A 45,902-nucleotide genomic window follows, 5' to 3' on the forward strand; every position below is an offset into this window, starting at 1 on the left:
CGCCAATAGAAACATTAGAGGATGGGAAATCAATCTGGGCTGAAAAGAATTTAGCCCAAATATAATCTGACAGGCACCGAGTCGCAAAGTGGGTAACTGTCAGATCAAGTCTGAATTAGTACAGATAAACATTAGATAGGCGGCTTTCTCTAGCCGCCCTTAAACAAGATCGGATCCCATCATCCACCCTGTTCCAATTGAAGCCATCTTAGATCCCCATTCAACTCAAATTCTTGCTCTTTACTGCAAATTAAGTACAACTCACCTACCTGAATCACAGCACCGAGCGTGTACGCTTTATCTTCGTAGTAACACACTTTTTCAAACAGTTTGCCATCAGTAACGATGACTGAAGATTTCGGCGTTGTTACCGTTTTGGCATGAACACCAACAGAAAGAATCGAGATTGCGAATATAAGAAGTTTACCCATAATGACCCTCAAGTTAAGTTGATTATGCCCTTGTAAACTCTATATAAGACAAGGCTTTGATTTTACGCATATTGAGCGTACTTGCTCATCTATAACCTTAGCAGGACATGTAGCCCTACACAGCAATACTTTCTCCAATATCTAGGTCCCGATACTGGAATGACTTGGGTATACATAGCAACGCTTAACGCTTACTATCAGATGATAGTCACAGTTTGAACTTGAGTGCGTATGAAAGCAGGTTATTTGTTCATTGGGTTGCTGTTGAGCGGTATTGCCCACACCAAACCACTGGATCAATATAAATTACTGAACCACATTGACACTTATGGCAATGTAAATCTAAGAAATACTCACTACACATCTCTTCCTGACGGGATGGTGGTGAAAAAAAACCTGAACATTGCGAAAACAGCCATTAAGAAATTGCCCAAAGGTTTGGAAATTGGAGGGAGCTTAGATGCCTCAAACAGCCAGCTTTCTTTTATAGCAAAAGGAACCAACATAAAGGGATATGGCAACTTTCTTGGTTCACAAATAACCACATGGAATGCTGGCGTGAAAGTGGGGGGCTACCTTAATTTTACAGATACTCCTCTTGAAACCTTACCACCAGGGTTAATTGTGACAGGTGACCTTAGCGTTATTCGCACCCCTTTGAAGGAGCTTCCTCAGCCCTTAACAGTGGAGGGAAACTTGTATATCGGCGGTTCCAATATAACCAAACTTCCCGATGAACTAACGGTTGATGGCAACATATACCTTGGCGGCAATCAGATTACATATTGGCCAAAAGACTTAAAGCTTGGTGGGGCTGTAGCAAGGTAACCCTCTCCCTCTATTAGCCTTAGAACACGCGATTTATACAGCAGAAAACAAAAAAGGAGCGTTAGGCAATAACGCTCCTTTCCAATTTCTTTGAATGTATATGGCTTTAAAGGTGAAGAGGCTCAGAGTCTAAACTCTCATAGGCGAGCTTCTTCGGGTATAAAGCTGAAAAACCTAGCTTTGGTTCGCTACTGGGTTAGCATACATTTGTTTCAGGAAGTCATGCGCACCTTCTGGTAATTCTCGTAATTTATTGTCCAGTGATTCCTTCGCTTTTGAGTCGGCATGCTCTGCATCAGCAGCGGCATAATAGTTGATTGGAAAGAGCTTGTAGATAGAGTGAATCTGATCATCAATTTCCTGAGCTAACTCATCCGGTGTTTCAAATTCGTCTTCAATTACGTTGCCGAAACTAACATGAACTCGACCTTTGTACCCTACTATCCCCTGAATGATACTTTCGATATCTTCAAATTCACTTTTCTCGTAACTGCCTGACTCTGATTTTTCAAACAGTTCTTTTGCTTTGGCAATATCACAAGGGTCGTTTTCGTAAGAAATCGCTACCGGTACAATTTTCAGCGTTTTTATGTATTCAGAGAAAGGCATTTTTTGTTTTCTGCCTTCTACATGCAACATTTTTAGAATGGCTGGATCTGTTTTGTCGTTCCCATCTTTAGCTCTCCCCTCTTTCTGCGCAATCCAGATAGAGTTATCGGTATCTAAAGAGTGTTTTATGTAAGAAGACAATTGCCCAAGCGCTTTCATCATTTCACGCGGCGCTTTTGCACTGCGTTTTACTATAAAGCTTTTGTTCAGCTTCATAAGCTCAGTCGCGCACGGTTTCTTCAAAAGATTATCGCCGATAGCAATACGGACGGTCTTATGCTGATTGTTATACAACCCCCAGTTCACCAAAGCAGGATCCATCGCGATATCTCGGTGGTTTGAGATGAACAAGTATGGGGTATTCTTATCTAGCTGTTCCAAACCAGAATAAGTTACACCGTCAGTCGTCACGTCGAGCGTTTTACTGAGGTATTTTTCGACTTCTAATTGAATTGCTTCAACGGAATCCAATTTAGCCCACTTGAACTTAAGGTAAACCTTAACCATTGGACTGACTATATTTTTAAACCAACTTGCATGGTTACTGAAGCGATGCTCTAAGATAGCAGAGATAAATTCTTCATCATTAATTAGGCGTTCAATGGCAGCGGGAATCTCGTCATCATTGTACGGACGAATTTCTTTATAAGGATCCGTTTTATTAGTCATCTAATCTATACGTCAATTTTAAAATCCGGCATATTCTACGCGTACTTGAGAAAACAAGCAGCTAATGAATGCCTCGTTTAATTAAGGTCAGACCAGATTATATACTAAGCCCACTTAATTGTTGTGCGCGAAGGGCATTTACTGATATCACATTGCCCTTTCACTAAAGAGAGCCTCGTTTTTTCTTTGCACCGATCTCTCGTATAAGGTGTAGAGTCATAAATGTGGTATTTATTCCTTCATCGAGTTAGAAATCACCTAACTCTGACTTGATAATCTGCTAAATGTCCCAGTTTTCATTGGCATTTACACTAATAAAAGATACTCTTTTCCACAGTTAAAGTATCCGGAAACCCTTTATGAATTATGCAGTAGAGCATCAAAATACAGTTTACTCATTTCTGGTAACCACACCTCGCAAAAAACGTCTTAAGCACAGCATAATTTATGTTGAATCAGGGCTGGTTTTAGTGAAGCTTGGAAAGAATGAATATGCAGTAGAACAAGACAGCGCAATTTGGCTGCCTATAGATTGTTTAACGTCTGTTACTTTCGTTCCAGGTTCAACGGTTTCTCAAATCGATTTCTCTGTGCGCTTGCAGGACAAATTCCCTACTCAAGCGGGCTTCGTTTCCTTGCCACCTGTCTCTAAAGCCATATTAGAGAAGCTTTCTCAGCAAAAACTTAAAGACGAAGAAATAAACAACCTTTTGGATGTAATACGAGACGAATCAAGAACTCTAAGACCCCTACTCGATATGTCGCCACTGAGTATGCAGATATCCCAGTGGAGCGCAGATGAAGAAAGCAGTTTAAGCAAAGAATTGTTATTGGTGTTGAGCCTTCGAGAAGCCAAAAAGAAAATGCAATCAGGCACGAAGAGAAACGTTGTCATTGACGAGTTTTTTGCTGGTCGAGAAGAAGAATTCGAACAATTGGCAATGTTGGTAATGGGTGAAAGCTTATAAACGCAGGCTTATAAAAAGCGGCGAAGGTTCATAGAAAGTGAGATAAAAGTAAGAAGAAGAAAAACAAGAGAGATAAAATAGAAAAGTGCCTTAAAAAGGCACTTCCACTTGTAACATCACGTCGCCAGGCTGTAAGTTATGCCAACGATAGTCAATTCGCATTCGCGGCTCGTTGTCGTCCCTTTCACCTAAACCTAAACTGAATTTCAAACCCGTAGCTTCAAGCTTTTCAGAATAAGTCATGTCATCAAATTGGCTGTCATATTCGTCTGGCATCCAGACGCCGATACCAAAATGATTACTTTCAACACTTGAATATAGCAACGGATCACTGCCACTTTTAAGCGTCCATTCTTCCCAGTAATCGTCGTTACTCACTGGGTCGATTATAAAGTCTTTCACAGATGTGAGGCTTGAGGTAAAAGCATCAAATGAATGTGCAATCGATGCACAAACCGAATCTTGCTCTTTTTCGACCATCATAATTGAGGTTGGAGACTGAAAAGAACTACACGCAAAAGCAGGAATCGTAAAGAAGCCAAGCATACAAAGTAAATTGTAACTACGTTTGGTCATCGATGTGAGCCCTCTAAAAAATTCTTCCTATATCTTCCGATACAACGCGTGATTTCGCAAGAAATTATTGACAGATCGGGTAGTTAGAGCTGATATCGATTCATTTTGAGCCAATTTCTCACGAATTAGCGTGCTCCGGACTGGAATTCTTTCAGGGCATGCCATGACTGACCAGCGCTTGGTGATCTCTTGAGAACAGTAAAACTTGGAAAAGTTAAAGAAATTATCAGGACCAATAACAAACGTTAGTTCCGCATCGGGGTAGGTTTCTTGGAGGGCATTTAAAAGTGCATACGTCGTTACACTCTCTTCTGGGCGATATAAGTTCTCTTCTATTTGGCACAATTCAATATTAGTTTGAGCTATATCCGAAATAAATCCGTCTACCATCTGACACCTTACACCGAAATCTGCCATCTCTTTTCCCCATGCATGCGCATAGCTTGGCACGAGCAATACTTTATCGAAATGCGTTAATGATTCGATAACACTTTTATGTCCAAGAGTTGGTGGGTTGAAAGCACTACCAAAAATTGCAATATTTTTCATACATTCGTTACTGGAAGAAATTCCATCATTTGTAACACTTCAGCCCAAGTATCCGAGAATTCCATTTCGGTTACTTTTTCAGGCAAATCGGTGTTTAATAATAAAAAGATTGGGGTATGATATATCCAAGTGACCCTAAGATACAGGGTTATAAAATATACGGTTTAGAGTGCCACCTTTAACTCACTTAGGTATGAAAACTCGGCAGCACAATAAGGAAACAGAATGGAACATCAAATCCGTGACGAGATGCGAGTATTGGCTTCGATCGATCCTCATTTTGAAATTCAGCGTCGCGTTGATTTTATTAAGCGTAAACTTCAAGAGTCTGGTTGTAAGTCTTTAATTTTGGGTATTAGTGGCGGTGTCGATTCCACTACATGCGGAAGACTGGCTCAACTCGCAGTAGACAAGCTTAATGAAGAGTCTGACAACGCTGGCTATCAATTTATTGCAGTACGCCTTCCCTACAGCGAACAAAAAGACGAAGACGAAGCACAACTGGCACTGAGTTTTATACAACCTTCACATTCTGTATCCGTAAACATTCAAGCGGGTGTAGATGGCTTACATGGCGCTTCTCACATCGCACTTAGAGACACCAATTTACTCCCTCAAGACCCAGCGAAAATTGATTTCGTAAAAGGGAATGTCAAAGCACGCGCTCGAATGGTCGCACAGTACGAAATTGCAGGTTATGTCGGTGGTTTAGTTCTAGGAACCGATCACTCTGCTGAGAACATTACTGGCTTCTATACTAAATTCGGAGATGGAGCGTGTGACCTAGCACCGCTGTTTGGTTTGAGCAAACGTCAGGTTCGCGAAATTGCGGACACCTTAGGCGCGCCAGAGCTGCTTGTTCATAAGGTTCCAACAGCCGATTTAGAAGAACTTGCACCACAGAAAGCAGATGAAGACGCTCTGAATCTCACTTACGATCAAATAGACGACTTCCTTGAAGGAAAACCTGTCTCTGAAGAGGTCACCCAAAAGCTCGTTGCGATTTACAAAGCAACTCAGCACAAACGTCAGCCTATTCCTACCATTTATGACTAAGTGCTAGAGCACCGATTAGGCTGAGTAAAACCAACCAAATTGAGTGACTTCCACCAATAAAAAACAGAGAACCCAAGTTCTCTGTTTTTTTTGGTAACCGTTAAGCTTTAAGGTCTGTCGATATCGAGACGTCACCAAGGGGTGTACTGCAACAAGCCAAAACAATGTCATTCGCTTTATCTTCTGGCATCGACGCTGGTACATCTGGCGTTTCAAACTCCCCGCGAATGACTTTCACGCGACACGCGCCACAAAGCCCCGCTCGGCAACTGTTCGCTATACTCATTCCAGCACCTTCCACCTGATTCAAAAGGGGCTGTTGGTTATTCCCTTCAAACGTTTTTCCATCCACCGTTACTTTTATCTCTTTCAACGGCAATTCAACTGACTTGGCTACGCCGAATGCTTCCTGATGATAATGGCTTTCATCCAACCCCATTTTCATCAAAAGATTCTTAGATTTGGTCATAAAGCCACTAGGACCACATACAAAGACTTGCCTTGATAACAGGTCGGGTATTTTCTTTATGTGGCTTAGTGACAGCCGCCCCGTCAACCCGTGCCAACTGGAATCTGGTTGCGTTAAAGAGATCACCACATGCAACCCCGGATAAATCATATTCAGCTTTTCTAACTCTTTACGGCAAGGGATGTCTCGCTCAGTACTGCATTGGTGATAAAAAACAACGTTATTAACTTGGTCGTGATCCGACAAGTAACGAAGCATAGAAAGCATTGGAGTCACACCACTGCCTGCGGACATTAGTAACAAGGGATGAAGCGCGTTAGTGAGGTGGAATGCGCCATCAGGTGTATCTGCCACCAGCGTGTCCCCCACTTTGAATCGATCGTGCAGCCAATTTGACACCGATCCTTCATTGATTCGTTTTACCGATATGGCATATCTGCCAGGTCGTGTCGGACTGGAAGATAAGGTGTAGCGGCGAGAAAGTTTACCTGCTGGTGTATCAATTTCTACTGGCAGATGTTGCCCAGGTAGATAGCCGGGTAAGGTGCCCTTCGCAGGCTCCATCCAAAACGTCACAAAATCACGTGCTATGGTTTCTTTCTCCACACATGTGAGCGTTAACTTGTCTTTCGAATTATCTTTGTACTCTTCCTTGGGCTTTGCTTCTAAAACTTCCACGACATCACCGGCGCGAATAATCCCTTCATTTTTAGCAACAAGATTTTGACCAAAGAATACACCTCCCCGTTCGTTTGCTCGAAAGGTGGATAATGTCTTTAGCGGTTCTTTTGAGGTTTTAAACTCCCCAGTTTGTGTATTTACTGTCGTTAGAATGCATCTTTCGCATGGCTTTACCGCTTCAAATTCGACATCACCAATTTTGATTCGCTTCCAACCGTCTTCTGCAAAAGGTTCAGTATCAGAAACCACCAAGTTGGTTCGGAATTGATCCATTGAATTGGTTTCGCCACTTCTTTTGTTCAATTCCACTAGTGAAGCTTCGCTGATCACAAGGAGCGGATAACCATCAGCAAAGCTAACGTTCGTTTGGATTTTTTCTCTAACGCGGTTCGACTGCTCACCACAATAAAGCAGCTGAACTGGTATGCCCAAAATTTGACTAAACCAATCGTTCGCCACCTGAGTCGTCGACAACGCATTAAAATTGTCGTTCCAAACCTTTGCTGACATCACTTCTCTTTCTAAATCAGCGTAACGTAGCCTTAACGTCGGCATTCCTGGGTACGTCATAACAAATCCATCAAGTTGAAGCACAGCGTGTACTTTCACCATATTGGGGTGTTTTCTCGCCGTGACCATTGAACCATCCATCGCCGCAACCATGAACCTACGGTCGAAAGTCAGCCCTTGCTTCTCTACCCAAGCTTTTGAAAGTCGAATTCCTCCGATGGATTTAACAGGAAAAACGTTAATTTGCGATAAGTACGGTTTTGTCATTGTTATTCACTACTCTAAAAGACTTTTGTCTTTGTGATTTTCAATAATGGAAGCTGGAAGTTATTACTTGAATGCTTAGGGAGTCATAAGTGATGCTCGATTTAGGATAACGGTACAATAATGAATACGATGAATCGAGAGAAAGATTCACACTTTGTTACACCTTGACGTATCAGTTAGAAAAAGCATCTAATTATACGTTATGTAAGTTATTCACGCTTTTCAAGCTGACTAATTCGACACAAACGTTTACTAAACATACTTAGGTTATAAATACCTCTTTCGAACTGAGTCATGTGACTAGGGAAAGGTGGGACACCAAATGATGTAAAAGCACCTTTAATAGACTCGAAGGTAAAAAAGGCGTGAAAGATCACGTGTTTTTGTCTATCATCCTGTCGCCTAAACGGTTGCGTTTTTAGACTTTTCGTCGAATTCCTACTTTTAGGCTCCTGTTTTATCTTAACCTGGTGGGAGCTTTATCAATGACAACAATTACTATCACTCGTCCTGACGACTGGCACGTTCACTTACGCGATGGCGATGTTCTAACCGACACCGTGCGCGATATCAGCCGCTATAATGGTCGTGCTCTGATAATGCCAAATACCATCCCACCTGCAACCGATACCGACAAAGCGTTAGCTTACCGCGAGCGCATTATGGCACAGAACCCTAGTGATCAATTTGAGCCACTAATGTCTCTTTACCTAACGGACAACACCACTTCTGATGAAATTCGCAAGGCAAAAGCTTCCGGTAAAATTGTAGCCGCGAAACTGTATCCTGCGGGCGCAACAACCAACTCTGATTCAGGTGTTACAAACGCTAAAAATATCTACCATGTGTTAGAAACCATGCAAGAAGTTGGCATGTTGCTTTTGATTCACGGTGAAGTCACCACTCACGACGTCGATATATTCGACCGCGAGAAGAAGTTTCTAGATACCGTTCTTGCCCCTATCGTTAACGACTTCCCTAACCTGAAGATCGTTCTTGAGCACATTACAACTTCCGACGCTGCAACCTTTGTGAAGAACGCGAACGAAAACGTCGCGGCAACAATTACCGCGCACCACTTACTGTTTAACCGTAATCACATGTTAGTGGGCGGCATCAAACCACATTTCTACTGCTTGCCAATTTTAAAACGCAATACGCACCAACAAGCGTTGATTGAAGCAGCCACCAGCGGCAGCAAAAAGTTCTTCCTAGGGACAGATTCTGCACCACACGCAAAAGGAGCGAAAGAATCCGCTTGTGGTTGTGCAGGCTCTTACACTGCTCACGCTGCAGTAGAACTTTACGCAGAAGTTTTTGATAACGAAGGCAAGCTAGAAAACCTTGAAGGTTTTGCAAGCCACAATGGTCCGGATTTTTACGGGCTTCCTCGCAACCAAGATACGGTTACACTGGTTAAAGAATCTTGGGATGTAGCTGAAACTATGCCATTCGGTAGCGACATTGTTGTGCCAATCCGTGCTGGTGAGCAGATTGAGTGGAAAGTAAAGTAACTCGTTAATACTAATCGATACATCGATTAAGTAACCCATATCAGATGCCCGCAAACATGCGGGCATTTTTTATACTGGTCGATTCACTTTATATTGATCCGGTGTCATTCCAGCGTAGCGTTTGAACATGGTTATAAATGGGCTGGCTTGGTTGTAACCCAGAAGAAACGCAGTTTCCTTTACCGACTTACCTTTACGAAGTAACTCCATAGAGTGAAGATAACGTATACGTAAACGCCACTCAGTAAAACTCATCCCCAATTCGCTTTGGCAGTGCCTTGCAAGAGACCGCTCGGTAGTGTGAACGCGAGCAGCCCAGTTTTTCAATGAGTCGTTGTTAGTTGGGTTCTCTTCTAAGCCTCTTAGAATAGGGGCTAACATCTTGTGACTGGAGGTGGGTAAAAAATGATGTTTCTCAGGTGCCATTGCCAATTGATCCAGTAAAACATCAACTAATCGCTTATCTTGCTCCGATTCTGCCGAACACACGTCTCTCTGCCGAAAATCTTCGATAATGGCTGTCATAATCGGCGTTACACCCAATAGGCAAGTCTGTTTTGGCATGTGCTTTGTTTTGTCAGCACTGACATTGAGCGAACAGTAATCCAAAGGCTTTCTATTAAAACTGTGGTGCAATACACCAGCAGGGACCCATATTGCCAAATTGGGCGGCGCTAGAAATCGAGTCTTATTAGCAAACAGCTCCAACATCCCGCCTCGAATAAATTGCAATTGCCCCCAAACGTGGCAATGTTCTCGCGTAACAGTATTCGAATTGAACGCATCAAAATTCATGTACACATCTGAAGGCAGTTCTTCAAAAGAAATAGCCGGATGGGTATTGGTTTGGAGCTTCTCTCTCATCTTTTGCTACGCACTCATACTGTCTTTTGGGAGATAGATATCATTATACCGACCTAGCTCATCAAATCACCACTGAATCGTCGTGTTGGGGGATATTCTTGTGTCGTGCGGTATTCTTACACTTGTCGCCCAAACCTCGCTTGAAAATCACACGACCACCTTACTTAACCTGAACTCGGGATAAGAGGTTAGCTAACCCTTAAAAATAATTGAAAATTTTATATCGAGGCATTCTAATGAGAAATTTTCACTTAAGACAAGGCGAAACCACGAATCAATAACGGGTTATTGGGAGAGGGTTCAACGCAGTATTAGGTGAAAAGAGCCATTAGAAAGCAAGTTGTTATCCCGAGTTCAGGTTACTTACTCACCTCTAAAATAGTCTCCACAATCTATTGGTGGTTTACCCTGCAAATTCAAGTTGATAGTATGCGCGTCACAAATCATCGCCAACTCAATTAGCGTTAGGTTGCCATTCACCTAGACACGAATAAAGACATGACAAGCTCAGACGACAAAATACCAACCAATGCTGCTCAGAATTCATTAATTGAGATGCAGAGCGTATGCCTAGATATAGAAGGCAACCGAGTCCTTAAGAACGTGTCTTTTGCAACCAAGTCTCGCCGCTTGGGAATAATTGGTCGCAATGGCTCAGGAAAATCGACCCTATCACGTGTTTTATCCGGCTTAATCGAAATACAGACTGGTAAATTGGAAGTAGCAGGTATCGATCCCTACAAGAATAGAGGTGCGGCTGTCGCACAAATTGGCATCTTATTTCAAAATCCCGATCATCAAATCATCTTCCCTACTGTTATTGAGGAACTTGTGTTCGGCTTACGACAGCAGGGGCAAAGTAAAGCTGAGGCGAAGTCGAATGCTTTAAACATTTTGGCTAAGTTTGGCAAAACTCACTGGCAAGATGTTCATACCGCCTCTCTATCACAAGGTCAAAAGCACTTAGTTTGCCTAATGTCTATTGTCGCTATGCAGCCCAAACTCATTATCTTAGATGAACCGTTCGCAGGGTTAGATATTCCTACAAAACGACAACTTCAGCGGTACTTAGATTCCTTCGATGGGTGCTTGGTACATATCAGCCACGATCCTGCTGATATCGAACATTATGACCAAATATTATGGTTAGAATCTGGACAAATTGAGGAAGTGGGCACGCCTGAAGCAGTGTTGCCAAACTACCTTGCAGAAATGAATAGATTGGGAGACAGCGATGATATCTCTAACCTCACCAATTGAAACGAGAGCACATAACTGGAGTGCAGGGCTAAAGCTTGCTCTACTCGGTGTTGTCACAATCAGTTTATTTTTCGTGGAAAGTGTCCTCTTACATAGCGTTTTTCTTGCTCTAGTTATTGTTCTTTATGCCTTGCCGGGCAAAGTGTTTTTCCTACACGGTTGTCGGCAGCTAAAAATTTTATGGCCATTCGTCGCTATTGTACTTGCATGGCATACATGGACAGAGGAATACCAACTTGGTGCGGTTATCGTTATCCGAATGCTATCTGCCGTCGCACTTGCAAACTTGGTGACGATGACAACACGACTATCCGATATGATTGATGTGGTGCATTTCTTATCGCGCCCATTTAGGCGTTTAGGCTTAAGTACTCAAGCCCTAGAGCTAGCTATCGCGTTAGTCATTCGCATGACTCCCGTTTTGATTTCCAAAGGACAAAGCCTGACTTTCGCTTGGCGAGCTCGTTCTACCAAACGATCTGGCTGGCGCATTATTTTACCTTTTACCGTTCTTGCACTGGACGATGCGGACCACGTTGCCGAAGCTATTAGAGCTCGCGGTGGCACTACTAATCTGGAGAAAAAATAAATGGAAAAGAACATTGCTTATACCGCTCTTTTTGCGGGCTTGATAGCCGCCCTTGGCTTGATCCCCAAAATTACGTTGGCATTTGGCGTCCCCATCACTGCACAAAGTTTAGGCATTATGCTTTGTGGCACTATCTTGGGCGCAAAACGTGGTGGATTAGCCGTACTTTTGTTCTTGTTGCTCGTCGCTATTGGTCTTCCACTATTGTCAGGTGGTCGTGGTGGAATCGGACTCTTCTTTGGCGCTACTGGCGGCTTCTTAATTGGCTGGCCAATTGCTGCGTTCGTAACAGGATTCATAGTAGAAAAGTGGCGTAGCGGTAACCTAACTCTTATAGCCAGCGTTGCGTCTATGATTGGCGGAATTATCGTGATGTATGTATTTGGTATTGCTGGTATGGCTATCGTTCTTAAGAAAACGTTTCTTGAGTCCGCGGCTCTTGTTACCGCCTTTATTCCAGGTGACATCATCAAGGCCATTATTGCTGGTCTGTTAACATCGGCAATCGCAAAAGCTCGACCTGCAAGTTTACTATCAAGAGCGGCATAGATCCCCTACTCTAGCCAATCTCATATATAAATGTCTTGTATGTAAAAAAGTTTGCCGCGAAGGAGGAACGATTGTGAAAACTCTAATTTATACCGACAACGTTTCAAACAACCATATTCTGTATTATGCGTTGGCAAAACTTCGTGGCAAACAGAACGTTTTTTTTGTTAATGCCAATGAAATTCTTGAAGGAGCTTTGACTCAAGATACCGACCTCTTCGTGATGCCTGGTGGCGCAAGCCGTTACAAGTCAGCCAAGTTAAATGGTAAAGCCAACACGTTAATTAAAGATTACGTTGCAAATGGGGGTTTTTATCTTGGGATATGTGCAGGTGCTTATATGGCATGTGCGCGTACTCTTTGGGCAAAAAATTCACCATTTGAAATTGAAACCTCAAACGAACTGGCGTTTTTTAATGGCACGGCTGAAGGTCCCATTGAGTATTTTGGTGTGGGGGACAATTTTAACAGCACAAAACCTAACGTTGTTTCTTTAAATGTCCTTCAAGGATCAAACACCCTACTCCAATCTTCCCTCTATATGGGCGGTAGCTTATTCAAAGCTGTGCCAGACGAAGATGTTGAAGTCATCGCAACATTCTCTGATTTACCAAATGCTCCAGCAGCGGTTATCAAAGGAAAATTTGGTAAAGGTCAGTATGTTCTGAGTTCTACACATCCCGAATACGATACAGAAGCTGTCGAACTCATGCGTTTTGATGTTGTAGGAAATGAATATATCGATTTCACCGAATTAGAAAATGCCTCATCCCTAAACCTAGCCTTATTAGCTCAACTGCTTGCAGAATAAGCCAACCCCAAAGTATTGTTATTTTCACTGCCGTTTCTTTCCAAGACTGCCTAACCGCTAATTAAGCTAACTATCTCAATAATTGATTTCACTATTCATGTTTGAAAACAATCAGATAGCCGTTCACCTTAAATACCTTAGTTTAATTAACTAGTTGAATTTCAATCAAATCATCCATTCTAATAACTTGAAATAACAGCAAAGCAAACTAAATTTAAAGTGGGAATAAAGAAACTTAGGTCATTGGAATGAAAACACTTCAGTCTGTATGGGACGGAAAGCATTGGCAAGATGCAGAAGAGATAAAACAGCTTAATAGTGACAACACTTTGGTTTTATTATTTGGCTCAATTAATAATGAAAATCATGCCATTCAACAATTACGCAATTACTTGCCAGATGCGCTTCTGACAGGCTGCTCGACTGCAGGTGAAGTTTCTGGAGTTCGAGTGCATGATAACGCGCTCGTGGTAACGGTAATTTGTTTTGAGAAAACACCCATCCGTATGTTGCGTCTGAAAATGCCAGACGAAGAAGTTAACCAAAAAGACATTGGGATCCAAATGGCGAAACAGCTAATGGAAACCCCCGATTTACAGCATATTTTAGTGCTCAGTGATGGGCTACATGTGAATGGCTGCATGCTAACCGAGGGGTTTGAGTGCGCTGTCCCCGAGCACATTAAGGTGACAGGAGGGCTTGCTGGAGACAACGAATCCTTCGACAAGACGTACGTCCTCTACCAAGATGATGTAGCAGAGAAACAGATCGTTGCTGTCGGCTTCTATGGTGACTCAATTTCCGTGAGTTACGGCTCTCGAGGTGGTTGGAGTCCATTTGGTTTAGAAAGAAAGATCACGCACTCCGAAGAAAACACACTTTATGAATTAGACGACGAGAACGCCCTAGACATATACAAGAGCTACTTAGGCGAACTGGCTTCTACCTTACCAGCCAGTGGTCTTAGATTTCCGTTGGAAATAAACGACCCCAGCAAATCAACGAAACTCGTTCGCACACTACTCAGCATTGATGAGACATCGGGCTCAATTACATTTGCTGGTAACGTACCCTCAGGTGCAACCGCCATGTTAATGCGAGCAAATGTTGAAACTCTGATAGAAGGTGCGCAAACCGCTGCCGAAGTGTGTCGACAGGATATGGACAACTCTCCGCAATTTGCCATCTTAATCAGCTGTGTTGGTCGAAAGATTCTTTTGAAACAACTCGTCGAAGATGAAGTAGAAGCAGTAAAAGACGAGCTTGGTCCATCTACCTTGCTTTGTGGGTTTTATTCTTATGGAGAAATCGCGCCTTATGACAGGCACTATCCGTCAGAGTTACATAACCAAACGATGACTATTACCGCATTTTCGGAAACTTGATATGCACCGACTTCTCAAACGTCAATTGCGCAAGGCTTTTCCAAATGGTGTACCAAAAGAAGGGGAAACCTTCAACGCTGACCAAATCAACACGTTTATAGAAATGGTTGATCAAGGCTATCAATCGATGGCAGAACAGCTAACAATGACCGAACGAACACTCGATCTAAGCTGCGCAGAATTAACCAATAGGAACCAAACTCTTAGCTTGATATTGGACGCGCTTCCAGACATGAGCTTTTGGATTGATAAAGAAGGTCTTGTTCGGGATATTCGCTCTGGTAATTTCAGCCCACCATTTATTGACTCTGAAGAAAATTTTAAAGCTATAGAAGACTTGGATATCGTCGTTAATTCTCCAGAACTTAAAAACTTCCTAAAAAACTACCAATCCAAAGGTGGCAAGGCAGCAGAATTAAACCTTTATGCTCACGAGACGCACTATCAAGTAAAAGCTAGAATCACACCCATAAGCCGTACTCGTTGGTTACTGGTGTTGCGCGATATTTCATTAACCAAACAACTTGAAATGCTTCAGAAGCAGCGAATGGAACAAATTCAAAAAGCTCAGAAGCAACTTCAAGGCCTAGTAAACGCTGCACCAACAGGCATTGTAATATGCAACCCCAAGCAAGAAATCATTATGGTTAATCAGTACATCAGTACTATTTTCCAAAAACCTAAAAGAGAGTTTCTTGGTAAAAACCCAACAGAACTTGTTGCAGTAAAGCACCGAACTTCTTTACGTGCGCAGGTTATTGATGTCTTAAAATGCGAGCAAGAGGAATGTAGCCGACGGTTAGATACCGCCATTACGTTACCTTCTGGCAATCTAATGCAAGCAGAAATAGCACTGAGTACGCTCATGTTTGATGATCAGCTTTTGATCATTATGTCCATTTCTGACATTAGCGATCGCAAACAGCTGGAAAAGAAATTGCGTGTTCTTGCTTCTACCGATCCGCTAACAGGTGCCCTCAACCGACGAAGTTTCAATGATTATACTGAGCGTGCCATTTCCACTTGCATCCGTATCAATCGTCCTCTTTCACTCATCATTTTAGATATCGACTTCTTCAAAAAAATCAACGATACATATGGTCATGCCGCTGGCGATGAGGTTCTTGTTGCTGTTGTATCGAAAATTGGTGAAGTGACAAGAGATGTGGATATTCTTGGACGACTTGGAGGTGAGGAGTTTGCTGTTGCTCTTCCTAATTCGTCAATGGAGCTAGCCAAAGAAATCGCTGAACGCATAAGACAAGAAATAGAAAGAATGGTTGTGATTAATTGCAATCACAACATTAGGCTAACCGTTAGCCTTGGGGTTATTACCCTTTCAGGTACATCACTTGAGAAACCTTTAGAGTGTGCCATAAATTCTGCTGACGAATATCTTTACTTTGCAAAAGAACATGGCAGAAACCAAGTTGTCGACTCTGAAGGTTTTAAAAAACGTACGAGCTGACATCCTCTGGTTAACTTTCTTAAGTTATCCCTATTGATATCGCGCTATTCGTCTATGATTCTTCATTATCTATTGGCTGATGTGTTCTAAGGTTTTTTGCAAAACAAACGTTCCTAGCCATCTCTTTAAACCCTACTGCATTGTGGCAAGCGATACTTGCTAAATTATTAATATCTGAATCGCTTGCTAGCCAATCAAAGCCTTGGCGTCGAGCCCAACCCTCTGCTTGCCTCAGCAGCTTTTTGCCAAAACCTTGCCCACGATAATCACGCTCAATGAACCACCCCTCGATATAAGGGACACCTCTAGCATCAATTCCTTCCGCGTGACTTCGAATATTTAACTCAATAAAACCGACGATCTTATCTTCTTCATTATCCAGAACAAATACCTCGACAATGTGAACACTCGTAAGATCAAAAAAGGATTCTATATCCAATTTGTGCATTGATAGTTCATCGGGCCATAATTCGTTTCTTAATGTCGCCCACTCTTCTTTGTCTTTGCGCTCTGCTCTTCTAACAATCACGATATTTCCTTGAATGGTATGTGCTAGGTTGCCAACTTTTGCTGATTATTTTTAATCATAGTCTCTATTTTGGCCATTGGAATGTAAGTAAAAAAAATGCGAGTGTAAAAACACTCGCATTCCTATAATTGTGGACCAGTATCAAATTACTTTACTGCACACACTTTAGTCCAGCTGCCATCGCTTCCAGGAACAGATTTCGTCCACCAGTTTGCTTTGTAAACCGTGTTGTTGTGAACCATTTGGTCACCCGTGTTAGCATGGTTTGGATTACCCGCCCAGTCTGTTTGAGGCCAGTTAGGGTAAACGTTGATGCCAGTAGTACTACACGTACCGTCACCAGGGCCACCAGGACCACCGCCACCGTTTAGGTCGCCAATTGGTAGGTTTGGTTGCTCAAACTTAAACGCGTACTCTTTACCATTCACTTTCACACTGTAGTTAGCAGGGCCAGAGATTGGTAGGTAGTAAACCATATCAAGCTCGTAAGTACCGCCAGCTGGTAGTGCTTTCCAGTTAGGTAGAGAGAAAGAAACACGGTGCATCGGTCCATCTAGACCACCAATGTTGTTCGCACGAGTATGACCAGAAGCAATCACTTTCAGACCGCCACCAGATTGATCTTTAGCGTTATCCGGAGCAGATACTGGGATATCGAACTGGAATTCAGTTCCGCCAGGTAGTTCAGTACCTGTGTTGTTCGTGAACGTGACTTTCGGGTTAATTGGGTAGTTTTGGTCACCCACTTTAAAGCCACCAACACTTACAGCAATATCAACTGCTTCAGTTGGTGTAGGTAGAACACCCACTTTGTTTCCATAAGGTGTTGCCGCTTGGAACTTGTCGTACATCGCTTTGGTCATGGTGTTACCCATGTGGTACTCACCATTGCCAGTCGTACAAGCTTGTTCAGTTGCATCAACCGTTGTACGGTTTCCTTGAGCATCTAACACGTAACAGTTGTAGTCACCCGCGAGTTCCCAGAACATGATACCGCCGATCTCTTTATCGATGACGTAATCCGCTTTCACATTGATAGAGTCTTTGTCTTCGATAGAAAGGAATACGCTCTTCTGTGCGTTCCATAGCCAAGGTGCCACTGCCACACTGTCGTAATGACGAACGTAGTTGCCAACCAATTTGTGGTCTGGATTGTTAACAGGGTCTAGCTTGTAAGCTTCTGCGTATGAACCGTAAATACCTTTCTCAAGGTTCTTCGCATGCCAGATTGGGTTAGAACCCGCACCCATTTCTTTTTTGGTCTTAGGATCGGTATCGTGCCACATGTTGTCTACACCAGTCGCACCGTAACCACAGTTGTTTTTCTCACCTTCACCAGTGCCTGGAAGACACTCGTTTTGGTTAGGAAGCGGAGCGCGTCCCCAAAGACCGTTTTCGCCACCATTAACACCTTGCCAACCACGTGAGTAGTATGGAACACCGATGTTAATACGACCAGCAGGCATAGAACCGCGGAAGTAGTGGTAAGCCCAGTCAGTGTTTAAGTAACCGATACCACCGTATGCCGCTGTACCGTATACATTCCACTGCGCTAGCTCAGAATCTTTACCTGTGTCGTACAACGCTGCGTTATGACCTACGTGGTCGTTCCACGCACCGTGCAAGTCGTAAGACATGATGTTTACGTAATCGAGGTACTTAGTAACGTCAAACGTTTCCATACCACGAAGCAGGTAACCTGAGGAAGGCGCTGCAATTGTCAGCATGTAGTGGTTGCCATCTTGTGCAGACGCTGCATCCACTTTCTGACGAAGCACTTTCATCAATTCTTGATACGATGCCCATAGGTATTGGCGACGAGGTTCCATGAACGCTTTATCGTCTGGGTTACCAGCACCAGCCATTGATGTTGGGTATTCGTAATCAATATCCAAACCATCAAACTTGTACTTACGCATCATTTCCACAGCAGACGCTGCGAACTTTTCGATACCCGCATGATTGATAGAACCATCGGCATTGGTTGTCATTGTGTAGAAACCACCGTCTGCTACACGCGTACCATCAGCACCAAAGTGACCACCCGTTTCGGCCCAACCGCCGATAGAGATCAACGTTTTTACGCCGTGTTTCTGTTTTGCAGTGGCAAGTGCACCGAAGTGACCTTTAAAGCCCAATGCAGGATCAACTTCAACACCTGGCCATGTTTTACCAACCGCTGCGTTGTTTGGATCGTTAACATCACCAACATTAACTTTACCGTCGGATCCGATGCTCACAAATGCATAGTTAATATGGGTCAACTGCTCCCATGGAATATCTTTAACTAAGTATTGTGCTTGAGGGTCATCACCAGCACGCCAGCTAGTGAAGTAACCGATAAGTCTTCTTGGGTGATCCATACCCATTTTTTCACGACCTTCTTGGTCGTAAATTGTACAATAAGGGACGGTTACGCCAGGAGTTTGATAAAGGCCGTCTGGTCGACAAGCTTCGTGATCTACTGGTGTTGCAGCCGCCGCAGGGGCAGAAAATGCGCTCAATGCCAACATGCAAGAAGCAGCGATAGTGCTTAATGAGAAAAGACCCTTTTTCTCACTAATTTGGTGCGAATGATTCATCTCTTTATCCTTAAAATCTATTAGAAAGATCAAACTGCTCAACGCATCAAAACTTAGAATGCGTTGCAAAATAACCATAGATTGGACTAACGAATTCGGCACCTATAAAAGATCTAATTTGAACAATGACTCGCAAACACATGTTAATTTTATGCAACAAGGTGAATCAGATTTTGTAGCAGCAACTAAATTTTCCACCAGAAGAAAGTCGCTATTGATCTATATCAACATCCATATTATCTCGGAATTTTGCGCCACACACAGACAAATAACCTAAACTTACTATCTAAAACAAAGGTTTAGTTTGCACAACTCTGACACAGAGTTAACAGTAAAATTGCAACATTTTATTTTCATTTGCTTTTTTATTGTACTGACAGATTCTGTCACCCCTCTTTTTTAATATGTTCCTGAACTCAACAACAAGGAACACAATCATGGAACAAGTAATCGAAGTAGTTAATTACAAAGTATTGGATGGCGTTACCGAATCGCAACTAATTGAAGCATCTGATCAAATCGTTGGTTTTTTAAAACGCTCAGAAGGTTTTTTGTATCGCTCATTGAGCTACAATCAGCAAAAAGAAACATGGACAGACACGGTATACTGGCAAGACATGGAAAAGGCACAAGCTGCGTCTAAAGAGTTTATGGCTGCACCTGAAACTCAGGATTACGCCTCCAAAATCAACATGGAGTCCGTAGATATGCAGCATCAAATCATCAAGTCAGATACTGGCTGTACGAACTAACGTAATCAAACTAAAAATTTCCCTACCCGTAAGGATGCGATAGACACATGAGTAAATCTGAAAGACTGTTCGAGCTATTGACTTTATTACGCTCAAAGCGTTACGCCGTCACAGCAAAATACCTCGCTGAGACAATGGAGGTCAGTGAACGGACTATCTATCGAGATATTCAATCACTCATGTTGTCTGGCGTCCCAATTGAAGGAGAGGCGGGAGTTGGATATATGCTTAAATCCGGCTCTCACCTTCCACCGCTTATGTTTAGTGAACAAGAAATGATAGCACTTGAGCTCGGGATGAGAATGGTAAGAGCGTGGTCCGACAAAGAGCTTGCTGACGCCAGCCAGTCTGCGTCTCGCAAAATTATGTCGGTTCTTCCAGATAGCCTTAAGCGGCAAGTTGAAGAGTTTCCTCTTATTGTGCCTGACTACCATATCCAGTCAGACACCGCAGCGCGAAGCCAAATGCTACGTAATGCGACGAAAAATCAAAATTTAGTGAAAATGAAGTATCAAGCTGAAAGCGGTGATGTTTCAGAGAGGCTTATTCAGCCTTTAGGGCAAATATTTTGGGGTAAAGTTTGGACACTGATTGCTTGGTGTGAATTGCGAAATGCTTATCGTAATTTCCGTGTAGACCGAGTAATTGCACTGGAAGTTCTAGAAACTCAATTTGCGACAAGTGATACAAAATCACTTAAGCATTACATTGCCCAATACGCGCCACCGGACTAGTCACGCGTATCGGCTTTGTTGGGCTTAAACGGTTTTAGTCTTCGTCTAGCCAACTCATTTCTGGCAGCTCGTCTAAGTGTTCTTTGTACCTTTTCAAATTAAAAGGTTCTTCATTTTTCACAACACCAAATACTTCTAACATTAACGCACACGCGATCATATCAATGGCGTCTTCACGAGAGTTACCCGTCATCATAAGGCGCATTAACGTCTCTTTTACTTTGATCGGATCACCATCGGCTATTTGGTTTTCTACTACTTCGCGAAGGTGTTCATCCGTCATTATTGTTTCTTGTTCGTTGCTCATTGTTGATCCAGCCAATTAAAAACAGGCAGAGTATATACTCAAGCTACCTCAAGATGCTAGGTTCAGCGACTTCTTATATATAGATCTTGGGCTTGGTTTTCAGGCAAGGCACCGATTTGAAGGTCTAGTGGTTCTAATTCAATAATCACTGAGACAATTGAAGAATATCAAGAGCGTCTTCGTTTTTAAGTAATATCCTATAGGCGTTAAAGTCTATGTGAGAAAAACGATGAAAAGTAGCAGCGACATTTTGCGTGGAAAACTGAAAACAGAATTCAAAACGGTATCTGCAATGATCGAGATTTATTGCAAGGCACATCACTCTCCTTCCTGCACAGACTGTCAATCACTAGAAAGTTACGCCGAAACACGTTTGGATCGTTGCCCTTATGGTGAAACTAAGCCAACGTGTAATCGCTGCCCAATTCACTGCTACAAACCTGAACCCAAGGAAAAGATGAGAGTCATTATGCGATATTCTGGTCCCAGAATGCTGCTTCATCACCCTATATTAGCTATTCGGCATCTAATCCATGAAAAGCATGAAGTACCCGATTTACCGAAGTCCAATTTGTCTAATCGTCACTTGCGATTAAAAACGGAATGTTCCTGACAAGAAGTGCCACCATATTGTTGCCAAAGTGTACCCTCGGATATTCGATCGGCAAGTAAACACGCAGAACCAGCTGCTAGCGTCCATCCATACATTCCGTGCCCAGTATTCGCGAACAGATTACTTGCTCCAACTCTATCAATAATCGGCATACTCGATGGTGTACACGGTCTGCTGCCTTCCCATTTTTCAAGTATCGTGTCGTAATCAGCAGCATCAGGGAATCTTGTTCTGCAAACCTCCAACAGCTCTTCTACTCGATCAAGGGTATTTTTGGGTGAGCTCTGAACAAAATCAGCAAACCCCGCCACTCGTACTTTGTTGCCAATACGACCCAGTACGAACTTGTTGCTGATGTCAGTAATACTGACATCCGGAGACGTTTCGATCGCTGGAAAAGTTAAGCTATAACCTTTTACCGGATAGATAGATAATGAAACACCTAACGGTTTTAACAGCGCATCCGATGCGTGACCAGCCGCCATTACGACTTTATCGGCACTTATGTCACCCAAAGTTGTATTTACTGTCGTGATAGTGTTTTGGTCAACATCTAACCCTGTTACTTCACAACCAAGGTTAATCGAAAACTTTTCATGTTCGTTGAGGTATTTAAGCATTGAGTAACAGAAACGTTCAGCGTCTCCAATATCATCTATATCGGAGTAAAGCCCGCCAGCTAAGTGAGCGCTGATGGCTTTCAAAGCGGGTTCTTTGGTCACACAATCTGAAGCGCTTAGAGTGTGTTGTTGGTAACCCCAATTTGCTTTTCTCTCGACGCTTTCTTTGGCGCTATCTAGTGCCGCTTGGCTTTCATACACAACCAACTTTCCACAAGGTCTGAAATCAAACTCAACACCAGTCTCGCTCTGAATACGTTCCATCGCTTTTTTAGAATATAAGGATAAGCGAAATAGGTTTTCGCTGTTCTTTTCCTCATTAAATGGCAAGCCGTTGTAGAGGAATCTCGCTCCCCACACGTTGAGTTTAATTGACGACTGCCATTGAAATTTAAGTGCGGGATCTTGTCCTGCAAGTACGGAAGGGATTTTCTTAATCAAATTAAGAGAAGCCATCGCATCCACAAAGGTGTAGCTGAGCTGAGCACCGTTTGCATGACTTGTTCCCATCGCGACAGTGCTCTCTTTCTCCAACACCGTGACTTTATACCCACGCTTTAGCAGCTCATACGCTGATGTAAGACCGATCACGCCTGCGCCAATGATCACGATGTGCTCTGTACCTTTCTCTGGCATCGAATTCCTTCCCTGAAATACGGTTTGTCTTAACCCTTATTGAGTAAATCTACACTTAAACTCTGGGAACCTCAATGAACAAGATTTCAGCATTTTTCTAGATTATTCCCCTCAATAAAAAAACCTCCAACATAATTGGAGGTTTTAGTTTCTATTTTCTTGAATAACCCATTATATTTCGAGTTATCCGAGCTTTAGAATTTTCGCCTGGCTGTCTCTACTAGGGGTGAGTTGAGAGTTTTGACCGCCACTGAGTCTAAAGAAATCCATTGTCTTATTCATATTACTGGCTTGCTGCGCCATCGATTCCCCAGCAGCAGAAGCCTCCTCTACCAGTGCTGCATTTTGCTGAGTCATCTGATCCATCTGAACAATCGCAGTATTGACCTGCCCAATACCTTCACTTTGCTCTCTCGCAGAATCGGTAATTTCTTGCATCATAGCGCTCACCTTAGACACGGAATCCACTATTTCTTGCAGTGTTTCACCAGATTGATTCACGAGTTCGGTGCCCTCTTCAACCTTGGTTTGGCTATCGCGTATCAGATCTTTAATTTCTTTCGCGGCTTGCGAGGAGCGCTGTGCAAGATTGCGAACTTCACCAGCAACCACAGCGAAGCCTCTTCCTTGTTCACCAGCCCGAGCGGCTTCGACAGCTGCATTCAAAGCTAATAGGTTAGTTTGGAAAGCAATTTCATCGATGACACCAATGATTTCAGAAATCTCTTTACTGGAACTATTGATCTCTTTCATCGCCGCGACAGCTTGGTCGACAACCTTACCGCCTTTCTCCGCTTGCAATTCCGCCTCTTTCGACAGCTCATTAGCATTTTCCGCACGTTCCGAGCTTTGTTTCACTGTACCCGTCATTTGCTCCATGCTGGCTGATGTTTCTTCAAGGTTAGATGCTTGTGCCTCTGTGCGCTGGCTTAAGTCGGTATTGCCTTGAGCGATTTCATTTGCGCCTTGAGAGACCGAATTTGCCGAGGTTCGAATACTGCTGATCACCTCTGTCAGCTTTTCTGCCGTGGCATTCGTATCTTCTTTTAGCTTACCAAAGCTGCCTTGATAGTCGTTGGTGATGCGCGACGTTAAATCCCCTTTAGCCATGGCTCCTAAGGTATTCATTACATCATTCATCGCTACTTCGACCGTACTCACTAGATCGTTAAGCCCCATGCTCAAGTTACCAAAGAACCCTTCTTTGCCATCTAAGTTGATTTTCTTGCTCAAATCACCGTTAGATGCCGCCATCACGATTTCATCGATTTCTTTTTCAATATTAACTTCCGCGGTCCTATCGACCCACTCGACAACCGTACCGATGCGCTTGCCGTCTACTTCAATTGGGTTTGAAGTAAGGGCAAAAACGCGGTTCCCGATATCTTCAATAGATCGATTGGTGTTTTTAAGTTGGCTCAACGTGCCACGTTGCTGAATTGGATTTTTGAAGAACTTGGCAACATCAATTCCATGCAAACCGTCCAGTTTAAACTCTGGTATTTGCTGCCTTATGTCTTGCTCCGCCATACGCATCATTTCTTCGAGTGCTTTGTTGGCATAGATGACTTTAAGCTCGGGATCCGCAATCATCACGTTGCCAGAAACACTATCTAGAGCATATTTAACCCGAGCATTTTCTGATGCAACTCGTGCTTTTTCACGCTCTTCCGCTAACCAATCTGTACGGTCGTCCCACTCTACAACGGTACCTACCCGTGCTCCATTGACCGAAACTGGGTTCGCAACAATAGCGAACGTATGACCGCCAACAATGATTTCGTGTTCAAACGTACTAGAGAGCTTATCTAGGCGCGGTAAGTGCTCGGTGAAAGCACGGAAGTACTTATCGATTTTCTGACCGCTTATTCCCTTCACATCGAAGTCTCTTACATCGTTTCGGATATCTCTCGATGCACTCTCCATCATCGACTTAACGGCATCATTCATATAAATGACATCGTAATTTGTGTCCACAATCATTACTTTGCCTGAAGAACCATCTAGGGCGTACTTCACGCGCGCATTTTCTGATGCCACTCGGGCTTTCTCATGCTCCTGTGCGAGGTATTCAGTACGGTCATCCCACTCTACAACTGTTCCGACTCTTTGATTATCAACAATGACCGGGCTTGCAACCAATGCAAACGTTCGTCCTCCAATTTCCAATTCGTCTGTGAAAGTTTGAGTTAAATGATCGAAGGTTGTTTTTTTCTCAGCGAAGTATTTGAGTTGTTTATCGATGGGATTCCCCATCAGCGATTGATGATCAAATCCTGAAATGTCTTTCTGAATATCCGATTCCGCCTCTTTCATCATGCTCAGGATAGAGTCATTCATGTAGATAACGTTATAGTTACGGTCAGCAATCATTACGTTGGAACTGGCGTTGTCTAAAGCGTTTTTAATGCGCGCATTCGTGCCCGCTATTCTGCGTTCTTCTTTCTCTTTTTCTCTGCCTATACGCAAGTTATCACGCATTTTGAGCATGGATAAAAAGACGCCTTCAGGTTCACGCTCATCGTATTTCTCGTCCAGTTCGCCGCGAGAAATGGCGTTTGCTATTTGGGCGAGTTCACTCGGGTCTTTACCCAGTTGACGCATAACGACTTTCGTTAGAACAAACACAATCCCAACACTCACCAGAAGCGCGACAACAAACACAATTACGATAGTGTTGACTGCGTTTTCATTTTTAGCTTTAAGTTCTGGTCCAAGTTGATCCTGATCGTTCTTCACCGACAGTTTTAAGTCTTCTACCAATGCAGCAAACTGAGGACCAATCACATCGAGTGTATTGCTCACTTTGTCATTGCGGTCAACAATGATACCCACGACGCTTTCAAAAGCGTTCATGTACTCTTTTTCCATTGCCGACGTTTCAGATACCAAAGCGAGATCGGAAGACGAATCAATCAGAGTACGTAGCTCTTGAATTTCTTTGTCAAAGTTGTTGAATTCAAATCTTACTCTTTCAGCAGCCGACGTTTCGTTACTTTCGAGATACTTGATCACATACAAACGTGCGAGCAATAAGTTACGCATCGCTAAGCCAGTACGATACGCAAGTTCCGAGTTGGCATTCTCTGATGCACTCAGCATCAATGCAGTAAGATTCTTCTCCATTTTTGGTCCACGAACATTCAATACGTCATTGACAAGCTCATTACGTTCAACACGATAACGCTTTATCACATCAAATGTTTCGTTGTAGCTGTGGATTTCTTTGTTAAGCTCTTTGACCATTGCAGCCCTTTCAGGCTTATTGATCTCTTTGTCGGCAACGTTTAAAAGGCTTTCAACCTCTTGAAAATAATCATTGTATTGGTCTATATCCTTCTGGCTACCTGTGAGTAAGAAGTCTTTTACGTTCATTCTTACCATCAACATGTTTGATTGAAGAATGCCGGCAAGGTTACTGTCTCTTGCCAACTCGCGATAATTCTTAAAGCCATCTGACGCTGTTGTTAAAGCCAAGTACGAAGTAAGCCCAATGATAGCCAAAGTCAGCAAAACGGCGGTAAATGCCGCAATGAGCTTGGCTTTGAGCGTCTTCAACAACTGCAAAGATCTCGTGGTATTTTCCATTATTATTCTTCCCTAGTTTGTTTGGGGATAAGAAACCTTGCGATAAGAAAAAAGTATAGAACTCAAAGTTCGGCGAAAATCACACTTTTGATTTGTGCGTTTTATGACGGTTTTATTTAGAAACAACTGAATAAGAAGGGAAAAAATAGAAGAGGTACAATCGCACAACCAAAATGCAATCGATTTAATATGAAATATCAAACAAAATTTTTATTTTATAAACAGCTCATAAGTGAGAAGCAGATCACTTTACATGAAAATGATTCTCACTTTTGGTCATGAGATTTCTGTTTTGGTTCAAATCACAGCCATCAATCAAACGCACCAAGCAAGAATCAAAAATACCAATTGCTTGATAAGGTTACTTCCGCTTGCTTGTCGTGTTCAATTTTGACTCGGGTGTCCCACGTAGCACTGTCGCCAAACCTGTTTTCCCAACTGAGCTTAAAGGAGATGGGATGTTCTGAGTTAGAGCTCGCATATGGGGTGAGTTTCAAATGCGATTTCCATAGACTGTTTGCCGTGTAAAGAAGCCCCAAATCTATTCCGACATAAGAATCGTTAAATTGAGTCGCGTCCACTCTTACCGAAGGCATTGCGTAGGTTGCTGCTTCTCCAAAAATTCGTGTAGCAAAGCCGAAGCCCGAATAAAGGCGAAACCTCTCATCGTTTTGTGTCTTCAGATCCGCTTGTTCAAGCGTAACGCGTGTGTTCCACGCCCAACGTGACTCTTCAAACAAATCGACATCCAATATGTTCAACGCAGCAATGTTCAAAAAATCAAATGAGTGCAACCAAGCCTTATTGCCGTCTGTCCGAATTCTTGCGTCTAAAAATGTTGCGTTAGAATCCTTGAACCGAGAAGCTTCTATGGATAGAAAATCGTAATAACCAATTCTTGTTCTAAACTCCATAGCGCCGCCATTTTGCAGATTATGAACCCACGCAATGCTGCCTAAAATTGGATTTTGGGCTTGATGTGGTGGCAAACCCTCTTGCCTGATTTTGCTAAGTTCGACTGGCGCCAATTCCAAATTAGCAAGCATGAGCTTTCTCTTTACCGCTTTGTAAGCATCGATTTCGACCTCGTTTGCTCGCGACATTTCCAACTCGACGTAATCATAGAGGGTGCTTAAGATTTTGGATTTTGACGTGCTATTCAACGCTAGGTACTCGTCGCTATTCAAAAATTGAACGTTATCAATTAAGCGCTTCGCTATTGCCTTTTCTGTATAAGATAAATCTGCGTACTTCGCATGCAAACGGTCGTATTTTGAATCTCTTTTTTTAACCTTGAGCAGTAAATCTTCTCCATGATGCTTTGTTTTCGCAATATTTTTAAAAACATCGATCGGCATATCCCAAGGTTGATTTTGATTTAATAATGGGGAATCAACGACAACATTAATGAAGTTCGCCAATTGAGATGCACAGTTAAACGATAGGAAATAGTAAGTAAATTTCGCTTGTCCAATTTCCCAAAGATGATCTTGCAACAAATCGACTTCTTCGGCTGTCAGGTTTAACTTATATTCCCACAGAACTCGTTGTTCGATCTCGGCATAGCTTGCGTCGTAGATGTAATAGTCTTCTTGGGTGTAAGAGGCTTCGTATCCTCCCAATAAGCCATAAGCCATATATTTTATTGGTCCATCGCCGTCGGGGACGTCGGCTCCATAGTTAATGCTCATGTCCAGTAAAGGAGAGTCTGCATCCGACTTTCCAGACGGTTGATTCATCTTTAACATCAAATGACCAAAGAACGATGCCGGATTACCGAAAAAGCCTGAAACAAAAATAACACTGACCGACTCGGCATTGTTCATGTGCTTCCAATCGGAATAGGTTGGGCAATTTACCTCTGGCAATATGAGCGAATCGCCGAGTTCCCGCTTCAGCCACTGCACACGCGCTGGATACGTACATTGTGGATGTAGATCGACGGGGTATTCACCTTGTGGCTTTTTTATGGCGTTTATCGTTTCAACTAACTCAGCAAAAGCGTTATTGCCACCTTCAGGTGAAAGAAAAAAGGAACCATTTTTTATTTGGCTTGACCCGTTTTTAAAATGAAAAAGCTTTTTCCACCGAGGTGACACCGCAAGTGCTTCTATGGTTGAAGAATGTAGCACTTGCCCAGTCGCGTATTCTTCAGCAATGCTTTTTGTTGCAGCAACGCTTTTAGTTGCAGCAATACCTTTTGCTGCAATAAAGAATGAAAAGCACGTCGAGGCGAGGCTGACTAAGATAATTTTATTCATGGGATATCGCATATAAAAAAGCGCATGAGAATCCCCATGCGCTTGTTACTTCAATATAAAAATGTAAGGTTTAAACAGCCTGGCAAGTACCAGATGTTTTATCTAACGAGCCCACTAGAGAATTAAAGTAGTTCGCTACTTTTTCTTCGTGAGAGGCGTTCAAGTAGTATTCGTTCTCTACATGCTGTTTGAAATCGTTGCGAATAGACGCTGACATCTCTTGGCGAGCGACATCGTCACATTCCAAAATGTCTAACATTGCAACGACGTGTTCACCATTACCCGTTGCAGTATCTTGTTCTAGCATTGGGTAATTTGAATCAATAAACTTTGCTGCCGCCCATAAAGAGAAACCACAAAGTGAAGGGGTCGTCAGATAAGAAGAAGATGCATCACTTGTGCTGGATGAAATATTTAGAGTAACCGCTACCCAGCCACCAGCGACACCGCCAGCAAGAGCATGACCTGTTCCACATTCTTTCAAATAACTTGCATTGGCAAAAGACGAAGAAAGCAGCAATGCAAAAGCCAATAAGATTTTTTTCATTTAGATGTACCCTTAAATATCATTATTAACGATTTACACAGGGTGACATATATTTCCATTGGCATTTATTTTCCTTTCAACAATATCGTAATACTGTTCAACGTTTTTTATTTCTCCGTCTAAGGTTTAAGTGACGTAATATTCTACTAATAAATATATTTAAGAGGTTTTGAAGTTTACGCTAAACAAAACCGATATTATTGTCGAATAATCAATTTTCGATTAATAAACTCTAACCCAGACTGATATCGCTTTGCCGAAGCATTTAAAGCAAGCTCCATGGCACTGTCTGCGATTAACTCAAATTGCTGTGGCAGCGAATTCACTTTTATAGGTAGAAAATCAAGAAGTCTGTTATCACCAAAAGTACCAAGCTTGATTGTATTCAGCAGATCAGGTTTGTCTAACAAAGCATCGAGAATACCTTCTAACAGAGTATAAGAAGTCACTACGATGGCATCTGGAACGGTGCCCATATTTATCCAATTTGAAAAAAGGGCGTGCCCATTCTCCCGATTAAAGTGGTCGCCATACGCTTTATACACTTCGCAATTATGACCACCAACAGCTTTCAAAAACCCCATTTCACGCTCTTTGGAAACATTCAGTTCTGGCATTGCACCCAGTAACCCTACCGATTTTACAGAGCCACTCATCATCGAGTCTGTTAGTGACTTAGCACCTTCAAAATCCTCACTGATTACACAAGCAAAATGCTCATCGTCTAATGCTCGGTCAATGGCAATAACAGGGGTGCCGCTTTGCTGAATCTGCCGATAAAAATCGGAACCATCGGCAATAGCACTGGCAACAAAAAGTGCATCAACTCTCCGGCTAATTAGTGCATTAACGACTTTTTTTTCCGTTTCTGGATCATCATCAGAGCACCCAATTAAAATCTGAAAGCCAGCATTTCTCGATTGCGCTTCTAGCAATTTCGCCAACCTAGCGTAACTGGTGTTTTCAAGATCAGGAATCACCAACCCAAAAGAACGGCTGCTGCCCGCTCGTAATGCAGATGCCGCATGATCAGGACGAAACTGGTGCTCTTCTACCACAGCCATTACTTTTTTCTGGGTTCTTTCGCTGATACGGTATTTTTGAGCTTTTCCGTTTATCACGTAGCTTGCTGTTGTTTTTGAAACGCCTGCCAGCTTGGCTATTTCATCGAGTGTCATATTGGACCCTGCTGTTGTGTGCGATGGATCATAATTCGGGATCCTGATGATATTTTAGGTTTGAATTATAAGCTGAATCGTTTCAGTATAAAAGCTGAAAGGATTCAGCAAAACAACAAAATGTGAACGATACCCACGCTTTTAGGCATCTATTTGATGCGCATAAAGACGTTCGGTTCTACAAATGTAAAGCGTTTGCTGAATTTTTTTGACCAAAAAGCTGAATCGATTCAGCTAAATTACAATATCGTGAGTCGTTATCAGCCATCGATTCATGAAACTACTTTACGAGGTCTCCATGCTGACATTGAAAGAAAGCGATATTACTTTAGATTGCCAAGCCAGTTCTAAACCGCATGCCATTCAATTAGTTGCGACCACTTTGAACGCAAAAGAATTAGTGGAATCAAGCTACGTTAAAGGAATGTTAGAGCGCGAATCTCAGTCTTCCACCTACCTTGGGAACGGCATTGCCATCCCTCATGGAACAACCGATACCCGCAAGTTAGTTAAGAAAACGGGCGTAAGCATCCATCACTTTCCTCAAGGAGTCGATTGGGGCAATGGCAATATCGTTTACCTTGCCATAGGTATTGCTGCTAAGTCTGACGAACATTTAAGTATCCTAAAGCAACTTACCAATGTGCTCTCAGAAGATGATGTTCAAGACAAGTTGAAAGTCGCGACAAAAGCGATCGAAATCCTCGATATTTTGAATGGAAAAAACTCAGCTAAACCGGTATTGGAAGAAACATCCATTCTTATCGATTTTCCCGCAACGGATATGGTGCAACTTACTGCGGTTGCCGCTGGAATCTTAAAGAATCAAGAAAAGTGCAGTCATAACACCATTAGTGATCTCCTCTCATCCGAGCCGACTCATTTAGGGCAAGGGCTGTGGATGGCAAGCTCTAGCAAAGGTGTGCTAAATACGGGGCTCTCGCTTGTATCAGTAACCGATTCCTTCTCATTCCAAGGTAAAGAGGTAAAAGCACTTATCGCTGTTGTAGCCATCGATGAATCCCATATCCCTTGCCTAACAGCTCTCCAAAACATCATTGAACGAGGCGAGCAATCTACCCTTTTATCCTCTTCAGCTTCACAGGTGCTAGGGATGCTTTCTTCTAAAGAAATCGATAGCAACGCCCCAGCTGTAGATAGCGCGAATGAACTAGAGGGCGTTTTCAAGATAAGAAATGAACATGGATTGCACGCACGCCCGGGTGCCATGTTGGTTGCAGAAGCTAAGAAGTTTGAATCAACGATAAAAGTTGAAAACCTGAATAGTGATGGAAAACCCGCTAACGCCAAAAGCCTAATGAAAGTGATTGCCTTAGGCGTAAAACGGGGCAACGAATTGAAGTTTACGGCTTCGGGACCCGACGCGCAGCAAGCACTTGATGCTATTGGAGTCGCGATTGAATCTGGCTTAGGTGAAGGATAACTCGATGAAAAATATAGTCACTATAACTCTAAACCCAGCGCTCGATTTAACTGGAACGTTGGATAGGCTTAATCAAGGCAGTGTCAGCTTGGTCAATGAAAGCGCATTTCATGCCGCCGGCAAAGGAGTGAATGTCGCACGAGTGCTTAAAGAGCTTGGCGCAAACGTTACAGTGACCGGTTTCTTGGGCAAAGATAACCAAGAGATGTTTTGTCAGCTTTTCGATCATATTGATGTAAACGACCAATTTATCAGAGTAGAAGGTGCAACCCGCATAAACGTCAAGTTGGTCGAACATGACAAATCCGTCAGTGACATCAACTTCCCGGGGGTCGCTGTTGCAGAAGAAGATAAGCACCGGTTCGAAAATACACTTTTAGAACTCGCGAAAAGCCACGATTTATTTGTACTCGCTGGCAGTTTGCCACGTGGCATTACTCCGCTTGAGTGCGCAAACTGGATAAAAATGCTCACCAAGCTCGGTAAAAAAGTCGTATTCGATAGTAGCCGAGAAGCATTGGCGCATGGTATTCAATCCAGCCCTTGGCTCATCAAGCCTAATGAGGAAGAATTGGGATACTTAGTTAACCAACCCCTTTCCAGTGTAGAGGCATGCATAAATGCTTCTGCCGCTCTCGATAAACTCATTACAGAATCACAGCCTGCTAAAAACTCTTTACCTCTTAAAGACTCGCTGCCGACAGAAAACACAGCGTCTATCGAAAGCGCTAAGCCTATCGAAAATCTTGTTATTTCTTTGGGTGCTGACGGTGTTCTTTGGCGAAGAGACGATTATTGGCTGCACTCTACTCCGCCCAAAGTCGACATCGTTAGTACGGTTGGCGCGGGCGATACTCTCGTTGCCGGGATGTGCTGGGGGCACCTTAACCAATGGGACGATGAGCAAACCTTGTCATTCGCAACCGCCTTATCGGCTTTAGCCGTATCGCAGGTAGGTGTTGGGGTTCCCGATCTCAACACAGTCACTTCCTTACAACACAACATAACAATTAAAAGAATATCTAAACTTTAAAGGTTAACATTATGAACATCTCTATTGTTACTGCTTGCCCAAGTGGTGTCGCTAACACCATTATTGCTTCCGGATTGTTGAAAAATGCTGCAAAAACGTTGGGGTTTAACGCCAACGTAGAGTGCCATTCAACTATTCGCCAAGTAGATTTACTGTCTCAAGACGTCCTTAACGGGTCCGATGTCATTGTCATTGCTGGCCACGAAGGCTTCGACACCCAAAGATTTATTGGGCTCAAAGTTTACCAGCAGCCCATCAGCACTGTGATGGAGAATCCACAAGCATGGCTTAAAAATGCCGTTGAAAAAGCCGAAGTACTCACCGAAGAAAATGCCTCAAAGCCCGATGCAAATAGAAATAGCGCTCCCCTTGACACCGACGCCCCCCAAAATTTGAATGAACGCGCTAAAAACATCGTTGCCATCACTGCTTGCCCTACTGGCGTTGCCCACACATTTATGGCAGCAGAAGCGTTGGAAGGAGAAAGTAAGCGTTTAGGGCATAAGATCAAAGTAGAAACTCGTGGCTCAGTTGGCGCAAAAAACCAATTGACGGATGAAGACATCGCAAACGCGGATCTCGTGATCATTGCTGCTGATATAGAAGTACCGCTGGAACGCTTTAACGGCAAGCTTCTGTATCGCACAAGTACAGGGTTAGCACTGAAAAAGACTAAGCAGGAAGTGGCGTTGGCCTTTAAAGAAGCTTCAATCTATACCCACTCTGGCAATGCATCTTCAACAAACTTTAAAAAAGAAAAAACAGGCGCTTACAAACACCTAATGACAGGTGTGTCACATATGCTTCCATTAGTGGTAGCTGGCGGTTTAGCCATTGCTCTCTCCTTTGTGTTTGGCATTGAAGCGTTCAAAGAAGAAGGAACTCTCGCCGCAGCACTAATGACGATTGGAGGAGGCTCTGCTTTCGCTTTAATGGTGCCAATCTTAGCTGGATTCATTGCCTTCTCCATTGCAGACAGACCTGGATTGGCGCCCGGCTTGATAGGGGGCATGCTCGCAAGTTCGACTGGTGCAGGGTTCTTAGGTGGTATCGCCGCAGGTTTCATTGCTGGTTATTCTGCAAAATGGTTAGCAGATAAAGTGTCGCTGCCGCAATCGATGGAAGCATTAAAGCCCATTTTGATCATCCCGCTTGTTGCAAGCTTGTTTACTGGCTTGATCATGATTTACGTTGTCGGCACCCCTGTTTCCAGCGCTATGAACGCGTTAACGGAATTCCTTAACACAATGGGTTCCACCAATGCTGTTTTACTCGGCATAATCTTAGGTGCAATGATGTGCTTCGACTTAGGCGGTCCCGTTAATAAAGCGGCATATACCTTTGGTGTAGGTTTGCTTGCAACAGAAACTTACGCACCAATGGCAGCAGTCATGGCGGCAGGAATGGTTCCAGCACTAGGTATGGGGCTGGCGACATTCCTCGCTAAAGATAAATTCGACGCGAGTGAAAGAGAAGCCGGAAAAGCATCCTTTGTGCTCGGACTGTGCTTTATTTCCGAGGGTGCCATTCCGTTTGCCGCGAAAGACCCAATGCGTGTAATCCCTGCTTGCATGGCTGGCGGTGCTTTAACTGGCGCGCTATCTATGCTGTTTGGTGCCGAGCTACTTGCGCCGCATGGTGGGCTTTTTGTTTTGCTCATTCCAAACGCTATCAGCCCAGTGTTGATGTATTTGGCCGCTATCGCTGCAGGAACAGCATTAACCGGATTCGGATACGTTGCATTAAAAAAACACGCAGAGCTTAAAGCCGTCACAGCGTAGTCTTCGTGTTCAATATACGCACGTAGCCTCAGTAAAAAGCCTCAAATACCTCGAAAGTATTTGAGGCTTTACTCAACGCTTTTTTAGCCCAGCTCTGGGGCTTCCGCTTACTCTTAAACGAATAAAAGGGTTGCTCTCTCGCTCTTCCCCTAGTTTTTCGCCCGTTCGACCTCTCGTTTCCTCCTAATATCCCGCCACCACTGCAAAGATAATGAAATCGGACAGAACATCATAAATCCATGCATATCTCGTTTACTTTTTCATTTTATAAAATCTATGATGCGGAATTCAGAGTCTTATAAGCTGCCTCAGTTCAAGTAAAAGAAAGCAGTGCAAAGACTCACCCATTCCAAGGTACTTAGACCTAAAAAACAACAAGGAAAATCCATGAGTTTCAACAAAGAAGACCTTAGCGGTATCGTTGGGAAAAGTGTTATCTACGATTACGACCAAGGCTGGCGATACGAGTGCTACGTAAAGAACGACCACACTATCGACTATCGTGTTCACAGTGGCATCGTTGGCGGGCGCTGGGTAAAAGATCAAGAAGTGGCCATGGTTCAGATTGCAAAAGACGTATTTCGAATTTCTTGGGTTGAACCAACAGGAACAGACGTTTCATTGTCTTTCAATCTCGTAGACTACATCGTCCATGGAACCATTTACTTCCCACGTTGGATCGTTGAAAGCCCCGAGAAAATTGCTTGTTACCAAAACGAGCATCTTGAAGAAATGGAAGCGCTACGCGATGCTGGCCCTATCTACCCGACTGAATTAATCAGTAGCTTTGCAGCGCTCGTCTACTTAAGAGAATGCGGTGAAAACAACGAGCAAGTCATTGCTTGCCCGCCACATGAGTTACCAAGTAATTACCCTGAATGCTTACCTGATAAAAATCTTTTGCCTGCCTTGTAATGTAACTTGCTGCCTCCAGCAGGCAGCAATCAATAACAATATCATTGCCAATAGGCTAACTCCGCCCGCTTCAGAACTAGTATCGCTTGTGGCTTCAGCCTCTGGCTCTGATTTAGGGACAACGCCTCCTGTGGTTGAGCCGTCAACAGAGTATTTCGGTGTTTCGTTCCCAGCCAATACGCTATTTATCCAAGGAACATAATCTAATACCTCAGTAAACACCCCATGAACGGAGACCGAAGGGTTGCCACAAACGCTAGGTCCAAAGCTCGCAATGCCAATTTGTCGGTATTTGGATCCATCAAACCAGAGTAGCGGTCCACCAGAGTCCCCCTGACAAATAGCGCCATGAAGACCAGATGTCGCGTTGTAATCTCCCTTTGTACAAATATGCCCTCCTTTCACCGATGCAAAAGCGGTACAAGTTACTTGGTCAACGTAATCCAACGCCACTTGAAGTAGATGGTCAGAACTGTCGTAGTTGGACTTGGTGTTCCCATGCCCTACCGCTTGAAACTTTGCGCCGTTAACTCGATAGTTTGCGTCATCACCACTAACAGGTAGTGGGACAAATTGAGAAGAAGGAACCCCTTCCATCGCGTATTCAAGCTCAATGATCGCGATGTCATTCTCCCATAGGTAATAGGATCCGTCTCGGTAGTCATCTCGATAATAAAAAGATTTCGCGGGTATTTTTTGCGCGCTATTAAAATCCCCCTCGCGCTCTAACTGCAATACGACAGTGGTATATTTATTGTAATAATTGTCTTGGACACAATGTGCCGCTGTCATTACGTGTTTCGCATCTAGAATGGTTGCCCCACAGTAATTACCGTAGTAACCGTAATCTTCACGTCTATCGTAATAGAGGCTTGCCATGTAAGGATAAGATGAAATGTAAGCGTTGTTTCCGTTAACAATTGCTGGTGAAACTTGTTCAGCACTGACTGCGTACTGAGCCGAAAAAACAAGCATTAATAACAACACATTGCGCATAGAACTCTCCCCAATAAACATCCCAAAGATATTTAAGCTCTATAAAAAGAGTAGGAGAGATTTAGATCACACGGCATAAATTAATTGAACATCGCACCTCGACGCTGAGCCAATTTATAAAAACATATTATTAACACTTTATTTACATCATCAATATCAGTAAGTTATCTGGTGACGGAAAAAATAAAAAAAAGAGCCTCATATGAAATGAGACCCTCTATTATTTACAGCGTGATAGATTACTTACGTTTTCGAGCAATACTGGCAAACATTAGAAGCGCCATCGCTAACCACCCTATAGACCCACCGCTACTGCTGCTTGTGTTTGGACTTAAGCTGTATTTCTGCAACCATTCTCTTCTGAGTGCATCATTAGAAATGGCTTTTGGCGTTTCATTGCCAGCGATCACACTAGCAATCCAAGGTTGATAGTCTTTCACTTCTGTATATACAGAGGTCACTTTAGTTTGATCTGAACTTCCACATGTACTGGTGACAAAGCTTGCTATACCAACTTGATATTGTATTTGTGAGTTAGGGTCCGTCCAATAAGCAGGGCCTCCTGAGTCACCTTGGCATGCACTGTTCAATAACCCAGATGTAGTATTAGTGTCTTTGAAGCATAAATGGCTATCGGTTAGCTTATTGCCGTTGACGAATGTTGAACTGCACTCTGCTGGGGTCGCAACTTCCAAACTGGTTTTAAGCAGTGGTAAGTACCCGTATTTCTGTTTTCTATCATCATTATTGCTTTGGGTGTTCCCATGACCAACCGCAGTAAAAACAGCAGACGAAGTCGCGCGGTATGTCGATTCAATAGAATCCGTCATTGTTAATGGTATAGATGGGAAAACACTTGAAGAAAACGTAAGAGGGGTTTCCAACTTGAGCACTGCTATGTCGTTAGGCAGCAGATCTTGATTGGAATCTGAGTAGTTGTCTGGGTAATAAATCGCGCTGACTCGAACTCGCTGTTTCGCGCCAAAGGGTTGAACTTTAGAGGGGAAATCTTCTTCATTATCTAATTGAGGGACAACCGTTGTTAACAGACTCGCCAGCGTATTGTTATAAACACAATGTGCAGCAGTCAGTACATGATTAGCATCTAAGATGGTTGCCCCACAATAGTTGCCAGTGGAATAACGCCCATCGTATTCAAGCGTATCAATAAAAAGTGTGGCAATGGAAGGGTAATTCGTACTGCTCGCCACACTCCCATTGACGATTGCTGGGTTGACATTATTGGAAGCAATCGCAGTAAAAGGCATCATCGTTAGCAATGTAATCAAAGATTTAGTCATACTTACCCCTCTATTTCTATGTTTTACGATGGCTCATTTAAGCATCGCTCAATCTTGTAGTCGATGATCATTATATCCATTCATACAGCATATTCGATGTTTCAAACGTAACCGCTCGTAAGCATCACATTACATCGGGTCAAAAAAAAAGCGGCTATTCCGTAAAGAATAGCCGCTCAGATTTTCGAAAAATTTAAAATTAGCCGCGATAGTAACGCTGAGGTACAAACGGCATTTTCTCAACGGTCATTGCCAGTTTTTTACCACGTACTTCAGCAAATACCTCTGTACCAATGGCAGCAAATTCTGTTTTTACATAACCCATAGAAACTGGCTTACCCGCTGTCGGACCCGCAGTACCACTGGTTACGATGCCGATTTCATTGTCATCTGCATCAAACAGCTTTGCTCCTTCACGCACTGGTGCTTTCGTTTGACCAATCAAGCCAATACGCTTACGAGAAACATTCTTCGTCGCGATTTGCTCAAGAATAATGTCTGCGCCAGGGAAACCACCTGCACGCTCGCCATCTGTACGACGAATTTTCTGAATGCCCCACAATAGGCTTGCTTCAACAGGTGTCGTTGTTGTGTCTAGATCGTGACCGTAAAGGCAAAGACCACACTCCAAACGCAATGAATCACGCGCACCAAGACCAATCCACTCTACTTCCGCGAATTCAGTTAGCGTACGAGCCAATTCTTGAGCTTTACCAGCCGATACAGAGATCTCGTAACCATCTTCACCGGTGTAGCCAGAACGGCTCACCAAGCAAGGCTCACCAAGAATCTCAATTGAACGAGCATCCATAAACACCATCTCAGATACTTCAGGTGCAATGCGCGCCAGTACTTCTGCGGCTTTTGGACCTTGCAATGCAAGCAAAGCGCGATCTTCGATTAGCTCTAGTTCTACCGACTCAGGCAGGTTAGCGCGTAGGTGGGCAATATCTTGCTCTTTACACGCTGCGTTAACGACAACGAATAGATGATCGCCAAAATTTGCCACCATCAAGTCATCCATAATGCCGCCTTCTTCATTTGTGAAGAACGCGTAACGCTGGTTTCCTACTGGAAGATCAACAATATCAACCGGAACTAGTGTTTCTAACGCTTTCGCCGCATCAGGACCGTGAAGCTTAAGCTGCCCCATGTGCGATACATCGAACAAGCCAGCCGCATCACGTGTATGCAAGTGCTCTTTCTTCACACCCAATGGGTACTGAACAGGCATATCGTATCCTGCAAACGGTACCATTTTCGCTCCAACTTCTACGTGAAGCGCGTGCAGTGGGGTTTTCAGTAATTCAGTCATTGTATTCTCCATATCGCCAAGCCCTGGCTGACTTTGTCGACGTTTTAAAACTGGCTTAAAAAGGTAACGGTTCGTTTCCCTTTTATAAAAACAAAGACAGTCGATGATGTTTTATTATCAAATACTGTCTTTTCCCTTTGCAAAGACACACAGATGTTTCTACAAAGTTAAGATTTGTTTCCAATAGTAGATAAAGTTGACTCGCTTTTAAACCGATCGGACGTATAAGATCAGTAAAATTGTGATATTTCACAACTTTGTTACATCATACATTGGTGCGTTTTTTGAGTGTTTACTGTGAAATATCTTATTAAATGAAGCAGTTATGAAAGCAAAGCAAACGTTTGCTTTCACTATAAGAAACTTAAGAAATTTAACGTTATTTAGCCGTCACCCACAAAATTTGGGCATCTTCATCACTGGTCGAGACCAACATATGCCCCATATTGGCGTCATAATAAACGCTATCGCCAACGGTCATCGGAACGGGTTCATAAAATTCTGAAAAGAACAAAACATCCCCTTCTAAGATCAGAAGAAACTCCTCTCCGTCGTGACGAACCCAATCGTTATAATCTTCAAAATTCCTTGCCCGTATACGGCTTTTAAACGGCATCATTTTTTTATTAGAAAGTTGAGTGGCCAGTAGCTCGTGCTCGTAGGTGGGAGTTGGGTGGGGTTTACCCTCTCCAGAACGCGTAAGATCTCTCCTACCCGTTGCCACTTTTTTTCTTGGTGGTTCAAAGAGTTGAGGCATATCTATTCGCAAACCGTTCGCCAGTTTTTGCATGGCTTGGAACGTAGGCGAAATTTGTTCGTTTTCAATCTTAGAAAGCGTGGATCGAGCAAGCCCTGTACGCTTGCTTGCATCTTCCAAAGTTAAGCCAAGCTTCATTCGGATTTCTTTTAAGCGCTTCCCAAGCTTTAACGGTTCGATATTCTCGTCTTGAGGCTCTTTTGCAAGCGTTACTGATGGGTACTCATCGTAGATGTCTTCAGACATGCATCCCTCTTATTTTCGTACTTCCTAATGCTGTTCTTTTATTGTGCACAGAGACGCGTGAACATGAAAGTAGTCGAATGAAATTAAACAGTGCGCCATGTAGCAAAATAGGAAAACATGTTTCCAATAGGAAATTTTTGATTGATTGTCTACTCAACTAACGTTATGTTACGACCTTGTTAGATGGGGAACTTTCTCGCACATTTCTAACGTATTACGTAATAGGTCATTTACATACAAAAAACACTGCCATTCGAGTGCAACTTACCCTACAATCCGCACCGAAAAAGCAAACGTTTGGCTAAAACATCGTTTTAGATTGAATTTGCCAAACCCATTACGTAGTAAACGGCAGAAATGAGAAGTTCACAGACTCGCGCTGGAATGGCTTCAAAACGTAAGCCATTTCAGAGAAACAAAGGAAGCCTGGCTTAATTAAAGAACACGGCCAATTTAGAGCCATACTAGCCAGACAAATGGAAGGTTATCTGCCATGAACAACAAATCTTACCAAAATCACAGCTTTGAGAACTTCTTCTCTACTAACCTCGCTGCCACAGACGACGCTGTTTTCGCTGGAATCCAAGCAGAAAGTGCTCGTCAGAACGACCAAATTGAGCTTATCGCTTCTGAAAACATCGTATCGAAAGCGGTAATGCAAGCCCAAGGCACATGCCTAACAAACAAGTACGCAGAAGGTTACCCAGGTCGCCGTTACTACGGTGGTTGTGAACACGTAGACACCGTCGAAGCCATTGCCATTGAACGTGCAAAGAAACTATTCGACTGTGAATACGTAAATGTTCAGCCTCACTCTGGTGCGCAAGCAAACGGCGCGGTTAAGCTGGCATTGCTGCAACCTGGAGACACCATTTTGGGGATGTCTCTAGATGCTGGTGGTCACCTAACACACGGTGCACGCCCAGCGCTTTCTGGTAAGTGGTTTAACGCCGTTCAATATGGCGTAGACAAAGAAACTCTAGAAATTAACTACGATGATGTTCTTGCACTAGCGAAAGAGCACCAACCTAAAATGATCATCGCGGGTGGCAGTGCTATCCCACGTGTTATCGATTTCGCTAAATTCCGCGAAATTGCAGACGAAGTTGGCGCTATCCTGATGGTCGATATGGCGCACATTGCCGGTCTTATCGCAACAGGCGCTCACCCTAGCCCACTACCTCACGCACACGTTGTAACAACAACAACGCACAAAACACTTCGTGGGCCGCGTGGTGGCATGATTCTTACCAATCACGAAGACATCATCAAAAAGATTAACTCCGCAGTATTTCCTGGATTACAAGGCGGTCCTTTAATGCATGTGATCGCCGCCAAAGCCGTCGCGTTCGGTGAAGCATTAGGTCCAGAATTCAAGACTTACATTGATACTGTGGTAAGTAACGCAAAAGTTTTAGCCGAAGTATTGCAAAATCGTGGCTGTGACATCGTGACCAACGGTACCGACACGCACCTAATGTTGGTTGACCTTCGTCCGAAAGGATTGAAAGGAAACCAAACAGAAGAAGCGTTGGAACGTGCAGGCATCACATGTAACAAAAACGGCATACCATTTGATTCAGAGAAGCCTATGATTACATCAGGCATTCGCTTAGGTACGCCTGCCGGAACAAGCCGCGGTTTCGGAAATGAAGAATTTAAACTGATCGGAGAGTGGATTGGCGATGTGCTGGATGGCTTAGTAGAAAGCCCAGAAGGCAACGCAGAAGTCGAGCAACGCGTTAAAAAGCAAGTGAAAGACCTCTGCAGTCGCTTCCCGCTTTACCAATAATAATCATCACCTGGGAATTTTTGGAGACAAATCAATGGACAATACACTGAAGTTTGCTGATAGCCACGAGTGGGTTAAAGACAATGGTGACGGCACCGTTACTATCGGTATCTCAGAGCACGCTCAGCAGATGCTTGGCGATGTCGTATTCGTAGACCTGCCAGAAGCAGGCGACAGCATTGAAGCGGGCGAAAGCTTCTCATTAGTTGAATCAGTAAAAGCAGCGTCAGACATTTACGCGCCTATTACTGGTGAAATTGTTGAAATCAATGAAGAGCTAGAAGACAGCCCAGAACTGATTAACGAAGAATCGTACGAAGGCGGTTGGATCGTTAAAGTGAAGCTAGAAGATGCTTCAGAACTGGACAACCTGAAAGATTCGGAAGAGTACCATAACGGTCTTGAAGACGAATAAATAATCGACGAGTCGCGGTAGATAGAGATTATGACAGAGTTACTTCACAACCTAAGCACGGACAACGAGTTTATTGCGCGCCACAACGGCCCAAATAAATCAGAACAAAAACACATGCTGGATGCGGTTAACGCATCTAGCTTGGATGCTCTGATTGAAGAAACCGTACCTGCACAAATTCGCCTAGAGTCACCAATGAGTGATGAAGCTCCTTTGAGCGAAGCAGACATGCTTCTGGCGATGAAAAAATTTGCTAACCAAAACCAAATCAAACGTACTTTCATTGGCCAAGGTTATTACAACACCTTCACGCCGAACGTGATTTTGCGTAACGTGCTGGAAAACCCTGGTTGGTACACAGCTTATACCCCTTACCAACCTGAGATTTCTCAGGGTCGTCTTGAAGCATTGCTGAATTACCAGCAAATGGTGATGGATTTGACGGGTATGGAAATTGCCAACGCATCCCTACTGGACGAAGCAACAGCAGCCGCTGAAGCCATGACCTTGTGTAAGCGTGCAGGTAAAAGCAAAAGCAACGTGTTCTTCGTCGCTGACGACGTGCACCCTCAAACTCTTGCGGTAGTGAAAACTCGTGCCGAGTTTATTGGTTTTGAAGTAATCACTGGCACAGCAGAATCTCTGCCAGAGCACGATGTATTTGGTGCTCTGATTCAATATCCGGGTACAACGGGTGAAGTTCGTGACCTCAGCGATATCATCGCTAAAGCGCAAGCAAACAAAACGCTTGTTACGGTTGCAACGGATCTACTCGCTTGTGCCCTATTGAAACCGGCTGGAGAAATGGGCGCTGATGTTGCTATCGGTAGTGCGCAACGCTTTGGTGTTCCAATGGGATACGGCGGTCCTCACGCGGCATTTATGGCCACTCGTGACAAGCACAAACGTACCATGCCTGGCCGTGTTATCGGTGTTTCCATCGATACAAAAGGCAACCAAGCGCTTCGTATGGCGATGCAAACTCGTGAGCAGCACATCCGCCGCGAGAAAGCGACATCGAACATTTGTACGGCTCAAGCACTGCTTGCGAACATGGCTTCTTTCTTTGCTGTGTATCATGGTGCAGAAGGCTTACGCACTATCGCTCGCCGTACGCATCACCTAACGGCTATTTTGGCAGCTGGTTTAACGAAAGCAGGTTACGAGCTAGCTCATAACAGCTTCTTCGATACCATCACACTAAACACAGGCGACAAAACGGCAGCATTGCTTGAAAAAGCACAGCAAGCCGACATCAACCTGCGTCAACTTGATGGCCAAATCGGTATCAGCCTTGATGAAACCACGACAACTCAAGACCTAGAAGCGCTATTTGGCGTATTCGGTGCAGAGCAAAACGTGGAAACGTTGTCTGCTGAAATTGAAGGCAACGAATTTGCAGCAATTCCAGAAGCATGCCGTCGCGAATCTGAGTACCTGACTCACCCTGTATTCAATACGCACCATAGCGAAACGCAAATGATGCGTTACCTGAAGCAGCTTGAGAACAAAGATTTCTCGCTGACTCACGGTATGATCCCGCTAGGCAGCTGCACAATGAAATTGAACGCAGCCGCAGAAATGATCCCTGTCACTTGGCCAGAATTTGGCGCGATTCACCCATTCGCACCACTAGACCAAGCGGCTGGTTACACAGCACTTGCTCAAGATCTAAAACAGAAGCTATGTGAAATCACTGGCTACGATGACTTCTCTCTGCAACCGAACTCGGGTGCATCGGGCGAATACGCAGGTCTTATCGCGATTCAGCGCTACCACGCTAGCCGTGGCGAAGGTCACCGTAACATCTGTTTGATCCCAAGCTCAGCACACGGTACTAACCCAGCCACTGCTTCAATGATGTCGATGAAAGTCGTTATCGTTAAGTGTGACGACGATGGCAACATCGCAATGGACGACCTAGCGGCTAAGATCGAGAAACACAGAGACAACCTTTCAAGCATTATGATCACCTACCCTTCTACGCACGGCGTATACGAAGAGCAAGTGAAAGAAGTGTGCGAAATGGTTCACGAGGCTGGCGGCCAAGTTTACCTAGATGGCGCAAACATGAACGCGCAGGTAGGCTTAACTTCTCCAGGCTTTATCGGTTCAGACGTTTCTCACTTGAACCTACACAAAACGTTCTGTATTCCACACGGTGGTGGCGGTCCGGGTATGGGTCCTATCGGTGTGAAATCGCACCTAGCGCCTTTCTTGCCTGGCCACATCGAAAACGGTGTACAGGGCGAAGATTACGCAGTAGCCGCAGCCGATTTAGGCAGTGCTTCGATTCTTCCAATTTCTTGGGCTTACATCGCGATGATGGGCACACAAGGTTTAACGGAAGCAACGAAACTGGCGATTCTAAACGCAAACTACATCATGGAACGCTTGCGTTCTCACTACCCTGTTCTTTACCGTGGCACCAACGGCCGCGTAGCGCACGAATGTATTATTGATATTCGTCCGCTAAAAGAAGAAACCGGCATCAGTGAAGAAGACATCGCAAAACGTTTGATGGACTACGGCTTCCATGCGCCAACCATGTCGTTCCCAGTTGCGGGTACGCTGATGGTTGAGCCAACGGAATCCGAAGATTTGGCTGAGATAGACCGTTTCTGTAACGCGATGATCGCCATCCGTGAAGAAATGGCTAAAGTGAAAGAAGGCGAATGGCCACTGGACAACAACCCATTGGTTAATGCCCCTCACACTCAAGCTGACTTGTCTGAAGATGAGTGGAACCGCCCTTACTCACGTGAGCTGGCGTGCTTCCCATCTGCACAAGCAAAAGCATCGAAATACTGGCCAACGGTTAACCGTGTAGACAACGTTTACGGCGACCGTAACCTAATTTGCTCTTGCCCAAGCATTGAGAATTACGAAGACTAGTTTTTAGCTTCAGTAAGAACTTTAAAGGCGAACCGGATGGTTCGCCTCAGACTGCTGACAAAGGTCTAGCCATCAGGCTAGACCTTTGATCTAATAGGGGTACTAGAATATGGATACTCCAACATGCTTCAAGAACCTTCTCCTCAACAGTACGAACTTGAAATGGTCACCATGGAACAACTCGTTCCTAAAGAACATTTAGTTCGCAAGATTGATAAAGCCATCGACTTCGAATTTATCCGTGATGAAGTCGCTCACCTCTATTGTAAAGATAATGGGCGCCCACCCGTTGACCCTGTACGCTTGTTTAAAATCATTCTCCTTGGCTACCTCTTCGGAATAAAAAGCGAGCGACAGCTCGTGAAAGAAATTGAAGTGAATGTCGCCTATCGATGGTTCTTACGAATGTCCTTAACGGAGAAGGTTATCCATGCCTCGACACTCAGCCAAAACCGCATTCGTCGCTTCAATGGTACGGACATATTCGAACGTATTTTTATCAATATCGTTGAGCAGGCTATGGCTAAGGGCTTAGTGGCGGGGCAACAATTATTCACTGATAGCACTCACCTAAAGGCAAATGCCAACAAGAACAAACACACCAATGCAAGA

At 43.7% G+C, this 45,902-nt stretch carries 39 protein-coding genes; 21 read left to right on the plus strand and 18 right to left on the minus strand.

Annotation, left to right across the window (positions count from 1 at the left end):
- Window positions 1-179: 179 nt before the first annotated feature.
- Window positions 180-431 carry a YnjH family protein gene (locus CW749_RS24680; protein WP_101115126.1) on the minus strand — a complete coding sequence of 84 codons (252 nt, stop codon included), beginning with the start codon at window positions 429-431 and terminating at the stop codon, window positions 180-182.
- Window positions 432-662: 231 nt separating this feature from the next.
- On the opposite strand from CW749_RS24680, the gene CW749_RS24685 reads away from it, so the two are divergent.
- Window positions 663-1,259, plus strand: a complete 597-nt coding sequence (locus tag CW749_RS24685; RefSeq protein ID WP_101115127.1) for a hypothetical protein — start codon at window positions 663-665, stop codon at window positions 1,257-1,259.
- Window positions 1,260-1,433: 174 nt separating this feature from the next.
- Here CW749_RS24685 and CW749_RS24690 read toward each other — a convergent pair whose 3' ends face one another.
- Window positions 1,434-2,537 (minus strand): 1-acyl-sn-glycerol-3-phosphate acyltransferase, encoded by a 1,104-nt coding sequence (locus tag CW749_RS24690; protein WP_101115128.1) that lies wholly within the window; start codon window positions 2,535-2,537, stop codon window positions 1,434-1,436.
- Window positions 2,538-2,896: 359 nt separating this feature from the next.
- Here CW749_RS24690 and CW749_RS24695 point away from each other — a divergent pair, with 359 nt between their 5' ends.
- A complete protein-coding gene (locus CW749_RS24695) occupies window positions 2,897-3,505 on the plus strand; it encodes an AraC family transcriptional regulator (RefSeq protein WP_101115129.1) in 609 nt (202 codons plus the stop codon).
- Between the two features lie 90 nt (window positions 3,506-3,595).
- Here CW749_RS24695 and CW749_RS24700 read toward each other — a convergent pair whose 3' ends face one another.
- Window positions 3,596-4,081: a hypothetical protein gene (locus tag CW749_RS24700; RefSeq protein WP_101115130.1), complete on the minus strand. Its 486-nt coding sequence runs from the start codon at window positions 4,079-4,081 to the stop codon at window positions 3,596-3,598.
- A gap of 27 nt (window positions 4,082-4,108) precedes the next feature.
- Entirely contained in the window at window positions 4,109-4,630 is a 522-nt protein-coding gene (locus tag CW749_RS24705) for a nicotinate-nicotinamide nucleotide adenylyltransferase (RefSeq protein ID WP_101115131.1), read from the minus strand.
- Window positions 4,631-4,855: 225 nt separating this feature from the next.
- Here CW749_RS24705 and nadE point away from each other — a divergent pair, with 225 nt between their 5' ends.
- Window positions 4,856-5,686 carry an ammonia-dependent NAD(+) synthetase gene (gene nadE / locus CW749_RS24710; protein ID WP_101115132.1) on the plus strand — a complete coding sequence of 277 codons (831 nt, stop codon included), beginning with the start codon at window positions 4,856-4,858 and terminating at the stop codon, window positions 5,684-5,686.
- Window positions 5,687-5,786: 100 nt separating this feature from the next.
- Here nadE and CW749_RS24715 read toward each other — a convergent pair whose 3' ends face one another.
- The gene (locus CW749_RS24715) at window positions 5,787-7,613 is read right to left on the minus strand and encodes a hybrid-cluster NAD(P)-dependent oxidoreductase (RefSeq protein ID WP_101115133.1); all 1,827 of its coding nucleotides are present in this window, start codon (window positions 7,611-7,613) and stop codon (window positions 5,787-5,789) included.
- Window positions 7,614-8,098: 485 nt separating this feature from the next.
- On the opposite strand from CW749_RS24715, the gene pyrC reads away from it, so the two are divergent.
- Window positions 8,099-9,127, plus strand: coding sequence for a dihydroorotase (pyrC, locus tag CW749_RS24720; protein ID WP_101115134.1), 1,029 nt, complete (start codon window positions 8,099-8,101; stop codon window positions 9,125-9,127).
- Between the two features lie 69 nt (window positions 9,128-9,196).
- On the opposite strand, the gene CW749_RS24725 is transcribed toward pyrC, so the two are convergent.
- Window positions 9,197-9,991, minus strand: coding sequence for a helix-turn-helix transcriptional regulator (locus tag CW749_RS24725; RefSeq protein ID WP_101115135.1), 795 nt, complete (start codon window positions 9,989-9,991; stop codon window positions 9,197-9,199).
- A gap of 498 nt (window positions 9,992-10,489) precedes the next feature.
- Here CW749_RS24725 and CW749_RS24730 point away from each other — a divergent pair, with 498 nt between their 5' ends.
- The 6 genes from CW749_RS24730 (at window position 10,490) to CW749_RS24755 (ending at window position 16,053) form a co-directional block, all read left to right on the plus strand.
- Entirely contained in the window at window positions 10,490-11,251 is a 762-nt protein-coding gene (locus CW749_RS24730) for an ABC transporter ATP-binding protein (protein WP_101115136.1), read from the plus strand.
- Entirely contained in the window at window positions 11,226-11,840 is a 615-nt protein-coding gene (locus CW749_RS24735) for an energy-coupling factor transporter transmembrane component T (RefSeq protein WP_101115137.1), read from the plus strand. The genes CW749_RS24730 and CW749_RS24735 overlap by 26 nt, the downstream gene beginning before the upstream one ends.
- The gene (locus CW749_RS24740) at window positions 11,841-12,389 is read left to right on the plus strand and encodes a biotin transporter BioY (RefSeq protein ID WP_101115138.1); all 549 of its coding nucleotides are present in this window, start codon (window positions 11,841-11,843) and stop codon (window positions 12,387-12,389) included.
- 73 nt (window positions 12,390-12,462) lie between these two features.
- On the plus strand, window positions 12,463-13,200 hold the full coding sequence (locus tag CW749_RS24745) for a BPL-N domain-containing protein (protein WP_101115139.1): 738 nt from the start codon (window positions 12,463-12,465) through the stop codon (window positions 13,198-13,200).
- Between the two features lie 248 nt (window positions 13,201-13,448).
- Entirely contained in the window at window positions 13,449-14,585 is a 1,137-nt protein-coding gene (locus tag CW749_RS24750; RefSeq protein WP_101115140.1) for an FIST N-terminal domain-containing protein, read from the plus strand.
- 1 nt (window position 14,586) lies between these two features.
- Window positions 14,587-16,053, plus strand: a complete 1,467-nt coding sequence (locus CW749_RS24755; RefSeq protein WP_101115141.1) for a sensor domain-containing diguanylate cyclase — start codon at window positions 14,587-14,589, stop codon at window positions 16,051-16,053.
- Window positions 16,054-16,105: 52 nt separating this feature from the next.
- Here the strand turns inward: CW749_RS24755 and CW749_RS24760 are convergent, their stop codons facing one another.
- Both CW749_RS24760 and CW749_RS24765 read right to left on the minus strand, forming a co-directional pair.
- Window positions 16,106-16,582: a GNAT family N-acetyltransferase gene (locus tag CW749_RS24760; protein WP_101115142.1), complete on the minus strand. Its 477-nt coding sequence runs from the start codon at window positions 16,580-16,582 to the stop codon at window positions 16,106-16,108.
- A gap of 146 nt (window positions 16,583-16,728) precedes the next feature.
- Window positions 16,729-19,164 carry a glycosyl hydrolase family 18 protein gene (locus CW749_RS24765; RefSeq protein ID WP_101115163.1) on the minus strand — a complete coding sequence of 812 codons (2,436 nt, stop codon included), beginning with the start codon at window positions 19,162-19,164 and terminating at the stop codon, window positions 16,729-16,731.
- A gap of 437 nt (window positions 19,165-19,601) precedes the next feature.
- On the opposite strand from CW749_RS24765, the gene CW749_RS24770 reads away from it, so the two are divergent.
- Together CW749_RS24770 and CW749_RS24775 are read left to right on the plus strand one after the other, a co-directional pair.
- Complete coding sequence (locus tag CW749_RS24770) at window positions 19,602-19,916, plus strand: hypothetical protein (RefSeq protein WP_101115143.1); 315 nt, start codon at window positions 19,602-19,604, stop codon at window positions 19,914-19,916.
- A 47-nt stretch (window positions 19,917-19,963) separates the two neighbouring features.
- Complete coding sequence (locus tag CW749_RS24775) at window positions 19,964-20,650, plus strand: YafY family protein (RefSeq protein WP_101115144.1); 687 nt, start codon at window positions 19,964-19,966, stop codon at window positions 20,648-20,650.
- A 34-nt stretch (window positions 20,651-20,684) separates the two neighbouring features.
- On the opposite strand, the gene CW749_RS24780 is transcribed toward CW749_RS24775, so the two are convergent.
- Window positions 20,685-20,957 carry a hypothetical protein gene (locus tag CW749_RS24780; protein WP_101115145.1) on the minus strand — a complete coding sequence of 91 codons (273 nt, stop codon included), beginning with the start codon at window positions 20,955-20,957 and terminating at the stop codon, window positions 20,685-20,687.
- 229 nt (window positions 20,958-21,186) lie between these two features.
- Between CW749_RS24780 and CW749_RS24785 the strand changes: the two genes are divergently transcribed.
- Window positions 21,187-21,570 (plus strand): nitrous oxide-stimulated promoter family protein, encoded by a 384-nt coding sequence (locus CW749_RS24785; protein WP_101115146.1) that lies wholly within the window; start codon window positions 21,187-21,189, stop codon window positions 21,568-21,570.
- Here CW749_RS24785 and CW749_RS24790 read toward each other — a convergent pair.
- The 5 genes from CW749_RS24790 to cra form a co-directional block, all read right to left on the minus strand.
- A complete protein-coding gene (locus tag CW749_RS24790) occupies window positions 21,540-22,826 on the minus strand; it encodes an FAD-dependent oxidoreductase (RefSeq protein WP_101115147.1) in 1,287 nt (428 codons plus the stop codon). The two genes, CW749_RS24785 and CW749_RS24790, sit on opposite strands and share 31 nt — an antisense overlap.
- A 183-nt stretch (window positions 22,827-23,009) precedes the next feature.
- The gene (locus CW749_RS24795) at window positions 23,010-26,414 is read right to left on the minus strand and encodes a methyl-accepting chemotaxis protein (protein WP_101115148.1); all 3,405 of its coding nucleotides are present in this window, start codon (window positions 26,412-26,414) and stop codon (window positions 23,010-23,012) included.
- 335 nt (window positions 26,415-26,749) lie between these two features.
- A complete protein-coding gene (locus tag CW749_RS24800; RefSeq protein ID WP_180958487.1) occupies window positions 26,750-28,675 on the minus strand; it encodes a DUF4105 domain-containing protein in 1,926 nt (641 codons plus the stop codon).
- A 70-nt stretch (window positions 28,676-28,745) separates the two neighbouring features.
- Window positions 28,746-29,222, minus strand: coding sequence for a DUF3015 family protein (locus CW749_RS24805; RefSeq protein WP_101115150.1), 477 nt, complete (start codon window positions 29,220-29,222; stop codon window positions 28,746-28,748).
- Between the two features lie 197 nt (window positions 29,223-29,419).
- Window positions 29,420-30,400 (minus strand): catabolite repressor/activator, encoded by a 981-nt coding sequence (gene cra / locus CW749_RS24810; protein ID WP_101115151.1) that lies wholly within the window; start codon window positions 30,398-30,400, stop codon window positions 29,420-29,422.
- Between the two features lie 298 nt (window positions 30,401-30,698).
- Here cra and fruB point away from each other — a divergent pair, with 298 nt between their 5' ends.
- From fruB to CW749_RS24830, 4 genes are all read left to right on the plus strand, one after another.
- Complete coding sequence (gene fruB / locus CW749_RS24815) at window positions 30,699-31,844, plus strand: fused PTS fructose transporter subunit IIA/HPr protein (RefSeq protein ID WP_101115152.1); 1,146 nt, start codon at window positions 30,699-30,701, stop codon at window positions 31,842-31,844.
- 4 nt (window positions 31,845-31,848) lie between these two features.
- Window positions 31,849-32,877: a hexose kinase gene (locus tag CW749_RS24820; RefSeq protein WP_101115153.1), complete on the plus strand. Its 1,029-nt coding sequence runs from the start codon at window positions 31,849-31,851 to the stop codon at window positions 32,875-32,877.
- An 11-nt stretch (window positions 32,878-32,888) separates the two neighbouring features.
- Window positions 32,889-34,658 carry a PTS fructose-like transporter subunit IIB gene (locus CW749_RS24825; protein ID WP_101115154.1) on the plus strand — a complete coding sequence of 590 codons (1,770 nt, stop codon included), beginning with the start codon at window positions 32,889-32,891 and terminating at the stop codon, window positions 34,656-34,658.
- Window positions 34,659-35,045: 387 nt separating this feature from the next.
- Window positions 35,046-35,573 (plus strand): phenolic acid decarboxylase, encoded by a 528-nt coding sequence (locus CW749_RS24830; RefSeq protein ID WP_101115155.1) that lies wholly within the window; start codon window positions 35,046-35,048, stop codon window positions 35,571-35,573.
- Here CW749_RS24830 and CW749_RS24835 read toward each other — a convergent pair.
- The 4 genes from CW749_RS24835 to CW749_RS24850 all read right to left on the minus strand — a co-directional run bounded on the left by CW749_RS24835 (window position 35,541) and on the right by CW749_RS24850 (window position 40,188).
- The gene (locus CW749_RS24835) at window positions 35,541-36,569 is read right to left on the minus strand and encodes a serine protease (RefSeq protein WP_180958488.1); all 1,029 of its coding nucleotides are present in this window, start codon (window positions 36,567-36,569) and stop codon (window positions 35,541-35,543) included. The genes CW749_RS24830 and CW749_RS24835 overlap by 33 nt on opposite strands.
- A gap of 239 nt (window positions 36,570-36,808) precedes the next feature.
- Window positions 36,809-37,870, minus strand: coding sequence for a serine protease (locus tag CW749_RS24840; RefSeq protein WP_101115157.1), 1,062 nt, complete (start codon window positions 37,868-37,870; stop codon window positions 36,809-36,811).
- A 199-nt stretch (window positions 37,871-38,069) separates the two neighbouring features.
- Complete coding sequence (gene gcvT, locus CW749_RS24845; RefSeq protein WP_180958489.1) at window positions 38,070-39,197, minus strand: glycine cleavage system aminomethyltransferase GcvT; 1,128 nt, start codon at window positions 39,195-39,197, stop codon at window positions 38,070-38,072.
- Between the two features lie 367 nt (window positions 39,198-39,564).
- Window positions 39,565-40,188 carry an XRE family transcriptional regulator gene (locus tag CW749_RS24850; RefSeq protein WP_101115159.1) on the minus strand — a complete coding sequence of 208 codons (624 nt, stop codon included), beginning with the start codon at window positions 40,186-40,188 and terminating at the stop codon, window positions 39,565-39,567.
- 493 nt (window positions 40,189-40,681) lie between these two features.
- Here CW749_RS24850 and CW749_RS24855 point away from each other — a divergent pair, with 493 nt between their 5' ends.
- From CW749_RS24855 to CW749_RS24870, 4 genes are all read left to right on the plus strand, one after another.
- Window positions 40,682-41,980 carry a serine hydroxymethyltransferase gene (locus CW749_RS24855; RefSeq protein ID WP_101115160.1) on the plus strand — a complete coding sequence of 433 codons (1,299 nt, stop codon included), beginning with the start codon at window positions 40,682-40,684 and terminating at the stop codon, window positions 41,978-41,980.
- A gap of 34 nt (window positions 41,981-42,014) precedes the next feature.
- Window positions 42,015-42,395, plus strand: coding sequence for a glycine cleavage system protein GcvH (gene gcvH / locus CW749_RS24860; RefSeq protein WP_101115161.1), 381 nt, complete (start codon window positions 42,015-42,017; stop codon window positions 42,393-42,395).
- Between the two features lie 30 nt (window positions 42,396-42,425).
- Window positions 42,426-45,290, plus strand: coding sequence for an aminomethyl-transferring glycine dehydrogenase (gene gcvP, locus CW749_RS24865; protein WP_101115162.1), 2,865 nt, complete (start codon window positions 42,426-42,428; stop codon window positions 45,288-45,290).
- Window positions 45,291-45,413: 123 nt separating this feature from the next.
- The coding region (locus tag CW749_RS24870; RefSeq protein ID WP_145997884.1) for a transposase at window positions 45,414-45,902 on the plus strand (489 nt) is incomplete at its 3' end.

Origin of the sequence: Vibrio sp. vnigr-6D03, from assembly GCF_002835515.1 — a bacterium.
Lineage (GTDB): Bacteria > Pseudomonadota > Gammaproteobacteria > Enterobacterales > Vibrionaceae > Vibrio > Vibrio penaeicida.

What these genes read in the sequence shown, in the direction of transcription:
- CW749_RS24775 (WP_101115144.1), top strand. Translation starts at nt 19,964, where the DNA reads ATGAGTAAATCTGAAAGACTGTTCGAGCTATTGACTTTATTACGCTCA.
- CW749_RS24790 (WP_101115147.1), bottom strand. Translation starts at nt 22,826, where the DNA reads ATGCCAGAGAAAGGTACAGAGCACATCGTGATCATTGGCGCAGGCGTG.
- CW749_RS24695 (WP_101115129.1), top strand. Translation starts at nt 2,897, where the DNA reads ATGAATTATGCAGTAGAGCATCAAAATACAGTTTACTCATTTCTGGTA.
- CW749_RS24800 (WP_180958487.1), bottom strand. Translation starts at nt 28,675, where the DNA reads ATGAATAAAATTATCTTAGTCAGCCTCGCCTCGACGTGCTTTTCATTC.
- CW749_RS24755 (WP_101115141.1), top strand. Translation starts at nt 14,587, where the DNA reads ATGCACCGACTTCTCAAACGTCAATTGCGCAAGGCTTTTCCAAATGGT.
- gcvP (WP_101115162.1), top strand. Translation starts at nt 42,426, where the DNA reads ATGACAGAGTTACTTCACAACCTAAGCACGGACAACGAGTTTATTGCG.
- CW749_RS24765 (WP_101115163.1), bottom strand. Translation starts at nt 19,164, where the DNA reads ATGAATCATTCGCACCAAATTAGTGAGAAAAAGGGTCTTTTCTCATTA.
- CW749_RS24735 (WP_101115137.1), top strand. Translation starts at nt 11,226, where the DNA reads ATGATATCTCTAACCTCACCAATTGAAACGAGAGCACATAACTGGAGT.
- CW749_RS24685 (WP_101115127.1), top strand. Translation starts at nt 663, where the DNA reads ATGAAAGCAGGTTATTTGTTCATTGGGTTGCTGTTGAGCGGTATTGCC.
- CW749_RS24835 (WP_180958488.1), bottom strand. Translation starts at nt 36,569, where the DNA reads ATGCGCAATGTGTTGTTATTAATGCTTGTTTTTTCGGCTCAGTACGCA.
- CW749_RS24680 (WP_101115126.1), bottom strand. Translation starts at nt 431, where the DNA reads ATGGGTAAACTTCTTATATTCGCAATCTCGATTCTTTCTGTTGGTGTT.
- CW749_RS24840 (WP_101115157.1), bottom strand. Translation starts at nt 37,870, where the DNA reads ATGACTAAATCTTTGATTACATTGCTAACGATGATGCCTTTTACTGCG.
- CW749_RS24820 (WP_101115153.1), top strand. Translation starts at nt 31,849, where the DNA reads ATGAAAAATATAGTCACTATAACTCTAAACCCAGCGCTCGATTTAACT.
- CW749_RS24785 (WP_101115146.1), top strand. Translation starts at nt 21,187, where the DNA reads ATGAAAAGTAGCAGCGACATTTTGCGTGGAAAACTGAAAACAGAATTC.
- fruB (WP_101115152.1), top strand. Translation starts at nt 30,699, where the DNA reads ATGCTGACATTGAAAGAAAGCGATATTACTTTAGATTGCCAAGCCAGT.
- CW749_RS24795 (WP_101115148.1), bottom strand. Translation starts at nt 26,414, where the DNA reads ATGGAAAATACCACGAGATCTTTGCAGTTGTTGAAGACGCTCAAAGCC.
- gcvT (WP_180958489.1), bottom strand. Translation starts at nt 39,197, where the DNA reads ATGGAGAATACAATGACTGAATTACTGAAAACCCCACTGCACGCGCTT.
- pyrC (WP_101115134.1), top strand. Translation starts at nt 8,099, where the DNA reads ATGACAACAATTACTATCACTCGTCCTGACGACTGGCACGTTCACTTA.
- CW749_RS24750 (WP_101115140.1), top strand. Translation starts at nt 13,449, where the DNA reads ATGAAAACACTTCAGTCTGTATGGGACGGAAAGCATTGGCAAGATGCA.
- CW749_RS24725 (WP_101115135.1), bottom strand. Translation starts at nt 9,991, where the DNA reads ATGAGAGAGAAGCTCCAAACCAATACCCATCCGGCTATTTCTTTTGAA.
- CW749_RS24855 (WP_101115160.1), top strand. Translation starts at nt 40,682, where the DNA reads ATGAACAACAAATCTTACCAAAATCACAGCTTTGAGAACTTCTTCTCT.
- gcvH (WP_101115161.1), top strand. Translation starts at nt 42,015, where the DNA reads ATGGACAATACACTGAAGTTTGCTGATAGCCACGAGTGGGTTAAAGAC.
- CW749_RS24830 (WP_101115155.1), top strand. Translation starts at nt 35,046, where the DNA reads ATGAGTTTCAACAAAGAAGACCTTAGCGGTATCGTTGGGAAAAGTGTT.
- CW749_RS24850 (WP_101115159.1), bottom strand. Translation starts at nt 40,188, where the DNA reads ATGTCTGAAGACATCTACGATGAGTACCCATCAGTAACGCTTGCAAAA.
- CW749_RS24700 (WP_101115130.1), bottom strand. Translation starts at nt 4,081, where the DNA reads ATGACCAAACGTAGTTACAATTTACTTTGTATGCTTGGCTTCTTTACG.
- CW749_RS24730 (WP_101115136.1), top strand. Translation starts at nt 10,490, where the DNA reads ATGACAAGCTCAGACGACAAAATACCAACCAATGCTGCTCAGAATTCA.
- CW749_RS24805 (WP_101115150.1), bottom strand. Translation starts at nt 29,222, where the DNA reads ATGAAAAAAATCTTATTGGCTTTTGCATTGCTGCTTTCTTCGTCTTTT.
- CW749_RS24715 (WP_101115133.1), bottom strand. Translation starts at nt 7,613, where the DNA reads ATGACAAAACCGTACTTATCGCAAATTAACGTTTTTCCTGTTAAATCC.
- cra (WP_101115151.1), bottom strand. Translation starts at nt 30,400, where the DNA reads ATGACACTCGATGAAATAGCCAAGCTGGCAGGCGTTTCAAAAACAACA.
- CW749_RS24705 (WP_101115131.1), bottom strand. Translation starts at nt 4,630, where the DNA reads ATGAAAAATATTGCAATTTTTGGTAGTGCTTTCAACCCACCAACTCTT.
- CW749_RS24780 (WP_101115145.1), bottom strand. Translation starts at nt 20,957, where the DNA reads ATGAGCAACGAACAAGAAACAATAATGACGGATGAACACCTTCGCGAA.
- CW749_RS24690 (WP_101115128.1), bottom strand. Translation starts at nt 2,537, where the DNA reads ATGACTAATAAAACGGATCCTTATAAAGAAATTCGTCCGTACAATGAT.
- CW749_RS24825 (WP_101115154.1), top strand. Translation starts at nt 32,889, where the DNA reads ATGAACATCTCTATTGTTACTGCTTGCCCAAGTGGTGTCGCTAACACC.
- CW749_RS24770 (WP_101115143.1), top strand. Translation starts at nt 19,602, where the DNA reads ATGGAACAAGTAATCGAAGTAGTTAATTACAAAGTATTGGATGGCGTT.
- nadE (WP_101115132.1), top strand. Translation starts at nt 4,856, where the DNA reads ATGGAACATCAAATCCGTGACGAGATGCGAGTATTGGCTTCGATCGAT.
- CW749_RS24740 (WP_101115138.1), top strand. Translation starts at nt 11,841, where the DNA reads ATGGAAAAGAACATTGCTTATACCGCTCTTTTTGCGGGCTTGATAGCC.